The sequence below is a fragment of the Rhodococcus sp. H36-A4 genome (genome assembly GCF_027158005.1).
In the GTDB taxonomy this organism is placed as follows: Bacteria; Actinomycetota; Actinomycetes; order Mycobacteriales; family Mycobacteriaceae; genus Rhodococcoides.
In genome coordinates, this window is sequence record NZ_JAPVLQ010000004.1 from 115,344 (window position 1) to 173,014 (window position 57,671).

Annotated in this window: 48 protein-coding genes (2 of these 48 cut by a window edge); 12 read left to right on the top strand and 36 right to left on the bottom strand. The window is 62.6% G+C overall.

Translation table 11 applies throughout. From position 1 onward, the window contains the following. Positions 1 to 91, top strand: the 3' end of a protein-coding gene (locus tag O1W68_RS12395; protein WP_269303944.1) for an ABC transporter substrate-binding protein. Its footprint begins 1,478 nt before the window's first position; only the last 91 of its 1,569 coding nucleotides appear in the window; the start codon falls outside the window, past its left edge; its stop codon occupies positions 89 to 91. Positions 92 to 629: 538 nt separating this feature from the next. Here the strand turns inward: O1W68_RS12395 and O1W68_RS12400 are convergent. From O1W68_RS12400 to nadA, 4 genes are read right to left on the bottom strand one after another with little or no spacing between them, the layout of a single operon-like run. Then, the gene (locus O1W68_RS12400; protein WP_084346750.1) at positions 630 to 1,001 is read right to left on the bottom strand and encodes an RNA-binding S4 domain-containing protein; all 372 of its coding nucleotides are present in this window, start codon (positions 999 to 1,001) and stop codon (positions 630 to 632) included. 12 nt (positions 1,002 to 1,013) lie between these two features. Then, positions 1,014 to 1,880 (bottom strand): carboxylating nicotinate-nucleotide diphosphorylase, encoded by an 867-nt coding sequence (gene nadC / locus O1W68_RS12405; protein ID WP_269303947.1) that lies wholly within the window; start codon positions 1,878 to 1,880, stop codon positions 1,014 to 1,016. Positions 1,881 to 1,882: 2 nt separating this feature from the next. Further along, a complete protein-coding gene (locus tag O1W68_RS12410) occupies positions 1,883 to 3,517 on the bottom strand; it encodes an L-aspartate oxidase (RefSeq protein ID WP_269303949.1) in 1,635 nt (544 codons plus the stop codon). Next, a complete protein-coding gene (gene nadA / locus O1W68_RS12415; protein ID WP_269304498.1) occupies positions 3,514 to 4,548 on the bottom strand; it encodes a quinolinate synthase NadA in 1,035 nt (344 codons plus the stop codon). Before nadA ends, O1W68_RS12410 begins: the two co-directional genes overlap by 4 nt. Before the next feature lie 163 nt (positions 4,549 to 4,711). On the opposite strand from nadA, the gene O1W68_RS12420 reads away from it, so the two are divergent. Continuing rightward, on the top strand, positions 4,712 to 5,407 hold the full coding sequence (locus tag O1W68_RS12420; RefSeq protein WP_269303951.1) for an NUDIX hydrolase: 696 nt from the start codon (positions 4,712 to 4,714) through the stop codon (positions 5,405 to 5,407). On the opposite strand, the gene O1W68_RS12425 is transcribed toward O1W68_RS12420, so the two are convergent. Genes O1W68_RS12425 through bioB form a run of 3 tightly spaced genes read right to left on the bottom strand, consistent with a single transcriptional unit; the run spans position 5,390 to position 7,284 of the window. After that, entirely contained in the window at positions 5,390 to 6,028 is a 639-nt protein-coding gene (locus O1W68_RS12425) for a DUF2567 domain-containing protein (protein WP_269303952.1), read from the bottom strand. The two genes, O1W68_RS12420 and O1W68_RS12425, sit on opposite strands and share 18 nt — an antisense overlap. A gap of 17 nt (positions 6,029 to 6,045) precedes the next feature. Next, positions 6,046 to 6,261 (bottom strand): biotin synthase auxiliary protein BsaP, encoded by a 216-nt coding sequence (gene bsaP, locus O1W68_RS12430; RefSeq protein WP_136172058.1) that lies wholly within the window; start codon positions 6,259 to 6,261, stop codon positions 6,046 to 6,048. A gap of 9 nt (positions 6,262 to 6,270) precedes the next feature. After that, positions 6,271 to 7,284 carry a biotin synthase BioB gene (bioB, locus tag O1W68_RS12435; protein WP_269303954.1) on the bottom strand — a complete coding sequence of 338 codons (1,014 nt, stop codon included), beginning with the start codon at positions 7,282 to 7,284 and terminating at the stop codon, positions 6,271 to 6,273. 114 nt (positions 7,285 to 7,398) lie between these two features. On the opposite strand from bioB, the gene O1W68_RS12440 reads away from it, so the two are divergent. Then, positions 7,399 to 7,986: a TetR/AcrR family transcriptional regulator C-terminal domain-containing protein gene (locus tag O1W68_RS12440; RefSeq protein ID WP_269303956.1), complete on the top strand. Its 588-nt coding sequence runs from the start codon at positions 7,399 to 7,401 to the stop codon at positions 7,984 to 7,986. Here O1W68_RS12440 and secA2 read toward each other — a convergent pair. After that, positions 7,983 to 10,292 (bottom strand): accessory Sec system translocase SecA2, encoded by a 2,310-nt coding sequence (gene secA2, locus O1W68_RS12445; protein WP_269303957.1) that lies wholly within the window; start codon positions 10,290 to 10,292, stop codon positions 7,983 to 7,985. The genes O1W68_RS12440 and secA2 overlap by 4 nt on opposite strands. 174 nt (positions 10,293 to 10,466) lie before the next feature. Here secA2 and msrB point away from each other — a divergent pair, with 174 nt between their 5' ends. The 6 genes from msrB to treZ all read left to right on the top strand — a co-directional run bounded on the left by msrB (position 10,467) and on the right by treZ (position 20,216). Beyond that, positions 10,467 to 10,946 (top strand): peptide-methionine (R)-S-oxide reductase MsrB, encoded by a 480-nt coding sequence (gene msrB, locus O1W68_RS12450; protein WP_269303958.1) that lies wholly within the window; start codon positions 10,467 to 10,469, stop codon positions 10,944 to 10,946. After that, positions 10,943 to 11,461: a peptide-methionine (S)-S-oxide reductase MsrA gene (msrA, locus tag O1W68_RS12455; protein WP_269303959.1), complete on the top strand. Its 519-nt coding sequence runs from the start codon at positions 10,943 to 10,945 to the stop codon at positions 11,459 to 11,461. Before msrB ends, msrA begins: the two co-directional genes overlap by 4 nt. A gap of 193 nt (positions 11,462 to 11,654) precedes the next feature. After that, positions 11,655 to 13,781, top strand: a complete 2,127-nt coding sequence (locus tag O1W68_RS12460) for an acyltransferase family protein (protein ID WP_269303961.1) — start codon at positions 11,655 to 11,657, stop codon at positions 13,779 to 13,781. A gap of 33 nt (positions 13,782 to 13,814) precedes the next feature. After that, the gene (gene glgX / locus O1W68_RS12465) at positions 13,815 to 16,091 is read left to right on the top strand and encodes a glycogen debranching protein GlgX (protein WP_269303962.1); all 2,277 of its coding nucleotides are present in this window, start codon (positions 13,815 to 13,817) and stop codon (positions 16,089 to 16,091) included. Positions 16,092 to 16,094: 3 nt separating this feature from the next. Continuing rightward, on the top strand, positions 16,095 to 18,449 hold the full coding sequence (treY, locus tag O1W68_RS12470) for a malto-oligosyltrehalose synthase (protein WP_269303964.1): 2,355 nt from the start codon (positions 16,095 to 16,097) through the stop codon (positions 18,447 to 18,449). 15 nt (positions 18,450 to 18,464) lie between these two features. Beyond that, a complete protein-coding gene (gene treZ / locus O1W68_RS12475) occupies positions 18,465 to 20,216 on the top strand; it encodes a malto-oligosyltrehalose trehalohydrolase (protein WP_269304499.1) in 1,752 nt (583 codons plus the stop codon). A 30-nt stretch (positions 20,217 to 20,246) separates the two neighbouring features. Here treZ and O1W68_RS12480 read toward each other — a convergent pair whose 3' ends face one another. After that, complete coding sequence (locus O1W68_RS12480) at positions 20,247 to 21,767, bottom strand: MFS transporter (RefSeq protein WP_269304500.1); 1,521 nt, start codon at positions 21,765 to 21,767, stop codon at positions 20,247 to 20,249. Between the two features lie 111 nt (positions 21,768 to 21,878). Here O1W68_RS12480 and O1W68_RS12485 point away from each other — a divergent pair, with 111 nt between their 5' ends. Beyond that, entirely contained in the window at positions 21,879 to 22,415 is a 537-nt protein-coding gene (locus O1W68_RS12485) for a TetR/AcrR family transcriptional regulator (protein ID WP_269303965.1), read from the top strand. Here the strand turns inward: O1W68_RS12485 and ilvA are convergent. The 7 genes from ilvA to lspA form a co-directional block, all read right to left on the bottom strand. Beyond that, positions 22,403 to 23,764 carry a threonine ammonia-lyase IlvA gene (gene ilvA, locus O1W68_RS12490; protein WP_269303967.1) on the bottom strand — a complete coding sequence of 454 codons (1,362 nt, stop codon included), beginning with the start codon at positions 23,762 to 23,764 and terminating at the stop codon, positions 22,403 to 22,405. The genes O1W68_RS12485 and ilvA overlap by 13 nt on opposite strands. A 125-nt stretch (positions 23,765 to 23,889) precedes the next feature. Further along, positions 23,890 to 26,004, bottom strand: coding sequence for an oxidoreductase (locus O1W68_RS12495; RefSeq protein WP_269303969.1), 2,115 nt, complete (start codon positions 26,002 to 26,004; stop codon positions 23,890 to 23,892). A gap of 91 nt (positions 26,005 to 26,095) precedes the next feature. Beyond that, positions 26,096 to 26,530: a nitroreductase family deazaflavin-dependent oxidoreductase gene (locus O1W68_RS12500; protein WP_269303971.1), complete on the bottom strand. Its 435-nt coding sequence runs from the start codon at positions 26,528 to 26,530 to the stop codon at positions 26,096 to 26,098. Positions 26,531 to 26,907: 377 nt separating this feature from the next. Next, complete coding sequence (gene dnaE / locus O1W68_RS12510; protein ID WP_269303975.1) at positions 26,908 to 30,444, bottom strand: DNA polymerase III subunit alpha; 3,537 nt, start codon at positions 30,442 to 30,444, stop codon at positions 26,908 to 26,910. Between the two features lie 109 nt (positions 30,445 to 30,553). Beyond that, positions 30,554 to 31,219 (bottom strand): hypothetical protein, encoded by a 666-nt coding sequence (locus O1W68_RS12515; protein ID WP_269303976.1) that lies wholly within the window; start codon positions 31,217 to 31,219, stop codon positions 30,554 to 30,556. Beyond that, positions 31,216 to 32,142 carry an RluA family pseudouridine synthase gene (locus O1W68_RS12520; protein ID WP_269303978.1) on the bottom strand — a complete coding sequence of 309 codons (927 nt, stop codon included), beginning with the start codon at positions 32,140 to 32,142 and terminating at the stop codon, positions 31,216 to 31,218. Before O1W68_RS12520 ends, O1W68_RS12515 begins: the two co-directional genes overlap by 4 nt. Then, positions 32,139 to 32,642, bottom strand: coding sequence for a signal peptidase II (gene lspA / locus O1W68_RS12525; RefSeq protein WP_269304501.1), 504 nt, complete (start codon positions 32,640 to 32,642; stop codon positions 32,139 to 32,141). The genes O1W68_RS12520 and lspA overlap by 4 nt, the downstream gene beginning before the upstream one ends. Before the next feature lie 228 nt (positions 32,643 to 32,870). Between lspA and O1W68_RS12530 the strand changes: the two genes are divergently transcribed. Together O1W68_RS12530 and O1W68_RS12535 are read left to right on the top strand one after the other, a co-directional pair. Continuing rightward, positions 32,871 to 33,803, top strand: a complete 933-nt coding sequence (locus tag O1W68_RS12530; protein WP_269303979.1) for a hypothetical protein — start codon at positions 32,871 to 32,873, stop codon at positions 33,801 to 33,803. Next, positions 33,800 to 34,549, top strand: a complete 750-nt coding sequence (locus O1W68_RS12535) for a hypothetical protein (RefSeq protein ID WP_269303981.1) — start codon at positions 33,800 to 33,802, stop codon at positions 34,547 to 34,549. The genes O1W68_RS12530 and O1W68_RS12535 overlap by 4 nt, the downstream gene beginning before the upstream one ends. Positions 34,550 to 34,657: 108 nt before the next feature. Here the strand turns inward: O1W68_RS12535 and O1W68_RS12540 are convergent, their stop codons facing one another. The 20 genes from O1W68_RS12540 to O1W68_RS12635 all read right to left on the bottom strand — a co-directional run. Next, positions 34,658 to 35,167, bottom strand: a complete 510-nt coding sequence (locus O1W68_RS12540; RefSeq protein WP_269303983.1) for a hypothetical protein — start codon at positions 35,165 to 35,167, stop codon at positions 34,658 to 34,660. A 143-nt stretch (positions 35,168 to 35,310) separates the two neighbouring features. Beyond that, positions 35,311 to 36,648: a DNA polymerase IV gene (locus O1W68_RS12545; RefSeq protein WP_269303984.1), complete on the bottom strand. Its 1,338-nt coding sequence runs from the start codon at positions 36,646 to 36,648 to the stop codon at positions 35,311 to 35,313. Between the two features lie 58 nt (positions 36,649 to 36,706). Continuing rightward, the gene (locus O1W68_RS12550; RefSeq protein WP_269303985.1) at positions 36,707 to 37,354 is read right to left on the bottom strand and encodes a peptide deformylase; all 648 of its coding nucleotides are present in this window, start codon (positions 37,352 to 37,354) and stop codon (positions 36,707 to 36,709) included. After that, positions 37,351 to 40,485 (bottom strand): isoleucine--tRNA ligase, encoded by a 3,135-nt coding sequence (gene ileS / locus O1W68_RS12555; protein WP_269303987.1) that lies wholly within the window; start codon positions 40,483 to 40,485, stop codon positions 37,351 to 37,353. The genes O1W68_RS12550 and ileS overlap by 4 nt, the downstream gene beginning before the upstream one ends. Before the next feature lie 286 nt (positions 40,486 to 40,771). Beyond that, positions 40,772 to 40,960 carry a hypothetical protein gene (locus tag O1W68_RS12560; protein WP_269303989.1) on the bottom strand — a complete coding sequence of 63 codons (189 nt, stop codon included), beginning with the start codon at positions 40,958 to 40,960 and terminating at the stop codon, positions 40,772 to 40,774. A gap of 84 nt (positions 40,961 to 41,044) precedes the next feature. Beyond that, complete coding sequence (gene wag31, locus O1W68_RS12565) at positions 41,045 to 41,911, bottom strand: DivIVA-like cell division protein Wag31 (protein WP_269303990.1); 867 nt, start codon at positions 41,909 to 41,911, stop codon at positions 41,045 to 41,047. Between the two features lie 160 nt (positions 41,912 to 42,071). Further along, positions 42,072 to 42,359, bottom strand: a complete 288-nt coding sequence (locus tag O1W68_RS12570; RefSeq protein WP_084346610.1) for a YggT family protein — start codon at positions 42,357 to 42,359, stop codon at positions 42,072 to 42,074. 101 nt (positions 42,360 to 42,460) lie between these two features. Beyond that, positions 42,461 to 43,132: a cell division protein SepF gene (locus O1W68_RS12575; RefSeq protein ID WP_269303993.1), complete on the bottom strand. Its 672-nt coding sequence runs from the start codon at positions 43,130 to 43,132 to the stop codon at positions 42,461 to 42,463. A 115-nt stretch (positions 43,133 to 43,247) separates the two neighbouring features. Beyond that, the gene (locus O1W68_RS12580) at positions 43,248 to 43,985 is read right to left on the bottom strand and encodes a YggS family pyridoxal phosphate-dependent enzyme (RefSeq protein ID WP_269303995.1); all 738 of its coding nucleotides are present in this window, start codon (positions 43,983 to 43,985) and stop codon (positions 43,248 to 43,250) included. Between the two features lie 8 nt (positions 43,986 to 43,993). Beyond that, on the bottom strand, positions 43,994 to 44,713 hold the full coding sequence (gene pgeF / locus O1W68_RS12585) for a peptidoglycan editing factor PgeF (RefSeq protein ID WP_269304502.1): 720 nt from the start codon (positions 44,711 to 44,713) through the stop codon (positions 43,994 to 43,996). A gap of 46 nt (positions 44,714 to 44,759) precedes the next feature. After that, entirely contained in the window at positions 44,760 to 45,992 is a 1,233-nt protein-coding gene (gene ftsZ, locus O1W68_RS12590) for a cell division protein FtsZ (RefSeq protein ID WP_269303997.1), read from the bottom strand. Positions 45,993 to 46,186: 194 nt separating this feature from the next. Then, positions 46,187 to 47,059, bottom strand: a complete 873-nt coding sequence (locus O1W68_RS12595) for a cell division protein FtsQ/DivIB (RefSeq protein ID WP_269303998.1) — start codon at positions 47,057 to 47,059, stop codon at positions 46,187 to 46,189. Next, entirely contained in the window at positions 47,056 to 48,540 is a 1,485-nt protein-coding gene (gene murC, locus O1W68_RS12600) for a UDP-N-acetylmuramate--L-alanine ligase (protein ID WP_269303999.1), read from the bottom strand. Before murC ends, O1W68_RS12595 begins: the two co-directional genes overlap by 4 nt. A gap of 17 nt (positions 48,541 to 48,557) precedes the next feature. Next, entirely contained in the window at positions 48,558 to 49,736 is a 1,179-nt protein-coding gene (gene murG / locus O1W68_RS12605; protein WP_442972366.1) for an undecaprenyldiphospho-muramoylpentapeptide beta-N-acetylglucosaminyltransferase, read from the bottom strand. Then, the gene (gene ftsW, locus O1W68_RS12610; protein WP_269304001.1) at positions 49,724 to 51,148 is read right to left on the bottom strand and encodes a putative lipid II flippase FtsW; all 1,425 of its coding nucleotides are present in this window, start codon (positions 51,146 to 51,148) and stop codon (positions 49,724 to 49,726) included. The genes murG and ftsW overlap by 13 nt, the downstream gene beginning before the upstream one ends. Positions 51,149 to 51,222: 74 nt before the next feature. Continuing rightward, entirely contained in the window at positions 51,223 to 52,710 is a 1,488-nt protein-coding gene (gene murD, locus O1W68_RS12615; RefSeq protein WP_269304003.1) for a UDP-N-acetylmuramoyl-L-alanine--D-glutamate ligase, read from the bottom strand. Between the two features lie 6 nt (positions 52,711 to 52,716). Next, positions 52,717 to 53,796, bottom strand: a complete 1,080-nt coding sequence (gene mraY / locus O1W68_RS12620) for a phospho-N-acetylmuramoyl-pentapeptide-transferase (protein WP_084346613.1) — start codon at positions 53,794 to 53,796, stop codon at positions 52,717 to 52,719. Then, positions 53,793 to 55,322, bottom strand: coding sequence for a UDP-N-acetylmuramoyl-tripeptide--D-alanyl-D-alanine ligase (locus O1W68_RS12625; RefSeq protein ID WP_269304005.1), 1,530 nt, complete (start codon positions 55,320 to 55,322; stop codon positions 53,793 to 53,795). Before O1W68_RS12625 ends, mraY begins: the two co-directional genes overlap by 4 nt. Beyond that, positions 55,319 to 56,920, bottom strand: coding sequence for a UDP-N-acetylmuramoyl-L-alanyl-D-glutamate--2,6-diaminopimelate ligase (locus O1W68_RS12630; RefSeq protein WP_269304006.1), 1,602 nt, complete (start codon positions 56,918 to 56,920; stop codon positions 55,319 to 55,321). The genes O1W68_RS12625 and O1W68_RS12630 overlap by 4 nt, the downstream gene beginning before the upstream one ends. 188 nt (positions 56,921 to 57,108) lie before the next feature. Beyond that, positions 57,109 to 57,671 carry the 3' end of a peptidoglycan D,D-transpeptidase FtsI family protein gene (locus tag O1W68_RS12635; protein WP_269304503.1) on the bottom strand. The gene runs 1,273 nt beyond the window's last position, so only the last 563 of its 1,836 coding nucleotides appear in the window; its start codon lies beyond the right edge, outside the window — the gene reads right to left on this strand; its stop codon occupies positions 57,109 to 57,111.

The following is a 57,671-nucleotide window of genomic DNA, read 5'->3' on the forward strand; positions in this document are numbered from 1 at the left end:
TCACAGTTTCGTGCCATGGACCGACAACGTCTACGGCGTAGTCCCGTCGCTCGATGCCATCATGTTGCTCGACCAGGCATGGATCGAATAGGGACCCCGAGGACACTTCGAATTCGTGCGCCTTCGTAGAGAGGGTAGGGACTGCCCCGGTGCGGTCGACGGAGAGTCGACTGAACCCGGGGCAGTCCCGTTGGCACCTGTGGTCGAGTTGTCTCGGTGCATATGCCGCCGTCGCGCTGACCGCGCACCGTTTTTGGTAACCGGGGCCGGTTGTTCTCGGAAGAGCTTGGGAGTTCACTCGATAAAAAAGGTGTTCACTCACCCCGGCGATAACTCGTTCACTCACACAGCAGAGAGAACTCGGTCAACTCCGAGCGCGGTTTGTCGAGCGCTCGGTGCTGCGCTAACCCGAACCGCCCCGGCGGTCACATTCAGGGCGCGCCCCGTGTACGGCCCGTCATTCCCCACCACGCGCAAGTCCGACAGGGGGATCGACACGCCACACAGATTGGCTTCGATCGTCGTCGACCCGACGTATTCGTTGGGGACGTCCGGTGCCCGACCTCCACGTTCTGGTGCCGTTTCGTAGACAAACCACATCGTTCGAACACAACTTGAAATAGTCCCGCTCACATACCTCGAAGCTTGTCGAGGTCGCGTCTCTCGCGTTTGGTCGGTCGGCCTGCGCCGCGGTCTCGCCGCGGTTGCGAGGCGAGAACTTCCTTCGGCGGTGGCGGTGGGCTGCGGTCGATCATGCATTCCGCCACGACACCGGCACCGACACGTTTGGCGATTGCACGCGTAACCACAACGATCTTCTCGGCGCCGTCGACTCGCAAGCGGATCTCGTCGTCAGGACCGATACGTTGCCCTGCCTTGGCTGGGGTGCCGTTGACGCGGACATGACCGGATCGGCAGGCTGCCGCAGCAGCCGACCGCGTCTTGAACAGGCGGACCGCCCAGACCCAGCTGTCGACCCGCACACTCTGTGTTTCGACCATCGACAACACAACCTACATGTCGAGTCCGAGGTCGAGAACCGTCACCGAATGGGTGAGACCCCCGACCGCAAGAAAATCGACACCGGTCTTCGCGTAATCGTGCGCTACATCCAGGGTGAGTCCACCCGAGGACTCGAGCTTGGTGTGCGGTGAGAGTTTCACGCGTCGCTGAACCGCCATCTGGGTTTGCCACAACGCGAAGTTGTCGAGTAGCACCAGTTCGACGCCCTCGGCGAGTACTGCGTCCAACTGCTCGAGGCTGTCGACCTCGACTTCGCAGTCGATATCGGGCGCGGCAGCGCGAACTGCCTGCAGCGCGGCGACTATCGAGCCCGCAGCGGCGACGTGGTTGTCCTTGATCAGAGCAGCGTCGCCGAGGCCCATGCGATGGTTCACTCCTCCCCCGGCGCGGACGGCGTATTTCTGCAGGGCACGAAGACCGGGCAAGGTCTTGCGGCTGTCACGGATCTTCACGTCACTGTCTGCGACCTCGGCAACCCAAGCCGCAGTCGTAGTTGCGATGCCGGACAGATGGCACATCAGATTGAGCATCGTCCGTTCCGCGGTCAGCAGAGAACGCGTCGGCGCTGTCAAGCTCAGAACCGACTGTCCGGCTTCGACTTCGGTTCCGTCTGCAACTCGATCGACGAGCTCGTATGCCCCTTCACCGATGACCTCGTCGAGGACGAGCAGCCCTACGTCGATCCCGGCCACAGTTCCGGCCTGGCGGGCGACGACGGATGCCGACGCGACGGCGTCGGCGGGGACGGTCGCAATGGTGGTCACATCCGGCCCGTAGCGCAGGTCCTCGTCGAGGGCGGTTCGGATGAGTGCACGCACCTCGTGTGGGTCGAGTCCCTGTTCGGTCAGTGCGCTCACTGTCAACTCACTCCTGTCATGGCCGGTGGCCGTATCTTGTTGGAGGACGACACGAATTCGAGTGAACCGTCCTCGGCCCGACGAATTCGCGTGCTGTGCCGCAGTGCGTCCGAAGGTGCTGGATGGTCCCTGCGGGTATGGCACCCACGACTCTCGGGTCGAGCAGATGCTGCCTTCACCACTGCGGACGCGGTCACGGTCAGCGCTGCATCCTCGATAAGAGTGACGACATCGTGCGACCGTGCGGTGTCCAGCCATGCCAGGTCCACTGCCGAGCCCAGCACGGACGCCGTGTGGGCCAGGCCGTTTTCATCACGGACAACTCCCACGTGCTCGGTCATCAGAGCCTGTAGATCGCGCCGCGGCACTGTGCGCATCGACGGCAGGATTGGTTCGGCATCGACGCGGGGGCTGCCGAGTCGTTCCAGGGCTGCAATTCCAGCACGTCTGCCGACGACCAGTCCCTCGAGAAGACTGTTCGATGCCAATCGGTTTGCGCCGTGAAGACCGGTTCGCGCCACCTCGCCGGCAGCGAGAAGTCCCGGCACAGTTGTGCGGCCCCACACATCGGTGACGATGCCACCGCAGGAATAGTGCGCCGCGGGGGCGACTGGAATCAGGTGCTCGACGGGATCGATTCCGGCTGCAAGGCACGAGGCGGTGACGGTAGGAAACCGTCTGGAAAACCCGGGGATCGCACGTGCGTCGAGCAGGACATGGTCGGTACCGGTGATACGCAGTCGTTCGGCGATAGCTCGCGACACCACATCGCGTGGAGCCAGGTCCCCGAGCGGATGGAGACCGTCCATGAACCGGATGCCGTCGAGATCGACAAGGTGCCCGCCCTCGCCGCGTACAGCTTCACTGACCAATGGTCGTCGTCCCTCCGAACCTGGAGCGAACAGCACCGTCGGGTGGAACTGTACGAACTCCAGATCCGACACTTGAGCACCAGCGGCGAGCGCGAGCGCAATTCCGTCGGCAGTCGAGCCCGGCGGGTTGGTACTGCACGAGTACAACTGGCCCACACCACCAGTGGCCACCAGTACGGCAGCGCAATGGATCACGCCCATTCCCTCGGCAGAGGATGCGAGCAGTCCGCTGACCTCGCCTCGCGCCGTGAGCACGGACACGGCAGCAGTGCCGAACAATACAGGTTGACCCGAGACATCAAGTGCCCGTTGCACTTCGGCGCCAGTCGCATCGCCTCCCGAATGAATGATCCGACTTCTCGAGTGTCCGCCTTCGAGTGTCCGCGCCACCGTGCCGTCGGCACCTCGGTCGAAGACCGCACCCAATGCTTCCAACGCCGCTACTGCGTCGGGACCCCCGGAGACGATGGAACGAACCGAAGGCTCGTCGCACAGGCCTGCTCCGGCCACGCAGGTATCGGCAACGTGATCGTCGATGGAATCACCGGAGGCGTCCGAAGCTGGGACTGCGATCCCGCCTTGGGCGTACTGCGTCGCCGTGTCCGCCGAACCGCCCTTGCTCACGGTGATGACGCGCAGTCCCCGCCGGCCGGCTGCAATTGCTGCACTGAGGCCCGCGACGCCACCGCCGACCACCACGAGATCGGCCGAAGCCTCCCACGTGATCGAGACCGGCGTGGTCCCTCCCCCGAAGGACAGCGTCACTCGCCGCCGCCAGAGTTACCGATCTCGATCATCCGTTGTACCGACTTGCTCGCGGTGTGTGCGGTCTCGGGATCCACATGCACTTCGTCCTTACCTTCGACGAGGCAGCGCAGCAATGCAGCCGGGGTGATCATCTTCATGTACCCGCACGATGCTCGATCGTTGACTGCCTGAAAGTCGACGTCCGGCGCTGCGCGCCGCAGTTGATGCAACATCCCGATCTCGGTTGCAACGAGTACCTGCTTGGCCCCGGTAGTGCGCGCGGCGTCGAGCATCCCTCCGGTGGAGAGAATCTTGACCTTGTCCGGCGTGACGAAACCTTCACCTGCCAAGTAGAGAGCCGATGTGGCACAACCGCATTCGGGGTGGACGTACAGTTCGGCGTCAGGATGCGTTCGAGACTTCTCGGCGAGTTCGTCACCATTGATGCCGGCATGGACATGGCATTCGCCTGCCCAGATGTGGAGATTCTCTCGGCCGGTGATCCGCTTGACATGCGCACCGAGAAACTGGTCCGGCAAGAACAGAATTTCACGGCTCGGGTCGATCGATTCGACTACCTCCACGGCATTGGAGGAGGTGCAGCAAATATCGGTCAGTGCCTTGATCTCTGCGGTCGTGTTGACGTAGGACACGACGACGGCGTGCGGGTAGTCGGACTTCCACTCGCGGAGCTGGTCGGCGGTGATGGAGTCCGCAAGCGAGCAGCCGGCACGCTGATCCGGAATGAGGACGGTCTTGTTCGGGCTCAGAATCTTGGCAGTCTCTGCCATGAAGTGCACGCCGCAGAAAACGATCTCGTCTTCTGGAACTTCCGCGGCCAGACGCGAGAGTGCCAGTGAATCTCCGACGTGATCGGCGATGTCCTGGATGGCGGGAACCTGGTAGTTGTGAGCCAGAATGGTGGCTCCCCGCAGGCGCGCAAGCCGTTTGATCTCGGCCGCCCACTCCTGCGTCGGCTCCACGCCGCCATATCCTCCCGGTCCGTCGACGATGTCGGACACTCCAGCCCAGCTCGATTCCAGCTGCATGGAACCGCTCATTGTCGACACATCGACCGTCGCAGCAGTGGCCGTAGAGCCTTTGGTCTCGTAGCCGGTTGCACTGCTCGCCATGGCGGTACTCCTTCGCCGATTATCCGGCCCGAAAAGTCCGGATTTCCTATGATGGGGTTTTCGACTTATGATCGAAAACATGATTCATCGTAGCACCGTCCACGAAGTACTCATCGCGGTGTTCCAGGTTCGGACCTTCACCGCAGGCCAGAGCCCCGAACTCGGAGTCCTGCTGTGGCAGCGCGCACTCGAGCCGGAGTTGGGTTCGTGGTCGCTTCCCGGCGGTGTCCTCGAATCCGACGAGGATCTCCCCTCCTCCGCTCGTCGCCAGCTCGCCGAGAAGGTCGACGTCCGAAAAGTCGCCCACCTCGAACAATTGTCCGTCTTCAGCGACCCCGATCGGGTACCCGGAGACCGACGGATCGCCTCGACCTTCCTGGGCCTGGTCCCGATCTCCACGGACCCGAAACTGCCGGTAGACACCGAGTGGCATCCGGTCGCGCGGCTTCCCGACATGTCCTTCGACCACCGGACCGTCATTCGACACGCACGAACCCGATTGGTAGCGAAACTGTCCTATACCAACATCGCATTCGCGCTTGCGCCAGTCGAATTCGCTATGTCCACGCTGCGCGAGATATACGCCGCTGCCCTCGACTACCAGGTGGATGCGACAAATCTCCAACGCGTGCTCGGGCGTCGAAAAGTGCTGGAGGCGACGGGCAAGACCTCACCGTCCGGCAAGGCAGGAGGTCGCCCACCCGCTCTCTACAGATTCGCCGACGCTTCCTTGCGCGTCACCGACGAGTTCGCCGCTTTACGTCCGCCCAGTTAGATCAGAATGTTCGTCGTTCCATAGTGGACCTCGGGCTCTGTTTCCGTCCTCGGCGACAGAATTCGCACTGGGCTCTGATTCCTCGTCGTCCAGCGTGAATCGAAGATTGTCGTGCGGGTTCATCGCTGCAAGTAGCAGCACGACGAACGAGGTCGCCAGTGCCTGCACGATCAGCACCAGCGGAGATTCCACGCCTGCAGCCCGCGTGACAACGGATCCGACGGCGGGATCGTCCGGTCGGCTGTGCAGGATTCCGGAGATCCACACCCCGAGGCTCAGCGTCGTTGCCGACCCCAGGAAGGAACCGAGCACCAACCCTAGGGCCATTGCCGGGCCGCGGCGCTCGGTCCACATCCAGAATCCGACCGGGAGAAGTACCCCTGCGACGAGGGTGATGCACAAGAAGATGGCGACCGAATCGAACCGGTGCAGACTCTCACCGGTCAGCGGCGCACCCCGTCCGGGCGCGAGAACGACGAGATGTTCTGCCGGGGCCAGAAGGGCCCAGCACACGCCGGCGAGTGCTCCGACCCCGACAGCAACGGCGACAGTTATTGCCAAGATCCGGAACCGAGGTATCGGTGCCGCGTCACCGTCGAAGGCGCCGCGGTCCGATTCCATCGTCGATTCCACTGGCCCTATCGCCTTCCCGAAGTCGCGGAGTCGTTCGATCCGTGACGCGAGCACTTCGAGGTCCATCCGTCCGGACGAATCTGCACGACCATGCGTCGACCACACTCGGCGCAGAACCGTGGCGGTTCCAGACCGAGCCGAGCCGCCTCGGTGACGGTCTCGTCCACACCGGGCACCAGCGGCTTTCCCGTGTGCAGGCTGTAGCGCTGATCGGTAGTCACGCCTCCACCTTAGATGGTCGAGTTCAAGGCTTTGATCGGCATCCGAAGCTCGCCGAGGAGATCCAGATCTTCCTCCGCAGGCCGTCCCAGAGTGGTCAGGTAGTTGCCGACGATCACGGCATTGATGCCGCCGAGAATGCCCTTTTGCGCGCCGAGGTCACCCAAGGTGATCTCGCGCCCACCGGCGAATCGCAGAATCGTCCTTGGCAGAGCCAGTCTGAATGCGGCAACAGCCAGGAGCGCCTCGGACGGTGGTAGTACGTCGAGGTTTCCGAACGGAGTTCCCGGTCGCGGATTGAGGAAGTTCAGTGGCACCTCGTCCGGTTCCAGGGCAGCAAGATCCGCGGTGAACTCCGCTCGCTGCTCCAGCGATTCCCCCATCCCGAGAATCCCTCCGCAGCACACCTCCATTCCTGCCGCTCGCACCATCTCCAATGTGCCCCAGCGCTCTTCCCACGTATGGGTGGTGACAACCTGCGGAAAATACGAGCGGGCAGTTTCGAGATTGTGGTTGTAGCGATGAACTCCCATCGCAGAAAGCTGATCGACCTGCTCCTGGGTCAACATGCCGAGCGAGCAGGCGATGTCGATGTCGACTTCGTTGCGAATCGCCTCGATGCCTGCTGACACCTGAGCGAGCAGTCGCTCATCCGGACCACGAACTGCAGCGACGATGCAGAACTCGGTGGCTCCGGACTTGGCCGTCTGTTTGGCAGCCTCCACGAGGGAGGGAATGTCGAGGCGCGCAGCGCGAACCGGCGACTCGAACAGGCCTGACTGCGAGCAGAAATGGCAATCCTCGGGGCAACCGCCGGTCTTGAGACTGATGATCCCTTCGACCTCGATCTCGGGACCGCACCAGGCCATTCTCACCTCGTGCGCCAGCGCCAGCGCTTCCTCCAACCGTTCCTCCGGCAGCCGAAGGATCTCGAGCACCTGACTCTGCGTAAGCCCCTCACCGTTCTCGAGCACTTGCGCACGCGCCCTGTCGACAATGTCGGACTGCACAGATATCTGGGTCACGAACTACTCCTTCGGTCGCACGAGCATAATTGAACACCGTTCAAGTTGAACGGCGTTCAGGTTATGCTGGCGGTCGGATACTGTCAAAGCCGAACCGAAGAACAGGAGTGCCGAGTGCAACTGCGAAGAGCGGACGTCCTCGACGGCGCGATATCGATCCTCGACGAATACGGGCTCGGCGATCTGACGATGCGCAGGTTGGCAACGTCTCTGCACGTCCAACCCGGCGCGCTGTATTGGCACTTTCCCAACAAGCAGACACTCCTCGGCGCGATCGCCGATCACCTTCTCACCGACGTCGATGCACCCCCGACCCGTACCGGATGGGATGAGCAGGTGCGCGAACTTGCCCACCGCCTACGCGATGCCTTGCTTTCACGTCGAGACGGCGCCGAACTGGTTGCCGCGACCTATGCATCGAGACTGACTACCAACCGAGTTCGCGAGCGCATCGCCGCAGTCTGCATCCGAGCAGGTTCGAGCCGCAGCGACGCCGAGCTCACTGCGGACACGCTGCTGTATTACGTACTTGGCCAGACTGTCGACGAGCAGTCACGTATGCAGATGGACTCCGTCGGCGCCCTCACCGAAGAAGCGTCCCCGCTGTTCGAAAGTCCTGATTCGACAAGCAGATTCGAGTTCGGACTGGGCCTTTTCATCGACGGAGTACGGCACAATCTAGGTGCCTCTGCGCGGCTCTAGCCGCCGAAGACGGCCCCTAGTCCGGCGCTGTTGCCCGCACTGGAGGCAAACGGATTGTCGTGCACCATGTACGTCCATGTCGACGTCGGACGTTGCAGACCCGCATTGTCGAGATCGATTCCCTCGGACGTGATCTCGGCCGTCTCGAACGTCACCTGAGCTTGTTCCATCGCCTTGTCCGAGACGGTCTTGAACGCCTCGACTGCGATTCGGTGATATTCGTCCAATGGATTCTCTCGACCGAGTGCGCGCAGGTGGATACTCTCGCGTACATCGGCGAGGTGTGCCAAGTAGTCCGACCACGCCCGGTCCAGATGGAACAGCACGATTCGACGGGACACGACGACCAGTGTGTCCTCCGATACCTCGGCGCGGAGCTCCGAAGCACGTTCGGGTGCAGCGGAAGTGAGAAGCTCGAGCGCTTCAGTGCCAGCGAGCAGCGTCGCACGTCTACGGTCGAGGATGTCGCGATGCGCAGCGGTGAGCTGGTTGTACCGCCACGTGCGTGAATGCACTTCGAGCATCGTGCCCTCGGCTATCCGCTGCGCATGATCGATCTTTCCGGCAACACCCGCCGAAGTGATCAGCCCGGTGTCGTCGTGCTTCCTGGGCTGCTCCTTGGGTCCGATATTCGCCGTCACGACGTCGTCCTCCCAGCTGGAGAAGAACACCGAGCGTCCCGGATCGCCCTGGCGGCCTGCGCGGCCACGAAGTTGATTGTCGAGCCTCTCGGTCGTGTGCCGACCGGTTCCGACCACGAGGAGCCCGCCGAGTTCGGCCACTCGGTCCTTGGCGGCTTTCGTATCGGAACCGGGTCCACCGAGCTTGATATCGGTTCCTCTTCCGGCAATCTGAGTCGACACTGTGACCGCTCCGATCACGCCGGCAGCCGCGATGACGCCGGCTTCCTCGGCGTCGTTCTTCGCGTTCAACACGACGACCGGAACTCCCTGCTTTTGAAGCTGCTCGGCCAGGTCCTCGGATTCGGCAACGTCGTGAGTGCCGATGAGAATCGGTTGTTCTCGCTCGTGAACCTCCTTCACGAAGGCCACCACCGCCGCATTTTTGTTCGAGGCAGTGTCGTAGACACGGTCGGGCTCGTCGATTCGAATGTTCGGCTGGTTGGGCGCAATCAGCGAGACACCAAGCCCGTAGAACTTCTTGAGCTGTTCGCCGGCGGCCAGCGCAGTACCGGTCATTCCGCACACCGTCTGATATCTACCGATCAGAGCCTGCACGGTGATCGTGTCGAGAATCTCCCCAGTCTCCGTCGGCTTCAGTCCTTCCTTGGTCTCCACCGCAGCTTGGAGGCCGTCCGGCCACCGTTGCAACTCGGCAACGCGCCCACGAGAGGCATTGATCAACTGGACCCTCCCGTCCCGGACGATGTAATGCACGTCGCGCTGGACCAGCACCTGAGCGTGCAGCGCCACGTTGACCGCAACCAAGGTGGTCCCGACGTGCTCCTCCGAGTACAGATCGATGTCGCCGAATTCCTTCTCCAACCGGGCTGCGCCCTCGTCGGTGAGAAAGACGTTTCTGCTGTCGGCATCGGTGTCGAAATCGGTGCTCTCCGTCAAACCTCGAATGGCCTCGAACACCTTCGACGTGGGCACATCCTTCTGTACCGATCCTGCAAGGACCAAGGGAACGAGTGCTTCGTCGACGAGTACCGAATCGGCCTCGTCTATCAGCGCGACGTCAGGAGTCGGCGCTACCAGATCGGCGATGTCGTCGACCAGATGATCACGAAGAACGTCGAATCCGATCTCGTTGACCGAGGCGTACGTGACGTCACAGGCATATGCCTTTCGTCGTTCCTCGGACGTCGAGGACTCGGTGACCGACCCGACCGTCAGCCCCAGCATCTCGTACAACGGTGCCATCCAGGCGGCGTCGCGTCGGGCGAGGAAGTCGTTGATGGAGATGACATGCACACGACGGCCGGAGAGCACATAGCCGCCTGCCGCGACCGCGCCCGCAATCGTCTTTCCCTCACCGGTTGCCATCTCGACCACGTCGCCCGCCATCATCCGGACGGCCGCGAGCAGCTGAACGTCGAAAGGCCGCAGCTCGACGGCACGATCGCTCGCTTCACGAACGAGCGCCAGGTAGCGCGGAGCGTCGAGGTCTTCGCTTCTGTCGACGCGAAGCGATGTCGCCGCCGCGGTGAGCTCGGAGTCGGTGAGACCACGCGCCCAGTCCTCGTGTTCGGACGCCAGGTCCACCCGACTTCTGGAGCGAGCTTGACCCTTCTGCGCCGAACGGCCGAGTACTCGCCAGAGTCGATCAGAACCCAATGCCATCTACCAATCCCTACTTGCGAAGAAAAATCAACGGTGCCTCAGTACCTCTTTCTCCCAGCCTACTGAAGCGACAAGCTGGACCGGATGAACCGGATGACACGGGAATTATGCAAAGAGACAGTTGTTGATTCATTTGGGTTCTTCAGCGAAGAGAACCGCAGGAAGGACGAGAAGATGTCGCATTCGTACAGCAAGGACGAGCAGTCACTCGATCGGTTGACTCCCGAGCAGTTCCGAGTAACTCAGAAAAACGGCACCGAGCGAGCTTTCGACAACGAATACTGGGATAACCACGAGCGTGGTCTGTACGTGGACGTCGTAACGGGCGAGCCGTTGTTCTCCTCGGCGGACAAATTCGAATCTCACTCTGGGTGGCCGAGCTTCACCAGGCCCGTCGCGCCGCAGAATGTGGTTGCGAAGCGAGATTTCAGCCACCTGATGGTTCGCACCGAAATACGGTCCGCGAACGGGGACTCTCACCTGGGACACCTTTTCGAAGATGGTCCGAAGGTCGATGGTGGCTTGCGGTACTGCATGAACTCGGCAGCGCTGCGGTTCATCCCCGTCGATCGCCTCGAGGCCGAGGGTTACGGTGACTATCGCGCACAGGTCGACAGCATCGAAGATAGTTCAGACGAAGGAGCGCAGAAGTGACTACATCTACGGAGACCGCCATCCTCGCCGGAGGCTGCTTCTGGGGAGCACAAGAACTGATCAGGCATCGGCCGGGTGTTGCCTCTACTCGCGTCGGATACTCCGGGGGTGACGTCGCCAACGCGACCTACCGAAATCACGGAACCCACGCCGAGTCCGTGGAAATCGTTTTCGATCCGGAGCAGATCTCCTACCGCGACATCCTGGAGTTCTTCTTTCAGATCCACGACCCTTCCACGAAGAACCGTCAGGGCAACGATGTCGGCGTCAGCTACCGCTCGGCGATTTATTACACGAGCGAGGAGCAGAAGCGCGTCGCCCTCGACACGATCGCCGATGTAGATGCGTCGGGTCTGTGGCCGGGCAAGGTCGTCACCGAGGTGGAGTCGGCCGGACCGTTCTGGGAGGCAGAGCCCGAGCATCAGGACTACCTGCAGAACTACCCGAGTGGCTACACGTGTCACTTCGTTCGTCCCGGCTGGAAGCTTCCACACCGCGAAGCCGCCACCAGCTGACGAGCGCATCTTCACGTGTTGTGGCCCCGAGCTCGAGCTCGGGGCCACTTCTCGTTCGGGGCAATACTCGAGATCCCGGTGACGGTCCGCTGATTGCTCGTCCCGTGGGGTGGACCAGTATCGTGGGCGCCAGCAGGCCTCATCGACGATCAACGACCGAGTACCGCCGAAAAGTCGGAGCATTCAACTTCCCATGCATGTCCAGCCCCAATTTCTCGCCGGCGACGAGAACGAGGCGACGGCCCCACCGCGCCCGACCTCGGCCTCCGAAGTACGGGTAGATCTCAACGGACTCCGTGGGATCGCTATCGCCCTCGTCGTCGTCTTCCACATCTGGATGGGACGGGTCTCCGGCGGCGTCGACGTCTTCCTGACGTTGAGCGGCTTCTTCTTCACTGCCTCGCTCCTTCGCACCGCGCAGTCCGGCGGAAGTATCGATCCGATCACGCGGGTTCGACGAATTCTACGCAGGCTCGGACCCCCACTGATGGTGGTTCTGGCTGCTGTCGCCCTTGCCGCCCTGGCTCTTCTGCCCCGCACTCGATGGGCAGACGTAGGCGATCAGCTGATATCTGCAGTGTTCTTCTACACGAACTGGCAACTTGCGTGGACGGCACAGGACTATCTGGCAGCGGACCAGAGTGTCAGCCCGGTTCAACATCTCTGGTCCGTAGCCGTGCAGTTCCAGTTCTATCTGCTCGCGATGGCTGTCGTCTTCGGCCTCGCTTGGATCGTCCGTCGTTCCAGGGTTGGGCGGCAGATGAGCCCGCCTGCCGGTCTCTACCTCGTGTTGTTCGCAGGTGCCGCGCTTCTGTCCTTCGTCTACGCCGCAGATGGCACCAGCGAAATGCAGTCGTGGAACTACTACGACACCGGAGCACGCTTGTGGGAGATCCTGATCGGAGCGGCAATCGCAGCATTGTTCGCGGCCCGCCAAGCCCGCGACCGCCCGGCACACCGATGGCGGGACGGGCAGTCGTGGGTCGGTCGGTGGGCGCGCACGCTGCTCGCCGTCGCCGGACTGACGGCCATCGCCCTGTGCGGGTTCGTTCTCGACGGCGTCCGGGAGTTCCCTGGCCCGTGGGCGCTGCTGCCCGTCTCGGCGACCGTCGCGCTGATTCTCGCCGGCCCGGCGACCCCCGTCGCGCAGCTGATGAGCACACGGTTCGGAGTGTGGCTGGGCTCGATTGCCTTCCCCCTGTACCTGTGGCACTGGCCGATCCTGATCTTCGCGTTGTTCTTGACCGGCGAGCCATCCGCCGGCCCGACTCTGGGATCGGTCATTATCGTCTTGTCGGTACTTCTCGCAATGGCAACAGTTCACTTGGTCGAAAAGCCATTGCAATCGCCTGACACATCGGCCCCCAAAGTGTTGATCACCGTCGTGTCAACGGTGACAGCAGCCGTCGTGGTCTGTGGTTCTCTCGGATGGAACTACTACATCGAACGCTCCGTCGCTGACCTGCAGGCCGGCGGCATCGTCGATACATCTACGCATCCGGGCGCACTCGTTCTCACCGACAGCGCACTCGCCGAGGACGCCGAGGTAGTACCCGCATTGTTCTCCGCGCCTGCAGACCTCCCCATCACGACGATCGAGGGATGCATCGCGGACTTCGATACCCGTGACGTCATCAGCTGCGAGTACGGGAACAAAGGTTCCGAACGGACCATAGCCCTGGCTGGAGGTTCGCACGCCGAGCAGTGGATTACCGCCCTGGACCAACTCGGACGCGAGAAAGGGTTTCGTGTAGTCACCTATCTCAAGATGGGGTGTCCACTCACCGTCGGAAGCATGCCGATGCTCGGTGACAGCGAATACCCCGGTTGTCTCGACTGGACCGACTCCGTTCTCGGCGAAATCGAGCGGAACAAACCCGACTACGTCTTCACCAACTCCACGCGTCCACATCCCGACGACCACGGCGACGTCACCCCGGATTCGTACGTACAGGTGTGGGCCCAGCTGGCCGATCACGGAGTACCGGTTCTCGGCGTCCGCGACAATCCATGGCTCGATCGCGACGGCGTTGCGTACCGAGCGGCCGACTGTTTGGCCGAAGGTGGAACCTCTACGTCATGCGGAGTGCCCCGCCAGAACGCTTTCTCCCCACTCGACCCGGCGCTGGCCGCGTCGTTCCGTTACCCAGGCGTACATCTACTCGACCTTTCCAACGCACTGTGCGACGGTCCGGTATGCCGGGTGATTCAGGGCAACGTCCTCGTCTATCGCGACGAGCATCACCTCACCGCAACGTACGTTCGCACTCTGACAACCGAGTTGAGTCGGCAGATTGCGTCGGCGACCGGTTGGTGGTGAGCCGGCTACACCGGGCCACAGTAAGGTTGTCCCATGCCTGAGGACGCTCCCACCGAAACACTCGAGATCGCAGTCTGGCCGGGCTCCGCCTATCCACTGGGAGCAACCTACGACGGGGCGGGTACCAACTTCGCACTCTTCTCCGAGGTCGCCGACGCTGTCGATCTATGCCTGATCGCCGACGACGGCACCGAAACTCGAGTCCGTTTCGAGGAGTCCGACGGTTACGTCTGGCATGGGTATCTGCCCTCGGTGGTACCCGGGCAGCAGTACGGATTCCGCGTTCATGGACCGTGGGATCCGAGCAACGGGCACCGGTGCGATCCGAGCAAACTACTCCTCGACCCGTACGGGAAGGCCTTCGAAGGTGACTTCGACGGTGACCGCTCGTTGTTCTCCTACAGCCTCGACGCACCCGAACCCGAAGCCGAAGCTCCCGCGGAACCGGCGGCAGAGAGCGTCGGCACAGTCTTCGAAGACGAGACCGATCTCGACGATCCAGACGGTGAAGTAGTCGAAGAAGACCCGATCGCGCACGACGAGTCACCGAGCGAGGACTTCCCGCAGTACGACTCGCTGGGCCACACGATGACCACCGTCGTCATCAACCCGTTCTTCGACTGGCAGTCCGACAGAGCGCCCAAGCGGCCGTACCACGAGACGGTCATCTACGAAGCCCACGTCAAAGGTATGACGGTGGCACATCCCGACATCCCGGAGTCGCTTCGCGGCACGTATGCAGGGCTGGCGCACCCGGCGATCATCGACCACCTGCTGAACCTCGGAATCACCGCGATCGAATTGATGCCGGTCCATCAATTCATGCAGGACCAGACCCTGCTCGATCAAGGCTTACGAAACTACTGGGGCTACAACACCTTCGGATTCCTTGCACCGCACGCCGACTACTCGTCCAACCCCACCGCAGGTGGCGCAGTGACGGAGTTCAAAGCGATGGTTCGGGCGTTCCACGACGCCGGCATCGAAGTCATTCTCGACGTGGTCTACAACCACACCGCCGAGGGCAACCATATGGGCCCGACCATCAGCTTTCGCGGCATCGACAACGCCGCCTACTACCGATTGGTCGACGGCGACGAAAAGCACTACATGGACTACACCGGCACCGGCAACAGCCTCAACGCCCGGCATCCACACACCCTGCAGCTCATCATGGATTCGCTGCGCTACTGGGTCACCGAGATGCACGTCGACGGTTTCCGATTCGACCTCGCATCGACACTGGCTCGTGAACTCCACGACGTGGACCGTCTGAGCGCGTTCTTCGATCTGGTGCAACAGGACCCGGTCGTCAGTCAGGTGAAACTGATCGCCGAGCCGTGGGATATCGGCGAAGGCGGATATCAGGTCGGAAACTTCCCGGGCTTGTGGACCGAATGGAACGGCAAGTACCGCGATACCGTGCGCGACTACTGGCGCGGCGAACCCGCCACCCTCGGTGAGTTCGCATCGCGACTGACCGGATCCTCGGACCTGTACGAGGCGACAGGACGCCGCCCAGGGGCGAGCATCAACTTCGTCATCGCGCACGACGGCTTCACGCTCAACGACCTCGTGTCTTACAACGACAAACACAACGAGGCCAACGGCGAAGGCAACAACGACGGTGAGAGTCACAACCGTTCGTGGAACTGCGGCGTCGAAGGCCCGACCGACGATCCCGAGGTCCTCGAACTTCGCAGTCGCCAAGTCCGCAACATCATGGCCACGCTGTTGCTCAGCCAGGGCACGCCGATGATTGCGCACGGCGACGAACTCGGCCGAACGCAGCAAGGCAACAACAATGTCTACTGCCAGGACTCGGAGTTGGCGTGGATGGACTGGTCGCTCGCCGAGACCAATGCCGATCTCATCGAGTTCACCCGCAATGCCATCGCGTTGCGCAACGACCATCCGGTGTTCCGCCGCCGTCGATTCTTCGAGGGTCGCCCGATTCGTAGCGGTGAGCAGGCACGCGACATCGCGTGGTTGACACCTTCCGGCGAGGAGATGACGCCGGAGGACTGGGACAGCGGATTCGGCAAGAGCCTGACGGTGTTCCTGAACGGCGAGGGCATCCCCGAACCGAATCAGCGCGGGGAACGAGTGGTCGACGACTCGTTCCTGATGTGCTTCAACGCCCATCACGAGAGCATCGAGTTCGTCACACCCGATGGGAACTACGCGAAGGAATGGACCGTCGCGCTCGACACTGCCACGCCGACCGGGGTGAGTGAGAATGTCATCGAAGCGGGTACACCGGTCAAGGTGGCCGCCCGGTCGCTCCTCGTTCTACGAAAGACGGACTGACCTATGCCGATCCCGTCCAGCACGTATCGACTTCAACTGCGCGGGGATGGATTCACTCTCGACGACGCCCGAGACCTCGTCGACTATCTCGACGATCTCGGCGTCACCCATGCGTACCTGTCTCCAATCCTGACAGCTACCGAAGGCTCGACGCACGGGTACGACGTCGTGGATCCGCAGACGATCTCTGCTGCTCTCGGTGGTCGGGCAGCATTCGAGGCACTCGTGACCGAGCTTCACTCACGGGGAATGGGTGTGATCGTCGACATCGTGCCCAATCACGTCGGTGTCGAAGACCCGCAGCAGAACGCGTGGTGGTGGGATGTTCTCGCTCGTGGCAGAGATTCCGAACACGCCGACTGGTTCGACATCGACTGGCGCAGCGACAACGGCACCGATGGAAAGATCGCCCTCCCGGTACTCGGATCCGAAGAGGACACAAGGGAACTGGCGATCGACCGGTCCGGTGACAAGCCTCTGCTCGCGTATTACGACCACAGGTTTCCGATCGCCGAGGGAACCGAGGACGGTGACGCCGAGCAGGTACATGCCCGTCAGGCCTACCGTTTGGTCAGCTGGAAGGCGGGCCTGGTCGGCTACCGACGATTCTTCTCGGTCAATGGCCTTGCCGGACTTCGCCAAGAAGACTATGACGTCTTCACCGCCTCGCACCAGCAGGTCAGCAGCTGGATGTCGGACGGGCTCGTCGACGGTCTGCGAGTCGATCACCCGGATGGCCTCGCCGATCCGGCCGGTTACCTGACCGAACTCCGAGAGGTGATCGGTCCGGACCGTTGGCTGGTAGTGGAAAAGATCCTCGCGCGCGGCGAACCCCTGGACGAATCTCTGCCGGTCGACGGAACCACCGGATACGACGCTCTAGCCGATCTCGGCGGGGTGTTCATCGACCCGAACGGTGCGGAGGCCCTCGGCGAGCTGTCGCGGGTCTACACGGGTGTAGTCAACGATACGAGATGGCTTCACGAGACCGAGCGGGCCTTGAAAGTCTCTGTCGCACAAGGTGATCTGGCGCCCGAGGTTTCTCGCCTGAGCCGTGCGATCGCGCGGGAGTCCTCAGCGGCCATCTCTCACGAAGGCATTGCTGCCGCGGTGGTCGCACTGGTGTCTCGGATGCCGTACTACAGATCCGATTACGCCCCTCTCGCCGGCACTGTCGCAAGAGTCGTCGGCGAGGTACGCGCGAACGACCCGGCCCTCGGAGCCGGCCTCGATGCGGTGACAACCGCGCTCATTCGTGGCACCGAATCAGCCGCGCGGTTCGAGCAGGTATGCGGGGCCGTGACGGCCAAGGGCGTCGAGGATTGCCTGTTCTATCGCGCGACCCGGCTCATCTCGCTGCAGGAGGTCGGCGGCGATCCCGCCGAATTCGGCATCAGCCCAGCGCAGTTCCATCTCGCATCCGCGGACCGAGCCGTACGGTGGCCCGCCGCGATGACGACACTGTCCACTCATGACACCAAGCGCGGCGAGGATGTTCGTGCCCGCATCGGCGTGCTGTCGCAGACGCCCGAACTCTGGGCGCGCTGCCTGACCGACTGGGAACTGCTCGCGCCGAGCCCGGACGGGGCAACCGGACTATTCCTGTGGCAGAACGTCTTCGGGGTATGGCCCGCTGACGGCACGATCACCGAAGAATTTCGAGCCCGGCTTCACGCCTATGCCGAGAAAGCCGTCCGCGAAGCCGGTCTCCGCACCGGATGGAACGACGTCGAGACGACGTTCGAATCCTCTGTCCACGATTGGCTCGACTCCATCACGGCGGGGTCGATCGCTGAATCGGTCAGCATGCTGGTCTCGCGGCTCGATCCCCACGGCCGCAGCGACGCACTCGGACAGAAGCTTCTGCACCTCGTCGGGCCTGGTGTGCCCGACGTCTACCAAGGCACCGAACTGTGGGAGGACTCGCTCGTCGACCCGGACAACCGGCGCCCCGTCGACTACTCGGTGCGACGTGAACATCTCGCAGATACCGGCATACCCGTCGTCGACGGCAGCGGTGCGGCGAAATTCCATCTCGTCCGCACTGCGCTCCGACTCCGGCGTGAACGGCCGGACAGTTTCGTCGGTGGAACTTACGCGCCCATCTACGCCGTCGGATCCGCTGCGCCGCACGTCCTCGGATTCGCCCGCGGATCGGTACTCGCTGAACCCGATGTGATAGCCCTTGCCACCCGCCATTCGCTGACGCTCGCATCACAGGGTTGGGGATCGACAGCGGTGGTACTCCCCGACGGACAGTGGCGCGATCGTCTGACCGATTCCGTGTTCACGGGCGAGATTTCAGCGGAGGTGCTCTTCGCTTCGTTGCCCGTGGCATTGCTGGTACGCGAGAACTGAGGAGCTGCACCCATGATCCACCGTTTCCAAGTGTGGGCACCGACCCCCGAGAAGGTTCGACTGCATCTGGACGGCGACGTTCATGACATGGATCGTCAGGCCGACGGTTGGTGGTTCACCGAGAAGGAAGCTCAGCCGGACAGCCGATACGGGTTCCTTGTCGACCAGGACGACACCGTGATTCCGGATCCCCGTTCGCCGCGTCAACCGGACGGGGTGCACGCTCCTTCACAGCTGTACAGAGTGGACGAGTCGAAGTGGACCGATTCGACATGGACGGGCCGACAACTGCCAGGTGGCGCACTGTACGAGTTGCACATCGGAACCTTCACTCCCGAAGGCACATTCGACGCTGCCATCACCAAGCTCGACCATCTCGTCGACCTCGGTGTCACCTTCGTCGAGGTGATGCCGGTCAACGGGTTCAACGGCACCCACAACTGGGGTTACGACGGTGTGCTCTGGTACACCGTTCATGAGCCGTACGGTGGGCCGGAAGGTTTGCAGCGCTTCGTCGATGCCTGTCACCGACGGGGACTCGGAGTGGTACTCGACGTGGTCTACAACCATTTCGGCCCATCCGGCAACTACCTCGACCGCTTCGGACCGTATCTCGCTCAGGGGTCCAATTCGTGGGGCCAAGCGATCAACTACTCCGAGGCCGATTCGGGGCCGGTGCGGCGCTACGCAATCGAGAACGCGCTTCGATGGTTCTCCGAGTTCCACATCGACGGGCTCCGGCTCGATGCAGTCCATGCCATCGTCGACCACACTGCCGTCCACCTGCTCGAAGAATTGACTGTGGACACGCGTCGACTGTCGGCTCATCTAGGACGCCCACTGACTCTGATAGCCGAAAGCGACCTCAACGACCCCAGCCTCATCACTGCGCGGTCCGGCGGCGGATATGGCCTGGATGCGCAGTGGGACGACGACATTCACCATGCGATCCATGCTGCGGTGTCCGGTGAAAGACAGGGGTACTACGGAGATTTCGGTTCGCTGCAGACGTTGGCGAATACCCTGCGCCACGGATTCTTTCATGCGGGGACATACTCGAGCTTCCGAGGCCGGACGCATGGCCGTCCCATCGACACCCGCCGAATTCCGGCGAGTTCGTTCGTTACGTACACCACGACGCACGATCAGATCGGCAACCGTGCGACCGGTGACCGACCGGGCTTCTATCTCGATCCCGGTCAGTTGGCAGTCAAGGCCGCATTGGTGTTGGCCTCCCCCTACACACCGATGTTGTTCATGGGTGAAGAGTGGGGCGCGTCGACACCGTTTCAATTCTTCACCTCACACCCCGAACCCGAGCTGGGTAAGGCGACTGCCGATGGCCGCAAAGCGGAGTTCGCCGAGCATGGTTGGGACCGCGCGGACATTCCCGACCCTCAGGATCCGGAGACATTCCAGCGATCGACACTGGACTGGTCCGAACTCGGCGCCGGCGACCACGCGCAGCTACTCCAGATCTACCGCGATCTACTGTCCTTACGTCGTGAATACCCAGAGTTGACCGATCCGTGGCTCGAGAACTTTTCCGTCGACTACGACGAGGACGAGCGCTGGATCGTACTGCACCGCGGATCGCTACGACTGGCCTGCAACCTTGCACCGGACGAGGTTACGGTCCCGGTCGGCGGCACCCCTCTCCTGTCCTGGAGTCCGCCGACCTCGAACGAAACAGGCTCGGCCACAACCATCCCCGGCCATTCGTTCACCATCCTCGCAACCAACGCGCCTGCGGCTACGAAGTCGTGAACGAGACCGCAGACGGTTGAGCCGACCCGGTCATGCATCCGTTGTGGTGCCTCGCAGCTTGACGAATACCGCAATCGAGGTAGCAGCCATGACAACAGCGGTAGCCACCGACGCAACGTGCATGCCGCTGATGAATGCCGCGTCAGCGGATTCGGACAAAAGTTCAGCGGTTCGAGCAGGAAGCGTGCGGGCGACGGCAACCGATCCGCCGAGCGTTTCCTGGGCGGACAACGCCTGAACCGGATCGAGGCCGGACACGTCGAGGCCTCGACGGAAGTACGACATGACGACCGTTCCGAGAATCGCAACGCCGAGCGCGATGCCGAGCTCGTACGCTGTCTCCGATACTGCGGACGCAGCACCTGCACGTTCGGGCTCGACCGCGCTCACGACCAGGTCCGAGGTGAGGGTCAGCGCTGTACCTGCGCCGGCACCGACAAGGACGAATCCTGCGATGAACAGTCCAGGTCCACCGTCGGCCCGAAGTCCTATCAGCAGAGCCGCGCCTACTGCGGCGACGGCCAACCCGGCTCCGAGCACCGTCCCCGGTGACCAGATGCGAACCAGGTAGGCCGCGATCAACGAGGTCACGATACTCGAGACAGTGCCGGGTAGTAGCAGCAGACCGGCCTGGAGCGGGCTGTTGCCCAAGACGAGCTGTAGATATTGAGCGCCGAAGAACAGGACTCCGGCAAGTGCGAACACCGACAGGAAGTTGGTGAACACCGCCGTCGAGAATGCAGGCTTGGCAAAGAGACGAAGGTCGATCATGGGTGATTCCAACGTTCGCTGACGTCGCACGAATGCGATACCTGCAGCGATGCCAACGGCTGCAGCGACGGCGTTGACCGTATCGAAACCATGCGTCGCGGTCTCCTTGATTGCGAAAACCAAAGGCACGAGGGCAGCGAGAGACAACGCAGAGCTGACTAGGTCGAATTTGCCGGGGTTCGGATCCTTCGATTCTGGGATCACCAGCGGTCCCAGCGCAATCAGCACGAGCATGACCGGAATGTTGATGAGGAACACAGATCCCCACCAGAAGTGCTCCAGAAGCCACCCGCCCACGAGCGGACCAGCGGCAGCACCGCCGCCCGCCATAGCGCCCCAGATCCCGATCGCCATGACCCGTTGACGCGAGTCGGTGAAGATCGTCCGAATGAGGCCGAGAGTCGCGGGCATCAATGTCGCACCGGATACGCCCTGAAGTATCCGCGCTGCGATGAGCATCTCGGGGCTGACGGAGAAGGCAGCGATGATCGATGCGATGCCGAATCCAGCGGCACCGATGAGCAAAAGCCGACGACGGCCGATCCGATCGCCGAGGGTGCCCATCGTGATGAGCAGACCTGCCAACACGAACGAATAGACGTCGATGATCCACAGCAGTTGATTACTGGTCGGCGCAAGGTCGGCGCTGATGAACGGCAGCGCAAGGTCGAGCACGGTGCCGTCGACTGCGATCAGAAGCACCGCGAACGCGAGCACCACCAGGCCGAGCCAGTCCTGTGTGGTGGCCCGGCGGTCAGGGGTGGATTGCATGCTGGGCATGCTCGACTCGTTCACGAACTTCTCCTCGGTTCTACAGTCTTCTACTAGACCGTCCAGACGGTACAGTTATCCAGAATAGCAGTTCACCGTCCAGTCGGTACAGTGCTGGATATGTCGTCTGACACACGTGATCGAATACTCGACGCCCTCGAGATGCTGCTACTCGACGAAGGATCCACGAAAGTGACACTCGAGAGTGTCGCCGCGTCGGCGGGGGTTTCGAAAGGAGGATTGCTCTACCACTTCAATACCAAAGACGCGATGATCGCCGCCATGGTCCGCAGACTCGGCGAGCGTTCGGACACGCAACGGGCCGAAGCCGAACGCGGAGGATCCACCGTCGCCCACTGGTATCTGCAACCACCGGGAACGATCTCCGACAAAGAGACGGCCCTCTACCGTTCGACCCTCGCCGTACTGCGTAGCGTCGACGGCAAGCCTGGAGAGATACAACAAGCCGTCATCGACATGATGCGACTCTGGGACGAGAGCCTCCAGGCCGAGATCGAGGACCCGGTGCACGCCGAGATCGTGAGACTCGTCGGCGACGGCATCTACCTGGGCGCGCTATTGAATCTGCCGCCGGTGGACCCGACACTGCATCAACAGGTCGTGGAACGGCTACTCGGATCCGATCACGTCAAATAGCGATATGCGGGTGTTCCGGGCTCCAACTGCTCAACCTGCAGATGAGACGAACGCATACGTTCGAGAAGCGAACCGAGTCCTGACGCGACCCCGAGTTGAATACCGACCAACGCCGCGCCGGTCTCACGGTTGTTTCGCTTCACGTACTCGAACAGGGTGATGTCGTCGTCCGGGCCGAGAACGTCGTCGAGAAAACGACGAAGTGCGCCTGGCTCCTGCGGAAAGTCGACGAGAAAGTAGTGCTTGAGTCCGAGGTGCACGAGGGAACGTTCGAGTATCTCGCCGTATCGCGACACATCATTGTTGCCACCCGAGATCAAGCACACCACAGTACTGCCGGGCGCAACCGAAATCTGATGCAGCGCAGCGACACTCAATGCGCCGGCCGGCTCGGCAATTACACCCTCGTTCTGGTACAGATCGAGCATGGCCGTGCAGATGGCCCCCTCGTCGATCTGCGTGACGAGAAACGGACCGGCGTCGAGGGTTCCCGGCCGAAAAGCAGGCATAGCCATGAGCGGCAACGACGCATGCGAGACAACCTCGGCGCCCAGGTTCTGCAGAGCCGCGTACGGTACGTCACCGATCCGACGGACTGCAGCGCCGTCGACGAAGGGATCGATCTCCGCCAGCGTCACCGGCCCGCCTGCGACGAGAGCGGCCGTCATCGATGCGGCTCCGGAGGGCTCCACCCCAACCAATGCGGACGCCGGGGAGCGCTCGCGCAGGTACGTCGAGATGCCTGCGATACAGCCACCACCACCCACTGGCATGACCACGGTGTCCGGAGCAGCACCGAGCTGCTCGATGATCTCGGCTGCAATTGTTCCCTGCCCTGCTACTGTCCGCGCATCGTCGAACGGTGGAACCATCGTTGCGCCTGTTCGCGCGACATCGGCCGCGGCAGAAGCACTGGCAGCGTCGAACGTGTCCCCGGTGACGATCAGTTCGACGAACTCACCACCATGGACGCGAATACGGTCACGCTTCTGTTTGGGAGTGTTGGCAGGAACATAGATCCGGCCGTGCACCTGCATCGATCGACACGCGAACGCCACACCCTGCGCGTGGTTCCCGGCGCTGGCAGTCACTACCCCGACCGCCAACTCCTCAGGGCTCAGCTGCGCCATCAGATTGTAGGCACCACGGATCTTGTACGAGCGAACGATCTGCAGGTCCTCGCGTTTGAGATAGACCTGCGCACCGGTAACAGCAGAGAGTCGTTCGCAGTATTGCAGCGGCGTCGCGGACACCACGCCCGAAATTCGTCGCGCAGCCGTGTCGATATCGTCCGCAGTGACTGCGAACGTGTGACTGTTGGTTACGACTACGTCAGGCGAGTTGGACACTCGTTCATGCTGCCACCAGCACAGTTCCCGATTCGAACCGGGCGTGCATTGCGCCATCGAAGACCTGCTGCGGCCGACCCCGAGCGTCTCGGAGTCGGCCGCAGCCTGTGGGCTCAGCCTATGGCTTACAGAGCCGTGGCGACCTTCCAGGCCGTATGAATCGCACCCTCGATGTAATCGACCGAGACAGCGTCACCCACAACCTGCACATCGGCAACTACACCCGCCAGCGCTTCGGCGAGCGGAGCCTGCGCCGAAACACCCGAAGCGACGACGACCATGGCGGCCGGCGCGGTCAACGTCTGGTCACCTACTCGGAACTCGACGTGGTCCTTGGTGATTCGCTGCACGGTCGCGTTGCGGTGGATCACCACACCGTGCTCCTTCGCATGGCGAACCGCAGTCCAGCGACGCGGCATCGCCATCGGCACGCCGAGCTGCTGCCCTTCTTCGAGCAACGTCACATTCCGTCCACGCTCGGCCAAGAACTCTGCGAGCTCGAGCCCCACGAGCGAGCCACCGACCACGACGACGTTCTTGCCCATCGGCAGGAACTTACGTGTCACGGTGCGGATTGCGGCGGGGCTCTTGGTGATGCCGGAGAGCTTGCCCAGCTTGGCCATGATCCGAAGGAAGGGTGGTACCTGTGAGGTGTCACCGGCACCGGTCATCAAGGCGCGCAGCGTGTCACCGGTGTGTACGTGCGGCAAGTCGCCACCCGGAACGCTGGGCCGATCACGAACTGCGCCGGTGGCCACCACGACCACATCCGCATCCAACGCCTTGATCGAGGCGACGGTGGCCTCGGTATTCAACCGGATGTCAACACCCAAACGCTCGACCTCGACCTTCAGCCACTTCAGCAGACGCCCATTGTCCGGAGTCGTAAGGCTCGAGAACCAGAGTGTGCCGCCGAGACGATCGGACTTGTCCAGCACCGTAACTCGGTGTCCGCGCTCGCTGGCCACGCGAGCAACCTCGAGTCCGCCGGGACCCGCGCCGACAACAACAACGTGCTTGGGAGTAGCGGTGCGCACGAGCGGAAGCATTGCTTCATTACCCAGGGCGGGGTTCACCGCACACAGCGGAGTCTCGTCCCAGAAGTTTTCCTGAACGCACACATAACAATTGATGCAGGGACGGACGCGCTCCGGCGTTCCGGCCTCGAGCTTGTTCACCAAGTCCGGATCAGCGAGCAGCTGGCGACCCATCGCCGCGAAGTCCGTGCGTCCTTCCGCGATCATCTTCTCGCTGACGTCGGGGAGCATACGTCCGACGGTGATCACGGGGATCGATATCGCCTGCTTGATTCGCGTTGCATTATCAGTGTAGAAGCCGACCTTGTCGGGCAGGGGCCCGTCGGTGAAGTTGGCGAAAGCGTTCAGTGCGGTACCGGTGACGTGGATGGCGTCAGCTCCGGCCTCCTCGAACATCTTTGCGGCCGCAACGGCTTCGTCGACGGTCAGCCCGTCGGTTTCGCCGTACTCTTGACCGGCCAGACGCACGATGACGGCAAGCGAATCGCCGACCTCCGCCTCGACCGCCCGAATAACTTCACAAGTCAGGCGAGCCCGATTCTCCATGGAACCGCCGTACTCGTCGCTGCGCTGATTCGTGTACCGACTCAGGAAGGCGCCGAGGACGTAGTTGTGGGCACAGTGAATCTCGACGGCGTCGCCACCCGCGGCCTTCACCCGTCCGGCAGCCTCGGCGAACATGCGGACCAGCCAATCCAGATCTTCCTTGGTGGCTTCGTGGTACGTCGCCTTCTTGCCCTCGTTGATGGCACCCATCTTGCCCAGTTCTTCGGGTGTGCAATCGATCATCGCACTCATGTCACTCGGCGGCTTCGGCATGGACGGCACCAGCTGCGGTCGGCCGTCGAGGGTGTCGATGCGCGCCACCTTGCCGTGGTGCGTCATCTGCACGCACAGCTTGCTGCCAGTGGCGTGCACCGCGTCCGCCAGCGCCTTGATTCCGGGGATGAACCGGTCTTCCGAGAGCCCCGGTTCCTTGCGGCTGGTGCATCCCACCGGGTAGGCAACAGCGCAGCAACCGGTGATGATCAGCCCTGTGCCACCGGCCGAGCGAGCAACGAAGTGGTCGATGTCACCCTTTTCGATTTCACCGTCGTGGCATAGGTTCATGTCCATTGCGGGCAGAACGACGCGGTTCGGAACGGTCATAGGGCCGATGGTCCCGGGGGCGAGCAGGTGCGGGAAAGTTTGGTTGCGGGTCACGAGTAGACGATAATTCGCTTTGCACCGTGACAATGAATCGCTCTCGATGAACGGGACTCCACGGCGAAATACGAACTGCCACCGGCGCGTTTCAGGCTCTGCTCAGCACGAAGACTGGTATTTCGCGATCGGTCTTTTTCTGGTAGTCCGCGTAGTCGGGATACGCCGCAACAGCGCGCTCCCACCACACCGCTTTGTCCTCGCCGGTGACCTCCCGCGCCACGTAGTCGGCCTTTTCCGTACCGTCCTGCAATTCGACATTCGGATCGGCAACCACGTTGTAGTACCACACCGGATGCTTCGGAGCTCCGCCCAAAGAGGCGACGACCGCGTACTCACCGTCGTGCTCGACCCTCATCAACGGTGTCTTACGAAGCTTGCCCGTCTTGTTCCCCTTGGTGGTCAGCAGAACTACCGGCATCCCATTCATGGATGTGCCTTGCGTGCCCCCCGATTCCTCGAGAAGTTCGGCCTGCTTACGGGCCCAGTCGGAGGTGCTCGGTTCGTATTCCCCTGTCAACGGCATGGCGTCCAGTCAACACCTACTCGGGCCCCCATGCCACCAGTGCCGACTTTCTTCCCGTTGCGCGATGACACGGAATACCCGACACCGAAGTTCGGTAGCCCGAAACCTTGGGTACGTATAACCTGAACAAGAATGCGCTACCTCCGATTGGAGCACCGAGATGACACACGCCGAGACGACAGCCGGTACGCGTACGCGCTTGCGCACAGTGGATATCGCCGGCACACCGTGGCCGGTGTACAAGCTCGAAGCTCTCGCCGTAGGCGTTCTGGTGCTGCTCGGCGCATTGGCACTGACTACTTCACTGCAGGTAGCCGTTCTCGGTAGCGCATGCGCGACGGTCCTCGCCTGGTGGTCCCTGAGGCTCGCGGAAGCGCTCAGCCCGCCAAGCAGCCAGGACCGAACAGTGCCTTCAAATCACCCATCAACGCCGACGTCGGGGTAACCCGCAGACTGTCGTCGAGCTTCATTGCGGTCACCTTGTCTCCGCTCACCAGACGCAGATGCACATCCGAAGTACCCGGGTGAGACATCAATATCTTCTTCAGTGCACCGACTTTGTCGGCCGTGCACTGACGGGTCGGAAGGCTGACGGCCAATGGCTTCGCAACTCCGACAGCCGAGAGATCCGGTACCGCGAGATCGTTGGCGATCAGTGAAATCCGGTCGTCACGCACCGATACTCGACCCTTGACCAGTACCACGGAATCTTCGGTCACATCTGCCCCGAAGACCGAATACGCCTGCGGGAAGAACAGCACCTCGATGCCGCCGACGAGGTCTTCCAGTTGCGCCGATGCCCAGGTAAGACCGTTCTTGTTGACGCGCCGGTTGACCGAGGCGAGAATTCCGCCGATGGTGACCTGGGTGCCGTCCTTGACGTCCCCTTCGAGAATCGCCGGAATGTTGGTGTCCGACTGCGCATTCAGCATGTGCTCGACACCCAGCAGCGGGTGACCGGACACATACAGACCGAGCATTTCTCGTTCGAGTGCCAGACGATGCTTCGAATCCCACTCCTCGTCCGGAACACGCACATTGAAGACCGCTGAGATCGACTCGTCGGCGTCCTCGCCACCGAAGAGGTCGAACTGCCCGATCGCCTCGGCCTTCTTGGTGCCCATCACCGCATCGATAGCGTCGGCGTGAATGAGCATCAACCCTTTTCGAGGGTGGTCCAGTGAATCGAAGGCGCCCGCCTTGATGAGCGACTCGGTGACCTTCTTGCTACATGCAACAGCATCGATCTTCTGGAGATAGTCGGAGAAGTCGGTGTACTTCGACTTTTCCGCCCTCGCACGAAGGATGGAGGCTACGACGTTGGTTCCGACGTTGCGCACCGCGCCGAGACCGAAGCGAATATCCGTGCCGACGGAGGCGAAGTTGAGTTCGGATTCGTTGACGTCCGGTGGCAACACGGTGATACCGAGCTTGCGGCAGTCGGCCAGATACAGCGCAGCCTTGTCCTTGTCGTCGCCGACACTGGTAAGAAGCCCTGCCATGTATTCGGCGGGGTAGTTCGCCTTCAGATACGCCGTCCAATAGGACACCAGACCGTAACCGGCGGAGTGCGACTTGTTGAACGCGTAACCGGCGAACGGCAAAACCGTATCCCACAGCGCCTTGATAGCTGCCTCGGAAAAACTGTTGTCCAGCATGCCCTGCCGGAAACCGGCATACGCCTTCTCCAGCTCCGAAAGTTTCTTCTTACCCATCGCCCGACGCAGCAGGTCGGCCTGACCGAGCGAGTACCCGGCCACCTTCTGCGCCAACTGCATGATCTGCTCCTGGTACACGACCAGTCCGTAGGTCTCGCCGAGAATCACCTTGAGGGGTTCTTCGAGTTCGGCGTGGATGGGCTTGACCTCTTGTCGAGCATTCTTACGATCTGCGTAATCGTTGTGCGAGTTCATCCCCATCGGGCCCGGGCGGTACAACGCGAGAACTGCGACGATGTCCTCGAAACCGGTGGGCTGCATGCGTCGGAGCAAGTCTCGCATTGCACTGCCGTCGAGCTGGAACACGCCGAGAGTGTCACCGCGCGAGAGCAATTCGAACGTCGCCGGATCATCGAGCGGCAACGCATCGAGGTCGATGTCGATACCCCTGTTGGCCTTGATGTTCTCGATTGCATCACCGATGACGGTGAGGTTTCGCAGCCCGAGGAAGTCCATCTTGAGCAGACCGATCGCCTCACACGACGGGTAGTCCCAGCCGGTGATGATCGCGCCGTCCTGTGCACGTTTCCAGACCGGGATCGCGTCGGTGAGCGGCTCGGAGGACATGATCACCGCGCAGGCGTGCACACCGGCGTTACGGATCAGCCCTTCGAGACCCTTGGCCGTTTTGTAGATCGTCGCCACGTCGGGATTGGAATCGATGAGCGCACGGACTTCGGTGGCTTCCTTGTACCGCTCGTGCGCCGGATCGGTGATCCCGGCAACCGAGATGTCCTTGGCCATGATGGGAGGTGGAAGCGCCTTGGTGATCTGATCGGCGATACCGAACCCCGGCTGCCCGAACTGAACACGCGCAGCATCCTTGATCGCGGCCTTCGTCTTGATGGTTCCGAAGGTGATGACCTGAGCGACGCGGTCGCTGCCCCACTTCTCGGTTGCATAACGGACCATCTCACCGCGTCGGCGATCATCGAAGTCGATATCGATATCGGGCATCGACACGCGCTCGGGGTTCAGGAACCGCTCGAACAACAGTCCGTGCGGAAGCGGATCGATGTTGGTGATCCCCATCGAGTACGCCACGAGAGAGCCTGCAGCCGAGCCACGGCCTGGCCCTACTCGGATGCCGACGGCCTTTGCGTGGTTGATGAGGTCTCCGACGACGAGGAAGTACGCCGGGAACCCCATTTCGAGAATGACGCCGATCTCGTATTCGGCCCGGGCGAGGTATTCCTCGGTCGGGCCATCGGGGAAACGGCGGTCCAGCCCGGTCATGACCTCGTGCCGAAGCCACGTTCCCTGGGTGTGTCCTTCGGGAACTGGGAAGATCGGCATGCGGTCACGGTGCGCCCACACGTCGTCGTAAGGCTGGACGCGCTCGGCGATGGCAAGCGTGCTGTCGCAGGCGCCAGGAACCTGGTCGTCCCATAGTTCGCGCATTTCTGCTGCCGACTTGAGGTAGTAACCGTCGCCGTCGAACTTGAAGCGGGTGGGATCGCTGAGAGTCTTGCCCGTCTGAATGCACAGCAGCGCCTCGTGATTGACCGCTGCGTCTTTCGTGACGTAATGGCAGTCGTTCGTGGCGAGTGGCGGGATCGACAGCTTCTTGCTGATCTCGAGCAGCCCTTCGCGGACTCGGCGCTCGATCGACAGCCCATGGTCCATCAACTCGACGAAGAAGTTCTCCGGGCCCCAGATTTCCTGCCACTTGGCGGCAGCCTCCATCGCCTCGCGATCCTGACCGAGCCGAAGTCGCGTCTGCACCTCACCCGACGGACACCCGGTGGTGGCGATGATGCCTTCTGCATGTGTGGCGATGAGCTCTTCGTCCATCCGTGCCCACTTGCCCAATTGGCCCTCGATGGATGCCAGCGAGGACAACTTGAACAAGTTGCGCAGACCGGTGGCATTCTCGGCGACCATCGTCATGTGGGTGTACGCGCCACTGCCGGAGACGTCGTCGGACTTCTGACTCCGGTCACCCCAGAGCACACGCTTCTTGTTGAATCTCGACTCGGGCGCGACATATGCCTCGATGCCGATGATCGGCTTGATGCCCGCCTTCTTGGCCTCGTTGTAGAACTCGCTCGCGCCATACATGTTGCCGTGGTCGGTCATTCCAACCGCGGTCATCCCCAAGCGTCCGGCCTCGGCGAACATCGGCGCGATCTTCGCGGCCCCGTCGAGCATCGAGTACTCGGTGTGGTTATGCAGATGAACGAACGAGTCAGCCACGAACATGTCTCCTGAAGGTCGAACTGTGTGTGAATCTCGGCCCGAAAGTCTCGGGCAGTGCCAATCGCGCCAGCTGGAAGGATCTATACCGAAGCCCACCCACTCTAAGTCATCGCGGCGGGGGTACGGGCCCGTCGTCGGGAAGGGGCGCGACGACGGAAACGAATTCGGGAAGCAACACTCGCACTGCGAAGCGACCGGCGATCGCGTCGGCAGGCAGCGCTTCGACGGCTCGTACTCCCTCGGTGTTCTCGATGGCAAGCAATGCCGACGGAGTGGCACGGAGCACCGCGCCGACGACACAGTCGCAGCCGGAGCCGAGCCGCGCGGCCGAGGTGGAGTCGATCTGAGATTGACGATCCCACTGCCCGGCGCTCATCCCGAGCCTCGACGCCGCGACGCTTTCGGCCCCCAGCACCGATTGCTCGCTCCCCGCGACACCGATGTCGATCACCTGGCTTTGCACGCGGTCCATCGGCACTCTCAGAAGTACCCGCGCAATCCGTTCACCGTCAGCAATTGCGACCAGCCGTTGCGGGGAAAGCGGCGTGTCGAAAGAAACGAGAGCCCAATGCGGATTGCCGTCATCGACACCACGCAGGGTTCCGCGCGCCCTGTCCAGGTAATCCGACACCATCTCACCGTTGTCCGGCCCGAGTCGATCGGTGTTGACCCCGGGTCGTGGAAGCGGATTCAGAGCACCGACCAACCAGAGCAGTCCGACAACGACTGCCACCAGCACGCCCGCCTCGAGTGCCCCGCCGAACCGTCTCATGCCTTGCGCAATACCTCCATCGCGTGCTGAAGATCGGCGGGATACTCGCTTTCGATCTCCACCCATCGGCCGTCGGATGGGTGCGTGAACCCCAACGACTTGGCGTGGAGCCACTGACGCTCGAGCCCGAGCCGTGCCGCGAGTTTCGGGTCCGCCCCGTACGTCAGGTCGCCGCAGCAAGGATGCCGAAGCGCCGAGAAATGCACCCGAATCTGATGAGTGCGACCGGTCTCGAGGTGCACGTCCAACAGGCTCGCAGCCTGGAATGCCTCGATCGTGTCGTAGTGCGTCACACTGGCTTTGCCGTCGGCGCGTACAGCGAACTTCCAATCGTTGCTGCCGTGGCGGCCGATCGGGGCATCGATCGTCCCGCTGCTCGGGTCCGGATGTCCTTGCACCAGAGCGTGATACCGCTTGGAGATGGTGCGCTCCTTGAACGCGCGTTTGAGGACCGTGTACGCGCGCTCCGACGTAGCAACCATCATCACACCCGATGTACCGACGTCGAGACGATGCACGATGCCCTGACGCTCGTGCGACCCGGACGTCGAGATTCGGTACCCTGCGGCGGCCAGTCCACCGATCACGGTAGGTCCGGCCCAACCGACGCTTGCATGCGCAGCCACTCCGACCGGCTTGTCCACCGCGACAATATCGTCGTCGGCGTAGAGAATGGCCATTCCCGGGACCGGCTGCGCCACGACCGTCAACTCACGGGCGGGCTCAGGCAGTTCGACCTCGAGCCACGTGCCTGCCGACAGGCGGTCGGACTTACCGACCTTGGCACCGTCGACTACCACCGAGCCCTCTTCTGCGAGCGTCGCCACCACGGTTCTGGAGTAGCCGAGCAGCCGAGAGACGCCGGCGTCGACACGCATGCCGTCGAGTCCGTCGGGAACCGGCATCGAACGCGATTCCCTCATTTCTCCACTGCCTTCGTCGCTGTGGCGTTTTTCTTCGACTCGGTACGTCGACCGTTCGGTTCGAGCCCGAACAGGCTCAACACGACCAGAAGAATTGCGCCGCACACGATCGAGGAGTCGGCGACATTGAACACCGGCCACCACCCCACCGACACGAAATCGACTACATGCCCTTGCAACGGCCCTGGGGAACGAAAGAAACGATCGATGAGGTTTCCGAGCGCACCACCGAGAACGAGACCGAGGCCGAGGGCCCACCATGGCGAACGCAACGTCCGTCCGATCCGAATCACGCCGATCACGACGCACACTGCCACGATGGTGAGCAACCAGGTCATGCCGGTCGCCATGGAGAACGCGGCGCCGGGGTTACGCACCAGGCGCAAGGTGACGACGTCGCCGAAAATCTCGACCGGTCTGCCCGGCGAAATCCAATGGACAACGGCGATCTTGGTAGCGAGGTCGAAGGCGAGCACGACCACCGCGATCACAACGAGCATCCGGGTACGCAGCGGCTTGTCGGGCACGCCGTCCGACTTCGTGGATTCCGCAGGAATATTCGCGCCTACCTGCGCGGCTTCGGGCTTCTCGGCAGTGCTGTCGGGGCCGGTCGGATCGGTCGGGCGGTCTTCACTCACACCCCCATCATGTCGCATCGGGACCCCGCACCACACATCCGGACCGGCGGCGACCGCTCTCGCGGGAGCCGTGTCCGTAATCTGGGTGCCGTGATCTCGACTTCCGAAACCTCCGTACGACGTCTACGCGGACTTGCCGCCGCCGCCGCAATCGCCGCTCTCGTGACCGCATGCACCTCCTCCGGAGAGGACTCGTCGGTGACCGCGACGAGCTCGTCCCCTACCTCCGGCGTTTCGCTGCCCGTCACTCCGGTGACGACAACTCTGCTGGACCCGGGTGCGGAACCACGATCGACCGTGACCTCTGTGCGCAGCGGCAATCAGTCGGTTCAGCTGTCCACCCGTTCGACGGTGACTCAGCAGATCGACGACCAGGCTGTGCAGGACTTCTCCACCCCCGAGCTCACCCTGCCGTTGACCGCGACGGACATGGACTCCTCCTCCGACACGGTGAACCTTCGCCTCGGCAAGGCGACATCAGCAGACCAACGACTCACCGACGCGTTGGCGCCCGCGGAAGGTTCGGCTGCCGGCTTGACCATGACCGATGCCGGGGCGATCACTGCCCTGACGATCACACCGTCGGACGAGACGCAGGATGCAGCGCGTGCGGCTATCGAACAGGCGCTGAACCAGGCCGTATACCGGTCGGTCTCGTATCCGGACGCCGAGATCGGCGTCGGCGCGGTGTGGACCGTAGAACAGCAGGTCATCAGCGGAGTGACGCTCAACCAGGTGACGACCGCAACGCTGAGATCACGGGACGGCGACCGCCTGACCATCGACCTGCGGATAGACCAGACGCCCGAGACGACCACGCTGGAACTGCCCGACAACGCCGGTTCGCTGGCCATCGATTCCTACACCATGACGGGAACGGGAACCCTCGAGGTCGACGCCGACAAACCGCTCCCGTTGTCGGGTGAGGTCACCGTCGGTGGCAAACAGCAGTACAGCGACCCCGAAGGGTCGACCGTGCTGCGTCAGGACATCAGCGACACCGTTCGATGGACCGCGCCATGATGTCGCGTCCACTTCTGCTCACCGCTCTGGCCGTCGCGACGGCGTTGTCGGCTGCCGCGTGCGGTGGGTCCGATACCGCGCCCGATGCCGCACCGAAGGTCGCTCTCGGCCCGTTTGTCGCCGCACCCGATCCCTTGTTGGGATCGCCGATCACCGATTCGGCGGCGCTACAGTCCGCGATGCTCAGCATGGATCTATTGCCCGACGGGTTTGCGCCGATTCCCGACCCGGTCCGTGATCTCGGCATGGATCCGGCGCCCGAGTACGACGCACCGGACCGATCGGGCACCGATCCGGAAGCCTGCGGCGACGTCCTTGCACCGATCGAGCAACAGCTTCCCGGTTCATCTGCTGGGGCCGAGGTGCGTTACTCGGGTCCGAACTTCTCCTCGCTCGACGAGGACGCGGCGAGCTACCCCGGCCGCGGGGCCGCCGAGGCTTTTACTGCACTTCAAAACACCCTCGCGAAATGCACCGAGTACACCGGTACCGATGCGGACGGGGTGCGTGTGGACTACCGACTCGAAGGTCGCGAGCAGAACACAATCGGCGACGCTTCGATCTCGGTGCGTCTCACCATCGACAGCGGCGGCTACACACTGGTCTCGGACGTCGTCATTGCTGTTGTCGATTCGACGGTCGTACAACTTGTCGGGACCGGCCAGGATGCGTTCGATCCCACACTCATGACCGAGTTGGCCACGACGGCGGTGGATCGGATCAGAGGCGCCGACCGAGGCGTATAGAACGACGCGTGCGCGCTACCTCTTCGACCACCTCACCCCGGACACGCAAATGCCGGTGCCGTCCCAAGAAGGACGACACCGGCATTGATCCGATCGAGTGCTACGAAATCAAGCGCACGCGGGCGAAGTCAGCTGCGCGAGCTGTACGAGGCCACACGCGTTCTCCTTCGACAGCTTCCACTTTCCGTCTTCGGCGACGAAGGTGAAGTTACCGGGGTTGGCCTGACCGTTGATGGTCAGCGTTGCGCCTGCGTTGAGCGTGCCGTCACCCAAGTCGTCGACGCTGGTGAGCTGAATCGCTGCACCGTTCTGTACGGCTGCGGCCGCGACCTGGTTGATGAGGTCGGGATCGGCCTCTGCACCCTGGATCAGTTCGGCCTTCTCCTCCACCGGCACCGCTGGGTCGAGCCCGCGAAGCAGTTCCGCGTTGAGTTCCTCCGGCGTCGGAACCGGCGGGTAGTCGCCGCTCGCGTCGGGTGCGGCTGAAGCGGAAGATGCCTTGGCAGTGGTGGTGGTTGCGGCGTCGCCGCCATCGTCCGATCCGCACGCGGTCATCGTGAACGCTGCGGCGATCGCGATGCCTGCAACCATGGCCTTACGGGTGTTACGAAGCTTCAAGTGCTTGTCCTTTTCACTCTGATCGCCAGCGATCACTGTCGATCACTGAGGGGTCAACTTGTCATCGTTCGTCTCGGGTGCCCCACTATGCCATTCGAAATCTCACACGGCCAGATTCGGGTACCGACCGGTAGGAAATCGCGTCATTGGAGACTGTCGAGCGCATCCGCTAGGCGGAGCATCTCATCCCACTCGGCAAAAGTACGAGCCCTACCCGGTCCGGAAGATCGGGTCTCGAAACGAACAGTCACCACGGAATGGCCTGCCCCCTGTATCCATCCGTGTCCGTACTCAGGATGCCTTACATCCATCCCGGGGTGCCACCTCGGGCTCGGTTCCGTCGCGGCAGGCGCTGGGTTCGGTGTCATACTCGCATCGTCGAGAACATCGCCTGAGTGGTAGTCCAGCTCAGGAAAGAGAGAGCCCTGCTGCACGGTCGACAACCCGGCCAAACCCACTCCCACCAAGCGAATAGGGCCAAGTTCCACCGGGTCGAGCACCAGGCGCTGGGCCGCTGCGACAATGGTCTGCTTGTCGACGGTTGCGTACGGAAGGGTCACAGAGCGCGTGAGGATACTCATGTCTGCTTTACGTAATTTCAGAACCACAGTTCGAGCGCCTCGGCCGTCCTTGCACAACCTGCGGTGGGCGGCGTCGCCACTCGATTCCACCGCAGCGCGCAGTTGGGCCAGCGTCACCAGATCGTGCGCGAACGTCGTCTCGGCGCTGACCTGCTTCGCTTCGGCTCGCTCGGCCACCGCGCGATCGTCGATTCCCCGCGCAAGTCTGTGCAGGCTCGGCCCGACCGTCGCCCCAAGAATCGAGGCAACCTCCGATTCCGAAGTGGAGACGAAGGTGCCGATCGTGTCGATCCCGAGCCTGCGAAGCTTCTCCTCCGCCACCGGACCTATCCCCCACAGCTTGCGCACGGGCAATGCCGCCATCAACTCTGTCTGCTCGCGCGGAGTGACGACCTTGACACCATCCGGCTTGGCCAGCCCGGATGCAATTTTCGCAATCTGCTTTCCGGCACCCGCGCCGATCGACGCAACCAAGCCGGTTTCCTCGCGCACCAGAGTCCTCAGTGACTCGCAGAAGTCGAGTACCTCCGCCGACGTCGCACCCGCAAGCTCGGACGGCTCCCCGAACGCTTCATCCATGGACAACTGTTCCAAGATCGGCATCGGAGTACGCAGAGCGTCGAACACTCGGCGACTGAGCGCCTGATACAAGGAACCCCGAGGGGGCAACACGACGGCACCTCCCCCGACGAGCCGTCGTGCCTGATGCATGGGCATGGCCGAACGAGCACCGAAAACTCGCGCCTCGTAGCTGCATCCGGCAACGACCCCGCGGCCACCGGCCCCACCCACCAGGACCGGCCTACCCCGCAACGTGGGACGGGTCAGCTGCTCGACGGATGCGAAGAACGCATCCATGTCGAGATGCAGGACCCACCGCGCGCTGCGAGAATTCGTCATGAGCGATGAACCTCGCGCGGATCACGACACTCCACCGTTGTCTCCCCCGGCCGGTCTCTCACTCTTGGCTGAGCTCGAAGCCCAACGATGCTGCCGCCCGCTGTGGTGACGGATCGCGCCACAGTGCGCCGTAGACCTCGTTCGATGCCAGGGATCTGGTGACGGCCTTGTCGATATATACCGTGCCGTCGAGGTGATCGGTTTCATGCGCCACGATCCGTGCCGGCCACCCGCGAAAAATCTCGTCGATCTCCATTCCGTTCGAATCGACACATTCGAGCCGAACGGCAGCAGGACGCGAAACCACTGCTTGATACCCGGGGACCGACAGACACCCCTCGAAGAACGAGCGGCGAGCATCCCCGATAGCGGTGTAAGTAGGATTGACGACAACCCGAAACGGCAGCGGAGTGCGCTCGCGCGCCTCCGCCATCTCCGGGTCCACCTCGTACATGTCCTCGATCACCGCTATCCGCAGCGGAATACCGATCTGCGGAGCAGCCAATCCCACGCCCGGCGCGTCATGCATCGTCGCCCGCATGACCTCGACGAGCAGCTCGAGTGTCCGGACCTCGAGCTGATCGATCAACGGCGCGGCCGGAGCCCGAAGCACAGGTTCGCCGACGACCACGATCTTCACGACGCCACCGCGAGCCGAAGAGAGAATCTCGCGGACAACGTCTTCCATCGATGGGGCTGCCGTCATCGCGCCCGGCTCACCAACGCGCGCACACCCTCGCCCATCTCGATCGCGTCCGGGCCCGGATCCCCATCGACCAAGGTAAGCGCAAGGACCTCACCCTTGATGAGTTCCCGGTGGGTGTCGAGCCAGTCGCGTCGATCAGCCGGTACCTCGACGACGATATCGATCCGATCCGACACCTCCAGCCCGAGGTTACGGCGCGCGTCCTGGAATTCGCGGATACGATCCTTCGCCCAACCCTCGGCTTCGAGTTCGGCTGTGACATTCGAGTCGAGCACGACGAGTCCAGCATTTCCGGGCAACGCAGCCGTCGAATCCGGTTCGGCAGCAACCAATTTGCGGGTGTATTCGGAGGGCAGCAGCTCGATCCCAGCCGCGCTGACAACTCCGTTGGCGTCCTCGGACCATTCCCCGGCCTTGACGGCCTTGATGACCTTCTGAACGTCCTTACCGATGCGAGGACCTGCCGCACGAGCGTTGACCACAAGTTCGAACTTGCCGTGCACAGCGACGTCGTCGGTCAGATCCACCTTCTTGACATTGACCTCGTCCGCGATGATGTCGGCGTATGGACGCAACCGCTCCGCGTTCTCGGCAGCGACGGTGACCTCGGGCAGCGGCAAGCGCACTCGAAGATTCTGCGCCTTACGTAGACCGAGCACGGTGGAACAGATGGTTCGAACCTCGTCCATGGACTCGACGAGTTCGGGATCGGAAGGCAGCTCACCCGCGTCAGGCCAGTCCATCAGGTGCACCGAACGCCCGCCGGTAAGGCCACGCCAGACGACTTCACTGATCAACGGCAGAAGCGGCGCCGCGATCCGCGTCAGAACTTCCAGCACTGTGTGGAGTGTGTCGATCGCATCGACGTTCTCACTCCAGAACCTCGAACGCGAGCGTCGCACATACCAATTGGTCAATGCATCACAGAACACGCGAAGCTCGTCGCACGCACCTGCGATGTCGTTTCCCTCCAACGCATCGGTGATCGCATCGCGAGTCGCAGCCAGCTTCGCAAGCACGTACCGATCGAGAACATGCGGCGAATCGGTACGCCACACGCCCGGCTTTTCCGCGTACAACTGCAAGAAGCTCCACGCGTTCCAGATCGGCAGCAAGGCCTGACGAACACCCTCGCGGATGCCCTGCTCGGTCACGACGAGATTTCCGCCTCGAAGGATCGGAGAAGACATCAGGAACCACCGCATGGCGTCGGAACCGTCCCTGTCGAACACTTCCTTCACATCCGGATAGTTCCCCTTGGACTTGCTCATCTTCAAGCCGTCGTCGCCGAGGACAATCCCGTGTGCTGCAACGGTTTTGAAGGCCGGCCTATCGAACAGGGCCGTCGCCAACACATGCAGCGTGTAAAACCATCCACGCGTCTGACCGTTGTACTCGACGATGAAATCGCCGGGGTTGTGAGTGGCGAACCACTCCTCGTTCTCGAACGGAAAGTGCACCTGCGCATACGGCATCGAACCGGACTCGAACCAGCAGTCCAACACCTCCGGAACACGACGCATGGTCGACTTGCCGGTTGGGTCATCGGGATTCGGCCGCGTCAGATCGTCGATGTAGGGACGATGAAGATCGGTCGGACGCACACCGAAATCACGCTCTAGATCATCGAGGCTGCCATAGACGTCGAGTCTCGGGTACGCCGGATCGTCCGAGGTCCACACCGGAATAGGACTGCCCCAGTAGCGGTTTCGGCTGATGTTCCAGTCACGCGCACCCGCGAGCCACTTACCGAACTGCCCATCCTTGATATGTTCGGGGACCCACGTGATCTCCTGGTTCAACTCGACCATGCGATCGCGGAACTTGGTCACCGCCACGAACCACGACGGAACCGCCATGTAGATGAGCGGCTGACCACTTCGCCAGCTATGCGGGTAGGAGTGCTCGATCGTCTCGTGACGCAGCAACCGTCCCGAGGCCTTCAGATCCTTGATGATGACGGGGTTCGCATCGAACACCATCAGGCCCTCGTACGGCGGCACCATCGAGGTGAACTTTCCACCCGGATCGAGCGGTTGCACCACCTCGATACCGTTGGCCGTCGCCACGTCCATGTCCTCTTCACCGAATGCGGGCGCCAAGTGCACGATTCCGGTACCGGAATCGGTAGTCACGTAGTCGGCGGACAGTACGCGATGCGAGTTGGGATGTCCGATGAAGAAGTCGAAAGGAGGCGTGTACTTCAGCCCGACGAGATCGGCACCGGTGTGCTCGGACAACACCGTCGGGTTCTCCCCCAGCTCCCGAGCGTAATGAGCCACACGATCACGAGCGAGTACGACGCGTCCACCTTCTCCGTCCTCGACCTGTACGTAGTCGATGTCCGGACGCACCGCCATCGCGAGATTCGACGGGATCGTCCACGGTGTCGTCGTCCAGATCAGTGCATCGGCGCCGTCGAGTGGCGAACCCGGCGCGGAGAGTGCCATTCGGACGGTGACGGCCGGATCCTGACGCATCTTGTATGCGTCGTCGAGGCGCGTCTCCTGGTTCGACAACGGTGTCTGCTCGTACCAGGAGTACGGAAGCACTCGGAAGCCCTGGTAGATCAGCCCCTTGTCATGGAGCGTCTTGAATGCCCACATGACCGACTCCATGAAGTCCAGATCGAGGGTCTTGTAGTCGTTGTCGAAGTCGACCCAGCGAGCCTGACGGGTCACGTAGTCACGCCATTCGTCGGTGTACTGCAGGACCGACTGCTTGCAGTACGCGTTGAACTTCGCTAGACCCATCTCGTCGATCTCGGACTTGTCCTTGATCCCGAGTTGCTTCTCGGCTTCGAGTTCGGCCGGCAACCCATGACAGTCCCAGCCGAATCGCCGCTCGACCTTCATACCCCGCATCGTCTGGAAGCGAGGTACAAGATCCTTGACATATCCGGTCAGAAGATGGCCGTAGTGCGGCAGTCCGTTTGCGAACGGGGGGCCGTCGTAGAAGACGAATTCCTCGGCGCCTTCACGGTTGTCCACGCTGGCGCGGAAGGTTCCATCCGCAGCCCAGGCGTCGAGGACCTTCTTCTCGAGATCGGGGAACGATACGCTGCCGGCTTTCGAGCCGTAGATGTCGACGAGCGGGTAGGAATCGCGTGTCGATGTGTAATCGTCGGTCATGGTGACTCCTCGTGCCATCCGCTCGTACGAGCGGAACGTAGTCGGCACGGGGACGATGTCCGACGTGTCTTTACGTCGGTACCGCGGTACCACCCCGTTTGCATCGGATTCGCCCGCAAGGGAAACGATCCGATGCCACTCACGCGGGCTGTGACGGGCCCACCCGTTCGGTTCTACTGAGCAAGCGCGTCAAAGGCTCACCGTTCTTCCGAAGACTCCCCGGTGATTGCCGGATCAACGCCTGACTTCTTTCGATCGAACTTCCAGACCAGCTGGTGCTAGGGAACTAATGCTTGGGCGGGGAGAGAGGATCGGGAGGAGACTTCCTACCGGCCAACGCGCCCACCAGCAACAGAACCGCACCCACTACACATACTCCGATACAGCCCCACGCCCAGATCACCGAGCCGGTCATCAAAGCGATGACCAGCAAGGCAAACCCCACTGCCGCCGCACACAGCGTCAGTACAAGCACAACACACCTCGTTCCGGATGCGCCGGCAAGCGATCGTCAGATCCGGAGCGAGCCGTCGCGCGCCATGCGTGAAGCAAACAACCTCTAGTTGTTGCCTTTGGCGTACGACTGGCTGTAACCGGAGGACTGTCCCTCTTGGCTGAAGCCGTCCTTGCCATTGTCCACAGGTAAGGCCGAGGAGCGATTCTCCAACTCTTCGAGCTGCGACTCCAGGTACGACTTGAGACGGACCCGGTACTCGCGCTCGAACGTCTTGAGCTGCTCGATGCGACCTTCCAGCACAGACCGCTGCTCGTTGATCGTCGCCATGATCTCGGTGTGCTTGCGTTCGGCATCGGCCTGAAGTGCGTCGGCCTTCTCCTTCGCCTGCCTGAGCTGCGTCTCCGACCGTGTCTGTGCATCCGACAGTAGCGACTCGGATTTCTGACGAGCATCCGTGACCATTGCCTCCGAGCGCGTACGCGCATCGGTGACGAGGCGCTCGGCGTTGGTCCGCGCGTTGCCGAGCAACTGCTCCGACTCGGATTTGGCATCGCTCGTCAGACGATCTGCCATTTCCTGAGCGAGGCCCAGGATCTTGGCTGCCTGCATGTTGGAATCGGCGCTCGGCGACGCAGCAACGGGAGCCGGAGCCGGGGCCACCACAGGTGCAGGCTTGGGAGGCTCGACCGGGCGTTGCGGCTCCGGAGTTCGCTGCGGCTCTGGCGCCTTCTGCTGAACGGGTGCAGATTGGCCGGGGCCGGATTGGCGCGCAGAGCTCTTGGAGTCGGACAGCTCCTGATCGAGCTCGCCCACTCGCTGGCGCAGATCAGCATTTTCTTCGATCAGTCGCGACAACTCTTGCTCGACGAGATCGAGGAATGCATCTACCTCGTCTTCGTTGTAGCCGCGCTTTCCGATCGGCGGCTTACTGAACGCGACATTGTGCACATCAGCTGGAGTCAGCGGCATGGAAGGATCCCTTCACGCGTCTTGAGGCGGTAGAGCAAGCATTCAGTTATATCCCATTCCATACGGTCCGGAACAATCAAACTGTAACTGGCGTCCATTCTGTCACATCGGTCGCGCTGGTCGCCCGCGTCCCCGAAGTCTTGTACCAACGTATCGAACCCTACGACCCCAGCCCTCTCACGACAGTCATCAGGATGAATACCCCGAAGAGCAACACCATGATCGACAAATCGAGTCGAACTCCGCCGAGATTCACCGGCGGTATCAGTCTGCGAAGCAGCTTGACCGGCGGGTCGGTCACCGTGAAAATCGCTTCTAGCAAGATCACCACAATTCCAGTGGGACGCCAGTCGCGGGCGAACGTTCTGATGAATTCGACGATGATGCGGCCGATGAGAAGCAGCCAGAACATGAAGAGTACGAAATAGAGAACCGCAAACAAGGCCACGTCTCATACTGTGCCCGAAAAAAGCGGCTCGATCAAAGCGAGCAGGTCAGAGACCCCCGACGCTCGATCGAGCCGCGGACTTATCGCACAACTCGTCCGAGTCATTGCTGACTGTAGAAGCCGGTTTCGGCGATCCGGCGACGCTCCTGAGGCGATACGTCGACATCAGCGGGCGAGAGCAGAAACACTTTCGTCGCAACCTTGTCGAAGGAACCACGCAGTGCGAACGCCAGTCCCGCTGCGAAGTCGACCAACCGCTTCGCGTCGGCATTGCTCATCTCGACGAGATCCATGATGACGGGAGTTCCGTCACGAAAGCGCTCACCGATGGTGCGCGCCTCGCTGTAGTCGCGCGGGCGCAACGTGGTGATTTTGGACAAGGGGCCTCCGTCGTCGACAATCGGGCTTCGACGAGTCTCCGCACGGACATCCATCCTGGTATCGACGGCGAGGTTTCCGCGAGTCGCCGTCGGCCGAGTACCGCCGCCGGATGCGCCGCGTGAACTCCTGCCCCCGATCGGTGCCAGAGTCGGAGCCGAGCGAGGCGCATCGAAGTCGTCGTAATCTTCGGCGTCGTCCAGATTGGCATGCGCGGGCCGTCGAGACGTAAAGCTAGGGCCGCCGAATTCACGGTCGCCGCGCTCGTCGAGTTCGGCATATGGGTCGCGCCCCCGCGAAACCCGATGACTGTCAGGTTCGTCGAGGTAGTCGTCTTCGTAGTCCGCGAGTGGAACCATGCCGAAGTACGCCTTGAACTTGTGCAGGGTGCTCATCGATCCTTGCCTTCCTTCAAAACTGGCCATTCGGGCTTCACTCCCGGGCGGGTGTTCAGCGTGTCGTCACCAGGTTTCACATTGGGTCAGTTGTTACTGATGTGAACCGTGGTCTCTATTGCGAGGTTATCGGCCGCGAACCGAGTATTGCGGTACCGACACGCACGCACGTCGATCCGTGTCGCACAGCGGCTTCCAGGTCGCCAGTCATGCCCGCAGACAGTTCGACGGCCTCGGGATGATCGACGAGAACACGCCGGTGCAATTCGGCAAGATCGGCGAACGAACTATCGGGGTCGGCTTCGATCGGCGGGACCGCCATCAAACCCGCAAGAGAGAGATCCTCTGCTGATGCGACGAGGTCGACCAGTTCGTCCAGCTGTTCGCGTTCGATGCCGGCCCGGTGAACATCGCCATCGAGACTCACTTGAATCAGCACCCGCAGAGGGCTTGTCCGCTCGCCCTCGCCCAGCGCACGCTGTACTGCGTTCTGAAGCGACTGAACCAATCGCGCACTGTCCACCGAATGAATCGAATAGGCCCACTTCGCAACCGACTTCGCCTTGTTTCTCTGCAGATGCCCGATCATGTGCCATTTCGCGGGAGAGTCGGCGAAGTGCTCGGTCGTCTCCTGAGCCTTCACCGTTGCTTCCTGCTCCCGCGACTCACCGAACTCACGGCAGCCCAGTCGATAGAGAGTTTCGACGTCACTCGAGGGGAAGAACTTGGTGACCGGAAGCAACGTCACGTCCTCTTCGGCACGGCCGGCGGAGATACACGCCGCACGCAGCCGATCGCGCACCGACTGCAGTGCGTGCTCTATGTCTACGGCTCTGTCACTTGCAATAGTCATGGCACCAGTCAAGCAGGCTCGGTGTCCATCCAGATCACGCTGGCGAACCTACCGGTCGGTGCTCCCCGCCGATGGCTGAACAGGGTTCTGTCCTCGATGGTGCACCGAGGATCGACCACCACCGCCGACACACCGGAAGACTCGAGTTGCCTCCGAATACCCGCTCGGATATCGAGGCCCGGCGTATTACGAACCGTGGTCGTCGCACTACCGGGTAGATGACGCTCGACGTCGGCCCGCATATGCGCAGGCACTTCGTACTGACGGCCACTTGCTGCCGGACCCAGAAAAGCACCGATACGTGAGACGTCCGCCCCGAGCGAAACCATCTTTTCCAGCACCTTGGGCACGATGCCGATTCGGGCTCCTACCCGCCCTGCGTGGACGGCAGCGATCACACCTGCCTCGTCGTCGGACAGCAGAAGCGGAACACAATCTGCAGTCAGTACCACCAGGCCGAGATTGCGAGCGGTCGTCACGAGTGCGTCGGTGACCGGTACGGGCTCGGAGACCGGGCCGTCCACCACCGTGACGGTACGACCGTGTACCTGCTCCATCCACACCAGGCCGTCGACGCCCAGGCCCAGTTCCCGACCCAACCGTTCTCGGTTCGCCGCAACGGCCGCCGGAGCGTCCCCCACGTGGTCGCCGAGATTGAAAGTGTCGAACGGCGGCGCCGACACCCCACCTGCTCTGGTGGTGGTAACCCTGCGGACTTTGCCGTTCAGCGCGACATTCCTCTCGGTAGGTGCAATCCTTCTCGGGATGGTCGGATCAGCGACGCATGAACGACGGTACGTCTACCTCGTCTTCGCCCTCTTCTTCGGACACCGGGACACGTCGCCCGGTCCCGGGCACACTGTTGGACGGCGCACTGCGCGACTCCGAATTCGGCAGCGGCGGAAGACTACTTCCACTCGGAGTGCCCGCGGAATCACGAAAGACTCCCGCCGAACTGGTCGAATCCGTTGGCCTCGACGAGGACACTTCGCCGGACCGGGCCGATCCGACGGATCCGCGTGCATTTCCGGGCGCAGCTTCCACAGGTCGACGGGTCGGGGTGCCACCGTCGAACCCGGCGGCGATGACGGTGACCCGCACCTCGTCACCGAGCGAATCGTCGATGACCGTGCCGAAGATGATGTTGGCGTCGATGTGAGCAGCTTCTTGCACCAGCGATGCAGCCTCGTTGATCTCGAACAGGCCCAGGTCTGATCCGCCGGCGATCGACAGGAGTACACCTCGGGCGCCTTCCATCGACGCTTCCAGCAACGGCGAATTGATGGCAGATTCCGCAGCCTTGATGGCCCGCCCCTCACCGCGTGAGGAGCCGATTCCCATCAGAGCACTACCCGCGCCGGACATGACACCCTTGACATCTGCGAAGTCGACGTTGATCAACCCTGGAGTCGTGATCAGATCCGTGATTCCCTGGACGCCGTTGAGCAGCACCTCGTCGGCACTTCGGAATGCATCCATCAAACTGACGGCCGCATCTCCCAACTGCAGCAGCCGATCATTGGGGATCACTATCAGCGTGTCGCAGGATTCACGAAGCTGCTGAATTCCGGTGTCGGCCTGGCCGCCGCGACGCTTGCCCTCGAACGAGAACGGTCGCGTGACGACTCCGACAGTCAGAGCACCGAGTTTGCGGGCGATATTCGCGACGACGGGCGCGCCACCGGTGCCGGTGCCACCGCCTTCACCCGCGGTGACGAAAACCATGTCGGCCCCCTTGAGGACCTCCTCGATCTCGTCTTTGTGATCGTCTGCCGCGCGGCGACCCACTTCGGGATCCGCTCCGGCACCGAGTCCGCGAGTCAGCTCGCGACCTACATCGAGTTTGACGTCGGCGTCGCTCATGAGAAGTGCTTGAGCATCGGTGTTGACCGCGATGAACTCGACTCCTTTGAGTCCCTGTTCGATCATTCGGTTGACCGCGTTAACGCCGCCGCCGCCGATGCCGACGACCTTGATTACGGCGAGGTAGTTGTGCGGGGGCGTCATGGGCTCTCGCCTTCCGTGGTTGTTTGTCTGGGCTGTCGGGTGCGGGATAGTCTCAACCTGAACCATAGGCTTAGAGTTATGTCAAGTACCCGACTTGATGAACGCTATTGATCGGTGCAACCTTCTGCCATTAGGCGCGCCGGGCACCGCGAAAAGATTTTGCTTCAGACCGTACCTGCCGGTCACTCGAACAGCTACTTGATGGTCGGTAGATCTGGGCTCGATACATCCAGAACCTGTCCAGGCTGAGACAACAATGTAAGCGCCACAGCGGATTTGCGCTCCGAATTGTCGCTACTCCCCCACACGAGTGTCCTTCCGTCGAGCAACGAAAGGGAGACCTCCGATATCGAGCTCGCGCGAACCTCGCCGACCTGACCACGCAGAGCGTCAGGCATCGAATCCAGAACGGCGAGTCCGCTTGTCGTAGCTGCATCCCCTGGACCGGGTGTATCGGTCACCAAGCGCACAACTCCCGGCGGGGGCGTACCGACCGCAAAGTCGACGCCGTCCTTGTCGAGCAGGTGAGTTCCGTCCGGCTCGTCCACGAACGCCACAGGCACTCGTTCCGTCACCGTCACCCGCACGGTCGACGGATACATCCGTTGAACGCGAACCGAAGCCACTGCCGGGATAACCGCCACACGCTGTGCAGCTGATCCGACATCGACCCGAACGAGCTTCTCCCCCAGCAGAATGCCGAGGTCCGTGACAATTTCTTCCTCGGAAACCGTCACGTTTCCGGTGACCTCGATCTGGCGGACCGACAACACTGGAGTGAGGTACACCAGTGCAAATCCCGCCACGATCACGGCCACCACCGCCGCCGCGATCAGTCCCAGTTTGCGACGCGACCGTGAGACACGCAGACGTTCCGCTTCTCGAGCCTCGCGCCTGCGCTCACGGTCCTTCGCCTCGTGCGATGCGGCCGCCGAATTCACACCGGTATTCGACCTACCATCGAATTCGGCGTTCTTCGGTGTGACCACGGATTTCGGTCTTGTCTTGGACGTGCGGTCGGGCTTGGCGGCCCGGCGTCTACTCCCCCGCTCGGGCCGACCGGTCACTCCGATGCCCGACCTTGCCCGATCCTGAAGTCGGTCTTCGACCGCAACGCATCGAGAATCGGTCCGGCCAACATCGTGACGTCGCCTGCTCCCATGGTGATGACCACATCTCCGGGGCCGGCCAGCGCGGCAACCTGCTTGGCCACCAAAGACAGATCCGGCTGATAGTTCACCGGAACGGTCACCGCCGCTGCCACCAGCGCGCCGGTCACCCCGGGGAGCGGTTCTTCGCGCGCGCCGTACACATCGAGTACAACCACTTCGTCGGCAAGGCTCAGCGTCGTACCGAACTCGGAAGCGAAAGTTTCGGTCCGCGAATACAGGTGAGGTTGGAAGACCACGATCACCCGTCCACGCTCGGCTGGGCCCGCGACTCCAGCGACGAGTTGCTGTGCCGCAGTCAGTACTGCACGGACCTCCGTCGGGTGGTGCGCATAGTCGTCGAATACACGAACGCCGTGTTCGCGACCACGGAGCTGGAAGCGGCGATGAACGCCACCGAATCCGGCGAGTCCGGCCAGTAGTTCATCGACCCCGGCCCCTACCTGACATCCTGCACTGAACGCGGCAAGAGCATTGAGCGCTGTATGACGACCGGGAACCCCAAGACGCAACGTCCGAGGTTTCTCCTCACCCTCGACCAACAACTGGGCCACACCCCCGACATCCTCGGGTTCCCAATTCAGAAGACGGACCGCCATCTCGACCTCGCCCGCATCGACGTTCGCCGATCCGTAGCCGAGCACCCGAACCCCTGACAGAGCGCGTGCGTGAATTCGCTGAGCGAGGGCAGCGGACCCCGGGTCGTCCATGCAGGCGATCAACACCCCTCCGGGTTCGAGCAAAGCCGCGAAATCGTCGAATACCTGTACGTAGGCCTCGGTCGTGCCGAAGTAGTCGAGATGATCGGCCTCGATATTGGTGACGATCACGACGTTCGGGCTGTACTGCAGCAGGGATCCGTCGCTCTCGTCCGCTTCGGCTACGAACACGTCGCCGCTGCCGTGGTGCGCGTTGGTACCGGCCTCGTTGAGCTCACCGCCGACGGCGAAAGAGGGATCGAATCCGCAATGTTGCAGCGCAACCACGAGCATCGACGTCGTAGAGGTCTTTCCATGGGTCCCGGACACCAGCAGGGCCCGATACCCGTCCATCAACGAGGACAACACCGCAGGCCGCAGCACGATCGGAATACCCCGCTCCTCGGCCGCGACGAGTTCGGGGTTGTCTTTCGGAATCGCAGCGAGCGTCGTGACGACGACTGTGGGTCCACCCGGCAGCATGTCCAACGCTGAACTGTCGTGCCCTACCCGGACTTGGGCACCACGTGCACGAAGCGCAAGAACACCGCGGCTCTCCTTGGCATCGGATCCAGAGACCTGGCCGCCACGAGCCAGCAGAATCCGTGCGATGCCCGACATACCGGCACCGCCGATACCGACCATGTGCACTCTCGCGAGCTCGGCTGGAAGCTCGGACATGTCCGTCCTTTCACCCGTCACGACAGTGACGATTCGTTTGGTCGAGCCGAGGCGACGTCGACCACGATCTCGGCAACCGTAGCTGCAGCGTCGCGATGACCCGCACTCCCCGCTGCGATGGACATGGCAGCGATCCGCTCGGTGTCGGTGATCAAGTCCACGATCACGCTACCGACGTAGGAGGCGTCGATCTGCGCGTCCTGCACCAGTATCCCGCCCCCCGCATCCACGACAGGCCGAGCATTCAGTTCTTGCTCGCCGTTGCCGTGCGGCAACGGTACATACACAGCGGGCAGCCCCGTCGCCGACACCTCGGCCACGGTCATGGCACCGGAGCGGCACATCGCCAGATCCGCGGCCGCGTAAGCCAGATCCATGCGGGTGAGGTACGGAACCGCAATATACGCAGTCGTTGCTCCTTCGATCGACTCGACGTCGACGGTGTTCTTCGGGCCGTGTGCATGCAGGACCGAGACCCCCGCGGCGGCGAGTTCGGCTGCGGCGCCGGACACTGCGTCGTTCAGCGAGCGTGCACCTTGCGATCCGCCGAACACCAGTAGCACGGGGCCGTCCGCAGGCAACCCGAAGTGGGCTCGCGCTTCTCCACGGCGAGACGCTCTGTTCAGCCCGGTGATCGTGGGTCGGACAGGTATTCCGACTATCTCTGCATCCTGCGCGCCGCGAGCGGATACGCCCGATCCCGGCACTGCCGCCAGCACCCGAGTAGCCAGACGGGCACCGACCTTGTTGGCAATCCCTGCACTGGCGTTGGCCTCGTGCAGAACGATCGGTATGCGTCGACTGTCACGAGCGCACCGCGCCGCGATGTAGGCGGGGAGAGCGACGTATCCGCCGAATCCCACGAGCACATCCGCTTCGGTCTCGGAGAACACTTTCTTGGTCCTACGGACCGATCGAACGAGTTTTCCCGGCAATCGCAGCAAATCGAGTGTCGGTTTGCGCGGAAGCGGAACAGGAGGAATCAGTGCAAGCGGATATCCACGCGCCGGCACGAGGGTGGTCTCGAGTCCACGTTCGGTTCCGAGCGCGGTGATCCGCATCTCGGGATCGAGGGCGCGTAGTGCGTCGGCGACGGCAAGGGCAGGCTCGATGTGTCCTGCAGTCCCTCCGCCCGCTACGACTACGGACAGTGCTCTGGTGACCGGCGGTCGAGTTCGTGCATTCACCGTCGATATCCTTGCCCATCGGGGTGGTTGCGCCGCGCGCCGGGTTGCCTCGGGACCCGACGGCGAGGATCGGACCGTTGTTCACCTGGGGCCCCACGACGTGCTCGATTCGCTGCCCCGCCTACCTGCGCGTGTTCACGCGCGGCCGAACGACCGCTCTCTGCACGTGCCGCAAGCCGACGGCGGTCCTCCTGGTCGAGGGCAGGCCTGGTCGATTTGGATCGAGCGGCGGCTGCGCGCAGAGGCGAGAACGATGCGGGCATCGGAAGCCGGAGCACTCGATCGAGCCGGCTGTCCCTGCCTGCGTGCAACGCCGCGATCGCTTCGGGTTCGTGTCTCGCAGCGTTGGCGATGATACCGAACATGAGCAGCGTGATCGCGGTAGAAGATCCACCGTAGGACACCAGCGGCAGCTGCAGACCCGTCACCGGAAGCAGCCCGACGACATAGCAGATATTGATCATCGCCTGGGCGAAGATCCAGGTCGTCGAACCGGCCGCCAGAAGACGAAGGAACGGATCGACGGATCGCATGGCAATGCGGAGGCCGGTGTATACGAACAGGGCGAAAAGACCCAATACTGCCAGGCACCCGATGAAGCCGAGCTCCTCGCCGATGATCGCGAAGATGAAGTCGTTGTGCGCGTTGGGAAGATAGCTCCACTTGGCGCGGCTCTGACCGAGGCCGACACCGAAGGGTCCACCGTCGGCCAGGGAATACCGCGCTTGCTTGGACTGATATCCCAGACCCTGCGGATCGTCCCCCGGGTTGAGCCATCCCTTGATCCGGTCCGAGCGATAGCCCGCAGTGAATGCCAGCACGGTCGCGGCGCCGATTCCGCCGACCACCAGGATTCCGAACAACCGAGCATTGAGCCCGGCGAACCACAAGAGCGAGACGAGGATGATGCCGATGGCAATGGCCGTACTCAAGTTCGGCTGCAGCACAACCAGCGCGCACATCAACAACGATGCAGGTACCAATGGGATGAGTAGCGACTTCAAGCTGGCATGCTCGCTGCGCCGCGAGGCCAGCAGATGTGCACCCCACAAGACGAGCGTGACTTTGGCTAGTTCGGAGGGCTGGAACGAGACTCCAGCGATGTTGAACCATCGACGCGCACCGTCCGCGCCTTCGGATCCCACACCCGGAATCAAGACGAGCATCAGCATGACCACCGAGATGCAGAACAGCGGGAACGACAGCTTTCGAAGCATCCGAACCGACATACGCAGCGCAATGTAGAACGCAACGACACCGAGTGCGACGCCGATCAGCTGCTGTGTGAAGAGTGAATAGGCGGAGCCGTCCGTCGCATAGGCCTCGGCAGCGGAAGAGGACAGCACCATGACCAGCCCGAGGATGGTGAGCAGGGCCGCAATGGTGACGATCAGATGGAACGACGCAAGCGGTCGGCGCATCCACAAGCCGATTCTGGTCCGTGGTCCGGCGTTGGACGGGCCGGAGCCGGGTCGAGATCGACCGGTAGCGGTACTCACGTTACCGGCCCGACGCCGCGACCGATATCCGCGGAGTCGAGATCGACTACGGCCTCGGCGAAGCTGCGACCGCGATGCCCATAGTCGACGAACATGTCGAGAGACGCCGCTGCCGGGGCCAGCAACACGGCGTCGCCCGGCCGCGCTCGACGTGCTGCCTCCTGGACGACCGCCCGCATCACTACGTCAGCATCTTCAGCAACATGAGTCACATCAGCATCGTCTCCCGCCGGATACCGCACAACTGGAACATCCGGCGCGTGTCGCGCCACCGCCTCTGCGATCTGCGTCCCATCGCGGCCGATGACAAGTGCGGCGACGAGACGCGGAGCAATCTCGACGACGAGTTCGTCGATGGCAGCGCCCTTCAGCAGCCCCCCTGCGATCCACACGACGCGGGGATACGCGAGGAGCGAAGACCGCGCAGCATGCGGGTTCGTGGCCTTCGAATCGTCCACGAACTTCACTTCGTTCGTCGTGCGAACCACGGCGCCGCGATGGGGCCCGACCTCGTAAGTACGAATACCGTCGGCCACATGCTCCGCACCGACGCCGATCGCGCGGGCCAGAGCAGAGGCTGCGAGCGCGTTCATCCACCCGGCGGGACCTGCGGGCAGCACTGCCGTCACCGGCACGATCTGCTCACGATCGGCGAACGCGTTGTCCACCAAGTGATCACCGATGATGCCGAACTCGCCGGCCGCAGGCTCGGACAGTCGGAATCCGATCACACGGTCCGCCGTCGATGTCGCCGAGAGCGCGGCGGCGCGGGCGTCGTCGAGACCGACCACAGCGATATCACCGTTCAGCGCCCGGGCCTTGGACTCGACGTAACCATCCATGCCACCGTGCCAATCGAGATGGTCTTCCGCGATATTGAGCACTGTCCCCGCGGCGGGACGCACCGATGGCGCCCAGAACAACTGGAACGACGACAGTTCGACTGCCAACACCTGCGGATGCGGCGAGAGCCGAAGGGCATCGAGTATCGGCAGACCGATGTTCCCGCACGCGACGCTGTCGATCCCTGCGGACTTCAAGATCGACGCCAGCATCGACGTTGTCGTAGTTTTGCCGTTGGTACCGGTGACGACCAGCCATCGCGTCGGCGGGCCGTAGATTCCGGCACGATCGATCCGCCACGACAACTCCACGTCGCCCCAGATGGGAATACTGTGGTTCGCCGCCGCCGCCAACACCGGCGAATCAGCTCGTAATCCAGGGCTCGTCACCACCAGTGCGACGGCACCGATTCGGTCGGTGTCTGCGAGTAGCTCGTCCTGCAACACGACGCTCGCTCCGAGTGCGCGAGCGTTGTCCAGCGCACCCGGATCCGAGTCGGTGACCAGAACCGCCGCTCCCAACTCGAGAAGCGGCGGCACCGTCGCCAAGCCGGACACGCGAGAGCCGGCGACAAGGACGGTCCGTCCCCGTAGCCACGAAAGATCTTCGTCGTATCCGGTCGCGTCGGCAGTCTCGGACACGTGTATCTACCCTCCGATTGCAGCGAGATATTCGCTGTAGAACAGCGCCAACCCGACGGCCGACGCGATGGCGGCCAGAAGCCAGAATCTGATGATTACCGTGGTTTCCGCCCACCCGGCGAGCTCGAAGTGATGATGGAACGGGGCCATTCGGAACACTCGTCGTCGACTGGAGCGGAAGACTGCAACCTGGATCACGACCGACGCTGCCTCGGCAACGAACAGTGCAGCGATGACCACCATGATCAGCTCGGTCCTCGTCACGATGGACAATCCGGCAAGCAGACCGCCCAACGCCAAGGACCCGGTGTCACCCATGAATATCTTTGCGGGCGCGGCATTCCACCACAGGAATCCGATACACGCACCCGCCGCCGCCGCGCAGATCAGTGCAAGGTCGAGCGGATCGCGAACGTCGTAGCAACCGGGCCCGGGGTTCGTGGAACATGCCTGGCGGTACTGCCAGAACGTGATGACCGTGTACGCACCGAGAACCAACGTCATCGAACCCGCCGCCAGACCGTCGAGTCCGTCGGTCAGATTGACCGCATTGGACCAGGCCGTCACCAGGAAGTAGCACCACACGATGAAGACGATCGAACCCATGCTGACGGTGGCGATGTCACGCACGTAGGACAGTTGGGTACTTCCGGGGGTGAGCCCGTTCGGCCCTCGGAACTGCAGGGCAAGGACGCCGAAAATTACTGCGGCAAAAAGTTGACCCACCAGCTTGGCAGTCTTGTTCAGGCCGAGATTTCGCTGCTTACGAATCTTGATGAAGTCGTCGAGGAAACCCACCAGGCCCAGCACCGTGGTCAAACCCAGAACCAGAAGGGCCGAAGCCGACGGCCCGTCCGCTTCGTAACCGATACCGATGAGATGCGAACCCCAGTACCCGGCCCACAGCCCGGCGAGGATCGCAACACCGCCCATCGTGGGAGTCCCGCGCTTGGACTGGTGACTTGCGGGCCCCTCGACCCGAATCTCCTGCCCGAATCCTTGCTTCGAAAACGCCTTGATCAGCACAGGCGTGAGCAGGATCGCCACAGCGAGTGCAATGCCTCCGGCGAAGAGGATCTGTCTCACTGCGATTCCTCCGGTGTCATCGTCTCGTTCTCTCCATCTGCCTCGTTCGGCGCTTCCAGCAACGCATCGGCCACCGACCACAACGCGACCGACTGCGAAGCCTTCACCAGCACGATGTCACCGGGCAACACCTCTCGTCGCAAAACCGCGATTGCCTCCGCATCGCTGGACACGAGCATCGACTCCTCACCCCACGACCCTTCCATCACCGCGCCCTGGTGGAGCGCTCGTGTCGGACGACCGGAGTCGACGATCACCAGACGACTCACATCGAGTCGCACGGCAAGCCTGCCGATCGCGTCGTGCTCGATGACAGATTCTGGACCCAGTTCACCCATTTCACCCAATACGGCCCACGTCCGTCGACGCGGCCCGCTGCCCGAGCGCGACATCGACACCAGTGCCTTGAGCGCCGCCCGCATCGAGTCGGGATTGGCGTTGTACGAATCGTTGACGACGGTCACCCCGTCGGGACGGGTACGAACATCCATTCGGCGAACCGAGGTGGCATTGGAACCGGCAAGCGCGGTTGCGATCGTCTCCAGGCTCGCGCCGCATTCGAGGGCCACGGCGGCCGCGGCCAGCGCGTTGCCTACCTGATGTTCACCGTGGACGGCGAGAGCGATGCCGACGCTCCCGGTAGAGGTAACGAGAGTGAAGCTCGCACGGGCGTCGGCGTCGAGCTCGACGTCCGTTGCTCGAACATCGGCTTCTGCCGAATGCCCGACAGTGACCACTCGAGCCGACGTCCGTGACCTCATCGACAACACCAGCGGATCATCCGCGTTGAGAATCGCCACTCCGCCGTTCGCGGCATCCGGAAGCGCTTCGATCAATTCGCCCTTGGCAAGCGCGATCTTCTCTCTCGATCCGAACTCGCCGAGATGGGCCGTTCCCACGTTCAGTACGACGCCGATTCGCGGAGGCGCGATCGAGGCCAAAGCGGCCACGTGCCCCACACCACGCGCGGACAACTCGAGCACCAGGAACTTCGTGGATTCGTCGGCCCGAAGGGCCGTCCACGGATGGCCCAGTTCGTTGTTGAACGACCCGGGCGGCGCAACAACGGAACCCAGCGGTGCCAGTACCGAGGCGAGTAGATCCTTCGTCGATGTCTTTCCCGAGGATCCGGTCACGCCGACGACCGTCAGAGACGTCGTATTCGCCAGGTCGACAACAGAGGCACGAGCCAATGCAGCCAACGCGCCGAGAACCGCGGCTCCTGATCCATCGCTATCGTGCTCGAGAGCCATGGCTCGACCGTCGTGCGCAACGCGTTCGACCACGATTGCGGGCACCCCGACGGGACGGGCAGCCAGGACTGCTACGGCACCCGCGGCCACTGCTGCGGCTGCGTGGTCGTGTCCATCGACCTTTGCTCCCGGCAACGCCAAGAACAGACCTCCCGGGGTTACCTTGCGGGAATCGAACTCGACCGACCCGTCGACGATCCGCGACGGGTCCGGCACCTCGTGCAGGGTTCCGCCGACGATGGTCGCGATCTGGTCGAGTGTCAACGCTTTCACGATGGATCTCCTGCTTCTGCGTCGATCCTGCTGTCGATGGCGGCAGCAAGAACCACCCGATCATCGAATGGATACTTCACACCCGCGATGTCCTGTCCGGTTTCGTGGCCCTTTCCCGCGACCAGAACGACGTCGCCCGCCCTGGCCCACTTCACAGCCTCGGTGATGGCGGATTCTCGACCGGCTACGTTTCGGACCTCCCCGCGCGACTGCGGGTCGACGGCCAGCGCCCCGTCGAACATCGCGTCTCGGATCGCCGACGGGTCCTCCGAGCGTGGATTGTCGTCGGTGATCACCAGCAGGTCCGCCCCGCGCGCTCCGGCGGCGCCCATCAACGGGCGCTTCGCTTTGTCTCGATCACCGCCTGCACCGAGGACCACCGCAATTCGCCCCGAGGTCTGTTCTCGCAATGTCTCGATGACGGCTTCCACTGCGGCCGGCTTGTGTGCGTAGTCGACCACCGCCAGAAAGTCCTGGCCGCGAACGATGCGTTGCACCCTGCCGGGGACGTCGACCTCGGACATACCGCGGATCGCGCGGCGGACATCTACCCCTGCCGCCGAACATGCTGCAGCGGCAAGTACCGCATTGGCAATGTTGTATCGGCCGGGTAGCCGAATTTCGGCGGGGTAGCTCGCGCCGCCCGGTTCGACGATCGAAAAAGTCTGCGTTCCGTTGGCTTCCTTCGACCAGTTTGAGATCGTCCAATCGGAGTGCGCAGCGACCGAGGCTGTCACGACGCTCGTGCCGGCCGCACGAGCTATCTCGGCCATCCGCTTTCCCCAATCGTCGTCGATACACACGACGGCCGAGCGGCTTCGGACACGCGACTCAGCGGTGAACAGTCGACTCTTCGCCTGGAAGTAGTCCTCGAGGGAACCGTGGAAGTCCAGATGATCCTGTGACAGGTTGGTGAAAGCGCCGACCGAGAACACCGTGCCGTCGACGCGGCCCAGCGCCAAGGCATGACTGGACACCTCCATGACCACCGTGTCGATGCCGCGTTCGAGCATCACCGCGAACAACGCGTGCAATTGAGGGGCTTCCGGAGTGGTGAGGGCACTCGGGACCCTGGAGCCGGCCATCTTCGTCTCGATGGTCCCGATCAACCCCGTCACCCTGCCTGCAGCGACCAAGGCGGCCTCGAGAAGATACGCCGTCGTCGTCTTTCCGGACGTGCCGGTAATACCGATGACCGTCATGTTCTCGGAAGGATTGCCGTAGACGAGTGCCGAGACGGTTCCGAGGATCATCCTCGGACTCTCGTGAAGCAAGACCGGCACCGGCAACTGCGGATACTTGCCACGCACGATGCCCATGCCCTCGGAATCGGTGAGGATCGCGACGGCACCCCGGTCCAGCGCGTCCTCGACGAACGTCGCACCATGTACGGACGATCCAGGAAGCGCCGCGAAAAGGTCGCCGCGCTCGATGCCCTGAGCGCGCAGGTCGATGCCGGTGACAGGAATTCGCTGCGTCACCTCACCGTCTACGACCACCGCGTTCGACGCGTCGGCAAGGTCCTCGACCGACGTGTGGGGCGGCTTCGACGGGCGAAACGCCGTCGGAGCAGGCTGCGGCACTTCTGGCACGGTCACTGTGCTCCTTTCTGCCCGGCTGCGAGGATGTCTCGGTTCCGCCGGGGGCGCGGTCGTCGACACTGATATCAAAACCCCCGAATGTGTGGAAGAGGCCGACGAGTCAGGTTACCGGCGAGTGCACCCGGACCCGAATCGGGAGCTGGCCCGATTCGTCGATCGCGATCACAGACCAGACGCTAATCATGTCAGTCGGCCTGCAGAACCAGTTTGCGTCCGGGATCGGCCGACAGTGGCACGCTGTCGCGCTGAAGCATCCAGCTAGCGATGTTGTGGAATAGCGGCGCGGCAGACTGACCACCCGATCCGTCGGCACTCCGCGACGGTGCGTCGAGCATTATTCCAATCACGTACCGCGGATCGTCGGCGGGCGCGATCCCCGCGAACGTGATCCAGTAGTTCGAGTTCGAGTAGCACTTGCACTCCGGGTCGACCTGCTGCGCTGTACCGGTCTTGCCGCTGATTTGGTAGCCGGGCACACCGGCCGCAACTCCGGTTCCCCGTTGATTACCGGTGTCGTCCTGAGTGACGGAGCGAAACATGTCACGGACGGTCGAGGCAGTCTGCGGGCTGACGACGTATACACCCTCCGGCTGCTCGGTCTCGGTCGTATCTCCGCTCGGACCCGTCGTCGAACGAATGATCCGTGGTGGAATCCGAACACCGTCGTTGGCGATGGCCTGGTACATGGCCGTCATCTGGAGCAGTGTCATCGACAAACCCTGCCCGATAGGAAGGTTGGCGAATGTGC

Excerpts from the sequence above, each read along its gene's own strand:
- O1W68_RS12400 (WP_084346750.1), bottom strand. The coding sequence starts at position 1,001 with ATGGTCGAAACACAGAGTGTGCGGGTCGACAGCTGGGTCTGGGCGGTC.
- nadA (WP_269304498.1), bottom strand. The coding sequence starts at position 4,548 with ATGCAGCTGGAATCGAGCTGGGCTGGAGTGTCCGACATCGTCGACGGA.
- O1W68_RS12420 (WP_269303951.1), top strand. The coding sequence starts at position 4,712 with ATGATTCATCGTAGCACCGTCCACGAAGTACTCATCGCGGTGTTCCAG.
- O1W68_RS12425 (WP_269303952.1), bottom strand. The coding sequence starts at position 6,028 with ATGGAATCGGACCGCGGCGCCTTCGACGGTGACGCGGCACCGATACCT.
- secA2 (WP_269303957.1), bottom strand. The coding sequence starts at position 10,292 with ATGGCATTGGGTTCTGATCGACTCTGGCGAGTACTCGGCCGTTCGGCG.
- msrB (WP_269303958.1), top strand. The coding sequence starts at position 10,467 with ATGTCGCATTCGTACAGCAAGGACGAGCAGTCACTCGATCGGTTGACT.
- O1W68_RS12460 (WP_269303961.1), top strand. The coding sequence starts at position 11,655 with ATGCATGTCCAGCCCCAATTTCTCGCCGGCGACGAGAACGAGGCGACG.
- glgX (WP_269303962.1), top strand. The coding sequence starts at position 13,815 with ATGCCTGAGGACGCTCCCACCGAAACACTCGAGATCGCAGTCTGGCCG.
- treY (WP_269303964.1), top strand. The coding sequence starts at position 16,095 with ATGCCGATCCCGTCCAGCACGTATCGACTTCAACTGCGCGGGGATGGA.
- O1W68_RS12480 (WP_269304500.1), bottom strand. The coding sequence starts at position 21,767 with ATGCCCAGCATGCAATCCACCCCTGACCGCCGGGCCACCACACAGGAC.
- O1W68_RS12485 (WP_269303965.1), top strand. The coding sequence starts at position 21,879 with ATGTCGTCTGACACACGTGATCGAATACTCGACGCCCTCGAGATGCTG.
- O1W68_RS12500 (WP_269303971.1), bottom strand. The coding sequence starts at position 26,530 with ATGCCGTTGACAGGGGAATACGAACCGAGCACCTCCGACTGGGCCCGT.
- O1W68_RS12515 (WP_269303976.1), bottom strand. The coding sequence starts at position 31,219 with ATGAGACGGTTCGGCGGGGCACTCGAGGCGGGCGTGCTGGTGGCAGTC.
- O1W68_RS12520 (WP_269303978.1), bottom strand. The coding sequence starts at position 32,142 with ATGAGGGAATCGCGTTCGATGCCGGTTCCCGACGGACTCGACGGCATG.
- lspA (WP_269304501.1), bottom strand. The coding sequence starts at position 32,642 with ATGCTCGTTGTGATCGCGGTGGTCGTGCTCGCCTTCGACCTCGCTACC.
- O1W68_RS12535 (WP_269303981.1), top strand. The coding sequence starts at position 33,800 with ATGATGTCGCGTCCACTTCTGCTCACCGCTCTGGCCGTCGCGACGGCG.
- O1W68_RS12545 (WP_269303984.1), bottom strand. The coding sequence starts at position 36,648 with ATGACGAATTCTCGCAGCGCGCGGTGGGTCCTGCATCTCGACATGGAT.
- O1W68_RS12550 (WP_269303985.1), bottom strand. The coding sequence starts at position 37,354 with ATGACGGCAGCCCCATCGATGGAAGACGTTGTCCGCGAGATTCTCTCT.
- ileS (WP_269303987.1), bottom strand. The coding sequence starts at position 40,485 with ATGACCGACGATTACACATCGACACGCGATTCCTACCCGCTCGTCGAC.
- wag31 (WP_269303990.1), bottom strand. The coding sequence starts at position 41,911 with ATGCCGCTGACTCCAGCTGATGTGCACAATGTCGCGTTCAGTAAGCCG.
- O1W68_RS12575 (WP_269303993.1), bottom strand. The coding sequence starts at position 43,132 with ATGAGCACCCTGCACAAGTTCAAGGCGTACTTCGGCATGGTTCCACTC.
- O1W68_RS12580 (WP_269303995.1), bottom strand. The coding sequence starts at position 43,985 with ATGACTATTGCAAGTGACAGAGCCGTAGACATAGAGCACGCACTGCAG.
- ftsZ (WP_269303997.1), bottom strand. The coding sequence starts at position 45,992 with ATGACGCCCCCGCACAACTACCTCGCCGTAATCAAGGTCGTCGGCATC.
- murC (WP_269303999.1), bottom strand. The coding sequence starts at position 48,540 with ATGTCCGAGCTTCCAGCCGAGCTCGCGAGAGTGCACATGGTCGGTATC.
- ftsW (WP_269304001.1), bottom strand. The coding sequence starts at position 51,148 with ATGCGCCGACCGCTTGCGTCGTTCCATCTGATCGTCACCATTGCGGCC.